At 73.0% G+C, this 57671-nt stretch carries 44 protein-coding genes and 1 pseudogene (1 of these 45 running past the window's edge); 21 read left to right on the top strand and 24 right to left on the bottom strand.

The window, feature by feature from the left end; all coding sequences use genetic code 11:
• On the top strand, nt 1-254 hold the end of the coding sequence (locus AC067N_RS35320; protein WP_478683030.1) for a M14 family zinc carboxypeptidase. The gene continues 1024 nt to the left of window position 1, outside the view; 254 of the gene's 1278 nt are visible here — the last part of the coding sequence; its start codon lies beyond the left edge, outside the window; its stop codon occupies nt 252-254.
• 34 nt (nt 255-288) lie between these two features.
• Here AC067N_RS35320 and AC067N_RS35315 read toward each other — a convergent pair whose 3' ends face one another.
• From AC067N_RS35315 to AC067N_RS35305, 3 genes are all read right to left on the bottom strand, one after another.
• The gene (locus AC067N_RS35315) at nt 289-696 is read right to left on the bottom strand and encodes an SSI family serine proteinase inhibitor (protein WP_478683029.1); all 408 of its coding nucleotides are present in this window, start codon (nt 694-696) and stop codon (nt 289-291) included.
• Nucleotides 693-2045 (bottom strand): M14 family zinc carboxypeptidase, encoded by a 1353-nt coding sequence (locus tag AC067N_RS35310; RefSeq protein WP_478683028.1) that lies wholly within the window; start codon nt 2043-2045, stop codon nt 693-695. Before AC067N_RS35310 ends, AC067N_RS35315 begins: the two co-directional genes overlap by 4 nt.
• 193 nt (nt 2046-2238) lie before the next feature.
• Nucleotides 2239-2790: an FHA domain-containing protein gene (locus tag AC067N_RS35305; RefSeq protein WP_478683027.1), complete on the bottom strand. Its 552-nt coding sequence runs from the start codon at nt 2788-2790 to the stop codon at nt 2239-2241.
• A 215-nt stretch (nt 2791-3005) separates the two neighbouring features.
• Between AC067N_RS35305 and treZ the strand changes: the two genes are divergently transcribed.
• Nucleotides 3006-4751: a malto-oligosyltrehalose trehalohydrolase gene (gene treZ, locus AC067N_RS35300; RefSeq protein WP_478683026.1), complete on the top strand. Its 1746-nt coding sequence runs from the start codon at nt 3006-3008 to the stop codon at nt 4749-4751.
• A gap of 444 nt (nt 4752-5195) precedes the next feature.
• Here the strand turns inward: treZ and AC067N_RS35295 are convergent, their stop codons facing one another.
• Nucleotides 5196-6137: an aminoglycoside phosphotransferase family protein gene (locus AC067N_RS35295; RefSeq protein ID WP_478683025.1), complete on the bottom strand. Its 942-nt coding sequence runs from the start codon at nt 6135-6137 to the stop codon at nt 5196-5198.
• 49 nt (nt 6138-6186) lie between these two features.
• Nucleotides 6187-7356: a M24 family metallopeptidase gene (locus AC067N_RS35290; RefSeq protein WP_478683024.1), complete on the bottom strand. Its 1170-nt coding sequence runs from the start codon at nt 7354-7356 to the stop codon at nt 6187-6189.
• 390 nt (nt 7357-7746) lie between these two features.
• On the opposite strand from AC067N_RS35290, the pseudogene AC067N_RS35285 reads away from it, so the two are divergent.
• A pseudogene (locus AC067N_RS35285) lies at nt 7747-8503 on the top strand (metallophosphoesterase).
• Between the two features lie 104 nt (nt 8504-8607).
• Here AC067N_RS35285 and cyc2 read toward each other — a convergent pair.
• The 4 genes from cyc2 to AC067N_RS35265 form a co-directional block, all read right to left on the bottom strand.
• Nucleotides 8608-10818 carry a germacradienol/geosmin synthase Cyc2 gene (gene cyc2 / locus AC067N_RS35280; RefSeq protein WP_478683023.1) on the bottom strand — a complete coding sequence of 737 codons (2211 nt, stop codon included), beginning with the start codon at nt 10816-10818 and terminating at the stop codon, nt 8608-8610.
• A gap of 101 nt (nt 10819-10919) precedes the next feature.
• Nucleotides 10920-12065: a damage-control phosphatase ARMT1 family protein gene (locus tag AC067N_RS35275; RefSeq protein WP_478683022.1), complete on the bottom strand. Its 1146-nt coding sequence runs from the start codon at nt 12063-12065 to the stop codon at nt 10920-10922.
• Entirely contained in the window at nt 12058-12657 is a 600-nt protein-coding gene (locus tag AC067N_RS35270) for a hypothetical protein (protein WP_478683021.1), read from the bottom strand. Before AC067N_RS35270 ends, AC067N_RS35275 begins: the two co-directional genes overlap by 8 nt.
• 103 nt (nt 12658-12760) lie before the next feature.
• Nucleotides 12761-14575 carry a S8 family peptidase gene (locus AC067N_RS35265; protein WP_478683020.1) on the bottom strand — a complete coding sequence of 605 codons (1815 nt, stop codon included), beginning with the start codon at nt 14573-14575 and terminating at the stop codon, nt 12761-12763.
• 390 nt (nt 14576-14965) lie between these two features.
• Between AC067N_RS35265 and AC067N_RS35260 the strand changes: the two genes are divergently transcribed.
• Nucleotides 14966-15928 carry a lytic polysaccharide monooxygenase auxiliary activity family 9 protein gene (locus tag AC067N_RS35260; protein ID WP_478683019.1) on the top strand — a complete coding sequence of 321 codons (963 nt, stop codon included), beginning with the start codon at nt 14966-14968 and terminating at the stop codon, nt 15926-15928.
• A gap of 103 nt (nt 15929-16031) precedes the next feature.
• Here AC067N_RS35260 and AC067N_RS35255 read toward each other — a convergent pair whose 3' ends face one another.
• Nucleotides 16032-16685, bottom strand: a complete 654-nt coding sequence (locus tag AC067N_RS35255; RefSeq protein WP_478683018.1) for a Tat pathway signal sequence domain protein — start codon at nt 16683-16685, stop codon at nt 16032-16034.
• Nucleotides 16686-17373: 688 nt separating this feature from the next.
• Between AC067N_RS35255 and AC067N_RS35250 the strand changes: the two genes are divergently transcribed.
• Together AC067N_RS35250 and AC067N_RS35245 are read left to right on the top strand one after the other, a co-directional pair.
• A complete protein-coding gene (locus tag AC067N_RS35250) occupies nt 17374-18036 on the top strand; it encodes a DUF6230 family protein (RefSeq protein WP_478683017.1) in 663 nt (220 codons plus the stop codon).
• Nucleotides 18033-18449, top strand: coding sequence for a DUF6114 domain-containing protein (locus AC067N_RS35245; protein WP_478683016.1), 417 nt, complete (start codon nt 18033-18035; stop codon nt 18447-18449). The genes AC067N_RS35250 and AC067N_RS35245 overlap by 4 nt, the downstream gene beginning before the upstream one ends.
• Before the next feature lie 26 nt (nt 18450-18475).
• Here the strand turns inward: AC067N_RS35245 and AC067N_RS35240 are convergent, their stop codons facing one another.
• Nucleotides 18476-18868: a hypothetical protein gene (locus tag AC067N_RS35240; RefSeq protein WP_478683060.1), complete on the bottom strand. Its 393-nt coding sequence runs from the start codon at nt 18866-18868 to the stop codon at nt 18476-18478.
• A gap of 199 nt (nt 18869-19067) precedes the next feature.
• On the opposite strand from AC067N_RS35240, the gene AC067N_RS35235 reads away from it, so the two are divergent.
• Nucleotides 19068-20315, top strand: a complete 1248-nt coding sequence (locus AC067N_RS35235; RefSeq protein ID WP_478683015.1) for a cytochrome P450 family protein — start codon at nt 19068-19070, stop codon at nt 20313-20315.
• A 66-nt stretch (nt 20316-20381) separates the two neighbouring features.
• Here the strand turns inward: AC067N_RS35235 and AC067N_RS35230 are convergent, their stop codons facing one another.
• Genes AC067N_RS35230 through AC067N_RS35210 form a run of 5 tightly spaced genes read right to left on the bottom strand, consistent with a single transcriptional unit; the run spans nt 20382 to nt 24429 of the window.
• Complete coding sequence (locus AC067N_RS35230) at nt 20382-21731, bottom strand: cytochrome P450 (RefSeq protein ID WP_478683014.1); 1350 nt, start codon at nt 21729-21731, stop codon at nt 20382-20384.
• Nucleotides 21728-22330: a GTP-binding protein gene (locus tag AC067N_RS35225; protein ID WP_478683013.1), complete on the bottom strand. Its 603-nt coding sequence runs from the start codon at nt 22328-22330 to the stop codon at nt 21728-21730. The genes AC067N_RS35230 and AC067N_RS35225 overlap by 4 nt, the downstream gene beginning before the upstream one ends.
• Nucleotides 22308-22706 carry a DUF742 domain-containing protein gene (locus tag AC067N_RS35220; protein ID WP_478683012.1) on the bottom strand — a complete coding sequence of 133 codons (399 nt, stop codon included), beginning with the start codon at nt 22704-22706 and terminating at the stop codon, nt 22308-22310. The genes AC067N_RS35225 and AC067N_RS35220 overlap by 23 nt, the downstream gene beginning before the upstream one ends.
• The gene (locus tag AC067N_RS35215; RefSeq protein ID WP_478683011.1) at nt 22703-23116 is read right to left on the bottom strand and encodes a roadblock/LC7 domain-containing protein; all 414 of its coding nucleotides are present in this window, start codon (nt 23114-23116) and stop codon (nt 22703-22705) included. Before AC067N_RS35215 ends, AC067N_RS35220 begins: the two co-directional genes overlap by 4 nt.
• Entirely contained in the window at nt 23113-24429 is a 1317-nt protein-coding gene (locus AC067N_RS35210) for an ATP-binding protein (RefSeq protein ID WP_478683010.1), read from the bottom strand. The genes AC067N_RS35215 and AC067N_RS35210 overlap by 4 nt, the downstream gene beginning before the upstream one ends.
• A gap of 352 nt (nt 24430-24781) precedes the next feature.
• Here AC067N_RS35210 and AC067N_RS35205 point away from each other — a divergent pair, with 352 nt between their 5' ends.
• The gene (locus AC067N_RS35205) at nt 24782-25744 is read left to right on the top strand and encodes a helix-turn-helix domain-containing protein (protein ID WP_478683009.1); all 963 of its coding nucleotides are present in this window, start codon (nt 24782-24784) and stop codon (nt 25742-25744) included.
• A 294-nt stretch (nt 25745-26038) separates the two neighbouring features.
• Here AC067N_RS35205 and AC067N_RS35200 read toward each other — a convergent pair whose 3' ends face one another.
• A complete protein-coding gene (locus tag AC067N_RS35200) occupies nt 26039-26974 on the bottom strand; it encodes a GAF domain-containing protein (RefSeq protein WP_478683008.1) in 936 nt (311 codons plus the stop codon).
• A gap of 771 nt (nt 26975-27745) precedes the next feature.
• Between AC067N_RS35200 and AC067N_RS35195 the strand changes: the two genes are divergently transcribed.
• The 7 genes from AC067N_RS35195 to AC067N_RS35165 all read left to right on the top strand — a co-directional run bounded on the left by AC067N_RS35195 (nt 27746) and on the right by AC067N_RS35165 (nt 37328).
• The gene (locus AC067N_RS35195; protein WP_478683007.1) at nt 27746-29719 is read left to right on the top strand and encodes a beta-ketoacyl synthase N-terminal-like domain-containing protein; all 1974 of its coding nucleotides are present in this window, start codon (nt 27746-27748) and stop codon (nt 29717-29719) included.
• Entirely contained in the window at nt 29716-31302 is a 1587-nt protein-coding gene (locus tag AC067N_RS35190) for an amino acid adenylation domain-containing protein (RefSeq protein WP_478683006.1), read from the top strand. The genes AC067N_RS35195 and AC067N_RS35190 overlap by 4 nt, the downstream gene beginning before the upstream one ends.
• Nucleotides 31303-31674: 372 nt before the next feature.
• Nucleotides 31675-32859: an FAD-dependent oxidoreductase gene (locus AC067N_RS35185; protein WP_478683005.1), complete on the top strand. Its 1185-nt coding sequence runs from the start codon at nt 31675-31677 to the stop codon at nt 32857-32859.
• Between the two features lie 267 nt (nt 32860-33126).
• Nucleotides 33127-35853 carry a sensor histidine kinase gene (locus AC067N_RS35180; protein ID WP_478683004.1) on the top strand — a complete coding sequence of 909 codons (2727 nt, stop codon included), beginning with the start codon at nt 33127-33129 and terminating at the stop codon, nt 35851-35853.
• A 102-nt stretch (nt 35854-35955) separates the two neighbouring features.
• Nucleotides 35956-36384: a roadblock/LC7 domain-containing protein gene (locus tag AC067N_RS35175; RefSeq protein ID WP_159774189.1), complete on the top strand. Its 429-nt coding sequence runs from the start codon at nt 35956-35958 to the stop codon at nt 36382-36384.
• The gene (locus tag AC067N_RS35170; protein WP_478683003.1) at nt 36377-36751 is read left to right on the top strand and encodes a DUF742 domain-containing protein; all 375 of its coding nucleotides are present in this window, start codon (nt 36377-36379) and stop codon (nt 36749-36751) included. The genes AC067N_RS35175 and AC067N_RS35170 overlap by 8 nt, the downstream gene beginning before the upstream one ends.
• The gene (locus AC067N_RS35165; RefSeq protein ID WP_478683002.1) at nt 36732-37328 is read left to right on the top strand and encodes a GTP-binding protein; all 597 of its coding nucleotides are present in this window, start codon (nt 36732-36734) and stop codon (nt 37326-37328) included. The genes AC067N_RS35170 and AC067N_RS35165 overlap by 20 nt, the downstream gene beginning before the upstream one ends.
• Before the next feature lie 455 nt (nt 37329-37783).
• Here AC067N_RS35165 and AC067N_RS35160 read toward each other — a convergent pair whose 3' ends face one another.
• Nucleotides 37784-38197, bottom strand: a complete 414-nt coding sequence (locus AC067N_RS35160) for an ATP-binding protein (protein WP_478683001.1) — start codon at nt 38195-38197, stop codon at nt 37784-37786.
• 395 nt (nt 38198-38592) lie between these two features.
• On the opposite strand from AC067N_RS35160, the gene AC067N_RS35155 reads away from it, so the two are divergent.
• The 4 genes from AC067N_RS35155 (at nt 38593) to AC067N_RS35140 (ending at nt 41586) form a co-directional block, all read left to right on the top strand.
• Entirely contained in the window at nt 38593-39468 is an 876-nt protein-coding gene (locus AC067N_RS35155; protein ID WP_478683000.1) for a helix-turn-helix domain-containing protein, read from the top strand.
• Between the two features lie 67 nt (nt 39469-39535).
• Nucleotides 39536-39748, top strand: a complete 213-nt coding sequence (locus AC067N_RS35150; protein ID WP_478683059.1) for a DUF397 domain-containing protein — start codon at nt 39536-39538, stop codon at nt 39746-39748.
• A 120-nt stretch (nt 39749-39868) separates the two neighbouring features.
• Complete coding sequence (locus AC067N_RS35145) at nt 39869-40684, top strand: SAM-dependent methyltransferase (RefSeq protein ID WP_478682999.1); 816 nt, start codon at nt 39869-39871, stop codon at nt 40682-40684.
• 440 nt (nt 40685-41124) lie between these two features.
• The gene (locus AC067N_RS35140; protein ID WP_478682998.1) at nt 41125-41586 is read left to right on the top strand and encodes a hypothetical protein; all 462 of its coding nucleotides are present in this window, start codon (nt 41125-41127) and stop codon (nt 41584-41586) included.
• 517 nt (nt 41587-42103) lie between these two features.
• On the opposite strand, the gene AC067N_RS35135 is transcribed toward AC067N_RS35140, so the two are convergent.
• The 6 genes from AC067N_RS35135 to AC067N_RS35110 all read right to left on the bottom strand — a co-directional run bounded on the left by AC067N_RS35135 (nt 42104) and on the right by AC067N_RS35110 (nt 51991).
• Nucleotides 42104-43213, bottom strand: coding sequence for a LacI family DNA-binding transcriptional regulator (locus AC067N_RS35135; RefSeq protein ID WP_478682997.1), 1110 nt, complete (start codon nt 43211-43213; stop codon nt 42104-42106).
• Nucleotides 43214-43343: 130 nt separating this feature from the next.
• Nucleotides 43344-45797 (bottom strand): beta-galactosidase, encoded by a 2454-nt coding sequence (locus AC067N_RS35130; protein WP_478682996.1) that lies wholly within the window; start codon nt 45795-45797, stop codon nt 43344-43346.
• The gene (locus tag AC067N_RS35125; protein ID WP_478682995.1) at nt 45797-47575 is read right to left on the bottom strand and encodes a glycoside hydrolase family 35 protein; all 1779 of its coding nucleotides are present in this window, start codon (nt 47573-47575) and stop codon (nt 45797-45799) included. The genes AC067N_RS35130 and AC067N_RS35125 overlap by 1 nt, the downstream gene beginning before the upstream one ends.
• Before the next feature lie 43 nt (nt 47576-47618).
• Nucleotides 47619-48812, bottom strand: coding sequence for an MFS transporter (locus AC067N_RS35120; protein WP_478682994.1), 1194 nt, complete (start codon nt 48810-48812; stop codon nt 47619-47621).
• A gap of 399 nt (nt 48813-49211) precedes the next feature.
• A complete protein-coding gene (locus tag AC067N_RS35115; RefSeq protein ID WP_478682993.1) occupies nt 49212-50198 on the bottom strand; it encodes a DMT family transporter in 987 nt (328 codons plus the stop codon).
• A 401-nt stretch (nt 50199-50599) separates the two neighbouring features.
• On the bottom strand, nt 50600-51991 hold the full coding sequence (locus AC067N_RS35110) for an FAD-dependent oxidoreductase (RefSeq protein ID WP_478683058.1): 1392 nt from the start codon (nt 51989-51991) through the stop codon (nt 50600-50602).
• Between the two features lie 271 nt (nt 51992-52262).
• Between AC067N_RS35110 and AC067N_RS35105 the strand changes: the two genes are divergently transcribed.
• On the top strand, nt 52263-55292 hold the full coding sequence (locus AC067N_RS35105; protein ID WP_478682992.1) for an AfsR/SARP family transcriptional regulator: 3030 nt from the start codon (nt 52263-52265) through the stop codon (nt 55290-55292).
• A gap of 269 nt (nt 55293-55561) precedes the next feature.
• Nucleotides 55562-57580 carry an AfsR/SARP family transcriptional regulator gene (locus AC067N_RS35100; RefSeq protein WP_478682991.1) on the top strand — a complete coding sequence of 673 codons (2019 nt, stop codon included), beginning with the start codon at nt 55562-55564 and terminating at the stop codon, nt 57578-57580.
• Nucleotides 57581-57671: the final 91 nt, after the last annotated feature.

Genomic DNA, 57671 nt, shown 5'->3' with positions numbered 1-57671 from the left:
CGAGGGCGTACGTGGGCAGTGTGGACGCCTTCGGACGCCGGCTCCCGCTGCGTGCTGCGGCGATGCTGCGGCGGGTCCTGGCGGACGCCGGCGACCCGGGGGCGGCGCTGCTGGAACAGCTCGTCGGCGAGTGGTGCGACTCGTTCGCCGACCGGTTCCGCGCCCGGTGGGTACCGGTGCGGGACCAGGTGGAGCACCAGGTGCGGACGGTGCTGGCGGCGGCCTCCCATGCGCGGGGGGACGGGGGGCCCTGACGTCGGTGCCGCCCCGCGCCCCCTCGGGGCGCCGTCAGCCGGACAGGGCGAACACCGATCCCGTACGGGCCGTCATCACGCAGCCGTTCGCGAAGGTGTGGTCGTACTCGACCGGCCGGCCGTTCCACTCGCCGCGCGCGGTGACGCGGACGGGGGCGTAGATCTGCGCGCACATGCCGTTCCGAAGCGGGATGCGGGCGATGTCGCCACCGGCGCCGGTCAGTTCCGCGCAGGCCTCGGCCGCCCGGGCGTGGCCCCGGGGCGGGTCGCACAGCAGCAGGGCGCCGCGGATGTGGCTGGACCGGGCGTCGCCCGTGGTGACGGTGAGGTGGAGCCAGTTGGCCGGGAAGGCGGCCTGGGCGGGGGCGGAGGCGCCGACGGTGAGGAGGGCGAGGGCCGCCAGCAGGCCGCCTCGTACGGCGTGGAGGGTGGTGTTCGTCATTCCCGGTGCATCGGCACGGCAGGCTCGGAACTCCATTCCGGCTCACCCGAACGGGAGTCGGCGGGCGGGTCCCCGGGGCCGGGTCCGCCGTGTGCCCGCCGGACGGCAAGCTCGAAAGCGGCGAGGACGACTCGGGTCTGGTACTCCGTCTGGCGGGCCACCGGGATCCAGCGGGCCCCGTAGCCGTCGCGGTAGTCGGCGCACCACTCGTCGAGGAGCCGGTTCAGCTCGGGCAGCGCGCCCGCCGGGTCGTGTCCGGCGCGGGTCACCAGCTGGTGCAACAGGCCGGCGGTGCGCAGGGCGACCCGGCGGCCGGAGAGGGCGAGGGTGGTGAGCCGGGCGGTGTCGAGCGGGGGCAGGGGGCGGTCGGTGCCGTCGTGGACGTCGGGGTCCCAGGCGTCAGCCAGGCCGGGGCCGACCAGTAAATAGTCGTCGACGGGGGCGAGGAGCGGGGCGGCGTCCGGGGCGCGGCTCACCGAGGGGCGGACACGGGCGAGGATGCCCTCCAGCAGCCGGGTGTCGCGGCGCAGCGCCCGGCTGACGGTGCGCAGGACCGCGTGTGCGTCGGGCGAGGACGAGCCGTCCTCCACGGCGGCCACACCCCACATGGGTGCCTCGACGACGGCGGTGCAGGTGCCGTAGTGGTGCGGGTGGTACCAGGTGGACTCGACGGCGGCCTCGGTGATGGCGGCGGCCAGGTCGCCGCGGCGCGGGGGCGGGATGCGGTAGACGGCGGGGCCGAGGCGCGGCCAGTACAGGGTGTCGTACGGGCTCAGTTCGCGGGGTACGGCCAGGCGGGCGGCGATCCTGGTGACCCGCTCGGCGAGGCCGGGCAGGTCCCGGGTCAGCTCGACGAAGCCGCCGCCGATGTCGACGCCGTGCAGCGAGCACTGGAAGAAGGGGCGCAGCTCGTCCTGGAGGTCGAGCAGGGCGCGGGTCTCCGGCAGGGCGGCGGCGGCCGCTCCGTCGGGCAGCCACTCGGGCTGTTCGAGGAAGCCGGGGCGGAAGAAGTGCCGGAAGTAGTGCCCGAGGGTGTAGGGGCCGGACAGCCAGCCCTCGTTGCGGCGGGAGCCGTCGGGGTCGAGGCAGAGCAGCAGGTTCCAGGTGGTGTCGGCGTCCTCGGTGAACCGGGGGTCGGCCAGGGCGCGTTCGGCGAGCCGGAGGACGGTGGCGCCGCCGACGGGTTCGTTGGGGTGCGGGCCGGCGACGACGAGGGCGTGGCGGGTACCCCGTCCGACGGACAGCAGCCACATCGGAGTGCCCGCCCGTGAGGTGCCCACGCGGCGCAGTCGCGCGCGGTGCGGATGCCGGGTGACGAGAGTAGCGGCGCGGGCGGCCAGCTCGTCCACGGTCGGGTAGCGGAGGAGTGGCGGCAGGGCACACCTCCCCGGAATGTGAGGCCGTCGGTTCACCTGGTGTGCATGGCGTACGCACAGTCAGTCATGGCCGAGAACGTACGTCAACACTCCGGAACGGAAGCCATGTTGGGAAACTCACTCCGTAAATCCCAGGCCAGAGCTTTGCGGAGGCTTCGGTGGGGGTTCATTCGGAGGAGAGGCGGAACGTCATGCGGCCGAAACCGACCTGGTCGCCGTCGCGGACGACGGCCGCGCCGATGACCCGCCGCCCGTTGACGGTGGTGCCGTTGGTGGAGCCGAGGTCGCGCAGGACCCACATGCCGCCCTGCCGGGTCAGCTCGGCGTGCACCCGGGAGACCGTCTCATGGCTGAGCCGGAGCCCGTTGGCGGGGTCGCGGCCGATGCGCAGGGCGTGACTGCTCCCCGGGTGCGGCAGCTGGAGCCTGGGCAGCCGTTCGGCCTGCCAGGCCCGGCGCAGCTTCACCCCGAAGCCGGAGACCGCCCCGACGGTGCCGAGGACCAGCCGGGACCAGCGGCTCTCGACGGGCAGGTCCGCGGTGAGCGCGGCCAGCTCGTCGGAGCGGCGGGCGGTGAGCGCCAGTTCCATGCGCCGGATGAACGTGTCGTGGGAGAGACGGCCCAGGGCGACGCCGTCACGGAGCACCCTCAGCGCGCGGTCACGCTCGGCGTCCGACAGCCGCGCGGGGTAGGTGTGGAACTCGAAAGACGACGTCACGCGTGTGATTGTCGGTCAGTGAAGCCGAGGTGTCCAGAAAACCCGTGAACGGTGACGATCCTCGGACATGGCGAAGGAGAGTGCGACGCGTGCGGCAAACGCACCGATCCGAGGGCGCCTTGATCTCGTTTGCCGCACGATGGACGGGAAGGCTCCATGACGACTCCTGACCGTCCCCCGACCATCACGACCGGCAGCCGAGGGAGAACCTTTCCGTGCAGTTCGAGGTGTGGGCACCGCAAGCCGACCGGATGACGCTCCACTGTGCGGGCGCCACGCACGCGATGGAGCGCGATCCCGGGCGCCCGGGCTGGTGGACGGCCGACGCGGAGGCGACGGACGGCACGCGCTACGGGTTCGCCGTCGACGAAGGGCCCGTCCGGCCCGACCCGCGCTCGCGCCGTCAGCCGGACGGCCCGGACGGGCTGAGCGCGGTCGTCGACCACGGCCGGTACGCGTGGCGGGTGCCGTGGGCGGGGCGCGGGCTGCCGGGCGCGGTGCTGTACGAGCTGCACGTGGGCACGTACACCCCCGAGGGCACGCTCGACGCGGCCGCCGGGCGGCTCGCGCATCTCGCCGAACTGGGTGTCACACACGTCGAGTTGATGCCGCTGTGCCCGTTCCCCGGGACGCACGGGTGGGGGTACGAGGGGGTCTCGCTGTGGGCCGTGCACGAGCCGTACGGCGGCCCTGAGGCTCTCAAGCGGTTCGTGGACGCGGCGCACGGGCTGGGTCTCGGGGTCGTGCTCGACGTGGTCCACAACCACCTGGGTCCGTCCGGCAATTACCTGCCCGTCTTCGGCCCGTACTTCACCGAGCGGCATCACACGCCCTGGGGTGCGGCGGTCAACCTGGACGCGCCCGGTTCGGACGAGGTGCGGGCGTACTTCCTCGGCAGCGCGCTGGCCTGGCTGCGGGACTACCGGCTCGACGGGCTGCGCCTGGACGCGGTGCACGCGCTGAAGGACACGCGCGCGTGCCACTTCCTGGAGGAACTGTCGACGGCCGTGGACGCGCTCGGCGCCGAGGTGGGGCGGCCGTTGTTCCTGGTCGCCGAGTCGGATCTGAACGACCCGCGGCTGGTCACCCCGCGCGCGGAGGGCGGGGTGGGGCTGCACGCGCAGTGGAACGACGACTTCCACCACACGCTGCACACGACCCTGACCGGCGAAGCGCAGGGCTACTACGCCGACTTCGCGCGGGCGGGGCTCGCCGGGCTGGCGAAGACCCTGACCGGCGGGTACTTCCACGACGGTACGTACTCGTCGTTCCGGGGCCGGTCCCACGGCCGCCCCCTGGACCGTACGCGGGTCTCCGCGCACCGGCTGCTCGGCTACACCCAGACCCACGACCAGGTCGGCAACCGGGCCCAGGGCGACCGGCTGTCCGCCACGCTCTCCCCCGGGCTGCTGGCGTGCGCGGCGGCGCTGATGCTCACCGGGCCGTTCACGCCGATGCTCTTCATGGGCGAGGAGTGGGCCGCTGCCACCCCCTGGCAGTTCTTCACCGACCACACCGATCCGGAGCTGGCCGAGGCGGTGCGGCGGGGGCGGCGGCGGGAGTTCGCCGAGCACGGGTGGGCCGAGGAGGACGTGCCGGACCCGCAGGACCCGGCGACCCGCGACCGCTCCTGCCTGGACTGGTCCGAGCCGGCGGTGGAGCCCCACGCGCGGATGCTGGCCTGGTACCGCGACCTGATCGCCCTGCGCCGGAGCAACGCCGACCTCTCCGACCCGGACCTCTCCGACGTCAAGGTCGCCTACGACGAGGAAGCCCGGTGGTTCGGCTTCCGCCGGGGCGACGTCCGGGTGGCCCTCAACCTCGGCAAGGAGCCGGCCGCGATCCCCCTCGGGACGGCCGGAGCACGCGTCCTGGCCGCCTGGGACCCGGTCGACCCCCCGGGCCCGGACGGTCTGCTGACCCTGCCCGGCGAGTCGTGTGTGGTCCTGACGGTGCCGTGACCCGACGCGGCGACGGCGGGGACGCCCGACGCCTCACGGCTGAGGGCTGACGGCTGACGCCTGACGCCTGACGCCTGACGGCTGACGGCTGACGGCTGACGGCTGACGGCTGACGGCTGACGGCTGACGGCTGACGGCTGACGGCTGACGGCTGACGGCTGACGGTGAGGACGCCCGACGCCTCACGGTTGGTGCACCCGAGGGCTGGGGCACCCGACGGCTGGTGGCTGGGGCGCCGGACGGGCGACGGTGCCCGACGGCTACCGGTCGGCGGTCGGCGGTCGGCGGTCGGCGGTCGGCGGTCGGCGGTCGGCGGCACGATGGGCCGGGGCCGGGCGGCTCCGCCGTCCCGGCAGGGGCGCGGGGAACGGCGCGAGCGACCACGCAGCCACCCGCGGTCGCCGGACCGCGCCCGCCCCCGAGCTGTGAGGCGCCCAGGCTCCCTCACTCCTCCACTCTCAGGTCCGTCACCCGCTCCAGCAGGATCGGCTCCCACGCCCGCCGCAGCCGTTCCCGCAGCGCCGGCAGCGAGGCGGCGGCCCCGCGGCCCTGCGCGGCCGACGCGAGGGCGACGACCGTGTCGCAGCGGGCCAGCCACAGGCCCCGGAGACAGGGGCGGGCGCCGTACCCCGCGAGGGTCGCCGCGCGGACGGCGGCGGGCGCGCCGACCGCCGTCGCGAGGCAGGCGATGTCCTCGGCGGGGTCACCGACCACCGCGTCACTCCAGTCCAGGACCCCGCGCACCCGCCCGTCGGGGCTGACGAGGAGGTGTTCGCCCGTCAGCGCGTGGTGGACGAGGACGGCCGCGGGCGGGGTGAGCTGCGCGGCGTTCTGCGCGGTGAGCTGCCCCAGCCGCGCCGGGTCGAACTCGTCGGTTCCGGCGAGCCGTCCGGCGGCCCGTCCCGCCGCCGTCCGCAGCGTTTCCAGGGAGCGCGGCTGCAGCCGGGGAACCCCGAGCGCATCCGCCTGCCGCAACGGCACCTCGCGCAGGCCGGTGAGAAGCCCCGCGAGGTCGTCCTCGCCGACGGCGGACACGTCGTGCACCGGGGCGGTGGAGCCCGGGATCCGCGTGTCGAGGGTGTAGGTGAGGCCGCCGGACCACTCGCCGTGCGCGACACTCACCGGGACGGCGACGCCGACATGCGGACGGACCAGGTCGCGCAGCCGCAGCTCGCGCAGCTGCCGTACGACGGCGTGCCGGTCGGGGGCGAGGCGCAGCACATGGCGGGTGCCGACCCACCAGGCGCACCGCCCGCCCTCCTCGGCGACGGGCCGTACGTCGGGGCCGTCGCCGCCCTTGCCGCCGGTCTTCCCCTCGCCGTTCCGCGTCAGGGAACGGACCAGTCGGCGGACGGTGTCCGCGGTGGGTGTCGGTGCCTGGGTCATGGTCGCGCCGTTGTCGTCCGAAGGGAAGGTGGGTGGGGGCTCCTAGGGGTCAGTCCACTATCGCCAGGTCGCGCGGGGTGGCGTTGAGGCGTCGCCCGCCGTCCTCGGTCACCGTCACGATGTCCTCGATCCGCACCCCGAAGCGGCCCGGCAGATAGACGCCGGGTTCGACGGAGAAGCACATGCCGGGCACGAGGGGGCGTTCCTCGCCCTCGACCATGTACGGCGGCTCATGCGTGGTGACGCCGATGCCGTGGCCGGTGCGGTGGATGAAGCGGTCGCCGTACCCGGCGTCGGTGATGACGGCACGGGCCGCCCGGTCGACCTCCTGGCAGGCGACACCGGGCCGGACCGCGCGGAAACCGGCCTCCTGGGCGGCGCGCACGAGGTCGTGCACCTCGCGTTCCTCGGCGTCGGGCTCGCCGACGTGGACCGTGCGGGAGGTGTCGGAGCCGTAGCCGTCCTTGAGGCCGCCGAAGTCGAGGACGACCATGTCGCCGTCGGCGATGACGCGGTCGCCGGCCTCGTGGTGGGGGTTGGCGCCGTTCGGCCCGGAGGCGACGATCGTGAAGTCGACCTGGGAGTGCCCGAACCGGCGCAGCAGGTCGGCGAGATCGGCGGCGACCTCGGTCTCCCGGCGCCCGGCGAACCGCACCCGCCGGATCTCCTCGTACGCCCGGTCGGCGGCCGCGCCCGCCGCCGCCATCCGCTCCAGTTCCGCCGCGTCCTTGACGGCCCTCAGCATCGGCAGGGCCTCGGACAGCCCGACGTACGCCGAGTCCGGCAGCCGTCCCTGCAAGCCCAGCAGGTGCAGCGCCCAGGTGTTGTCGCTGACCGCGAAGCGGCCGCGGGGCCCGAGGAGGGGCACGGCCGCGTCGTAGGGGTCCTTGCCGTCGGCCCAGTCGCGCAGGCCAAGCGCGGGGCCGCCGGGTGACTCCTCGGCGTCCGGGGCCTCCAGGGCGGGCACCACCAGCACAGGGTCCTCGCCGTCCCGCAGCACCAGCAGCGTGAGCCGCTCGGTCTCCGGCGGCCGGTATCCCGTCAGCCACACCAGGTCGGGGCCGGGCGCCACCAGCAACCCGTCGAGGCCCGCCTCGGCCGCGGCGCGCGCCGCCCGCCGCATCCGGTCGCGGTAGTCGTCGACGGTGAAGGGCGTCAAGGGGGCGGGCGGGGCGTCCGCGGACTGTGGCGCGGACCCTTGGCCAGACGTGCCGGTCATCCATGCCTCCGGGTGCTCGGAGTTCCCTGGGTCAGGGCGCAGCACGCCCTACGGGCAGCATCCTGCCCGTCCGCCGCAGCGCGCGCGAGCCCATTGCCGCATGGCGCCGACGCTCATGCGCTCCCGCGCGCCGGGCGCGCGGTCAGGTCTCCGGGACCGACCGGCACCGAGAAGCAGCAGGGCGCAGCCCGACATCGGGCCGCTCGGGCCGCGGGGCGGCAAGCGGCAGGCAGGCGGCAGGCGGCAGGCGGCAGGCGGCAGGCGGCAGGCGGCAGGCGGCAGGCGCAAATGACCCCGCCCCCTAATGGTTGCCGATTGCCCATCCGTTAGAGCTAATGCTTAGATTCCCCTGTTCCATTAAGGCAGTGGGCCCAAGGGAGGCGTACGGCGATGCTCGTACTCGCGCACATCAGTGATCTGCATCTGGACGGGACGGAACGGGCCACCCGCCGGGCCGAGCGGGTGCGCGACCTGCTGTGGGGCCTGCCGGGTCCGGTGGACGCGCTGCTGGTGACGGGGGACATCGCGGACCACGGCACGGAGGCCGAGTACGAGGAGGCGGCACGCCTCCTCGGCCTGCGGGACCGGGACGCCCCCCTTCCCGGTGCTCACGTGCCCGGGCAACCACGACAGCCGGGCGCCCTACCGCAAGGCGCTGCTCGGCGAACCGGCGGCCGAGGGACCGGTCAACAGCGTGCACCTCTTCGACGACGCGGCGGTGCTGATGTGCGACTCCAGCGTTCCGGGGCGGGACGAGGGCGAACTGGACACGCAGACGTACGCCTGGATCGAGGAGACCCTCGACGACCTGGACGGCGACCGGCCGGCGCTGCTCGCCTTCCACCATCCCCCGGTGGCGCTGCACCACCCGCTGCCCGACGCCCACCGGCTGGGCCGTCCCGCCGCACTGGCCCGGCTGCTGGAGCGCCGGACGGAGATCGCGGGGATCGTCACCGGACATGCCCACGCGCCCGCGGCGACGACGTTCGCGGGGCGGCCGCTGGTCGTCGGCCCGGGGGTGACGTGGACGCTCCGGCTGCCCTGGGAGGGCGACCGGGCAGCGGACCGGGAGGCACCGCCCGGGCTGGCGTTCCACGTGCTGGACGACGAGGGCCGGCTGACGAGCCACTTCCGGGTGGCCCCGTAGAGGCCGGGCCGCCCGGCCCTCGCGTGCGCACGGTCCGCCCCTCTCCGGACACGACGAGGACACCACCCGGGCGGCACGCCTGCCGGTGTGAGCCGTGCGGGGCCTCAGCCGGCCCGGCCCAGGGCGAACAGCGGGGCTGCCGGCGCCCGGTCGGGGACGAAGCCGTGGGCGCGGCGGGCCAGGAACGCGGGCTTGTAGCGGTCGACCTGCCGATGCCAGTTCAGAATTCCGGCGAGCCAGTTCCGCAGGTCGCCCACATAGCCGTCCATGATGTCGCGGGCCTCGGCCGACAGCTCGAAGTCGTCGTAGACGACGGGGAGTTCATGGGCGACGACATGCTCGAACTGGCGCATGCGCTGGGTCATCAGGTCGTGGACCACGCCGAGCGCGGTCGGGTAGTCGCAACCGAAGAAGTTCTGTACGACGAGGATCGCGTTGTGGACCTCGCCCTCGTACTCGATCTCCTTCTGGTACGAGAACACGTCGTTGACGAGGCACGCGTAGTCGATGGCCGCGTTCTCCAGGGAGCGGAGGGGGCCGCTGCGGTAGACCTCGGACGGGATCTGCGGGCCGTGGCCCATCCGGCACAGGCTCAGGGTGAGGTCGGAGCCGAAGGTGGCGCGCCGCATCTCCAGGTAGTCGACCGGGTCGGGGACCCGGTTCTGGAGCTGGTTGAACACCTCCCACACCCAGCTCTCGGTCATCTTGTCGACGGATGTCTTCAGGGTGCGCCGCTCGTCGGGGGTCATCTCCGCGGTCGTCCGCGCCCACAGGTCGATCAGGCCCCGTTCCATCCCGTTCACCGGGACGGGGACCGCCTCCCCCGCGACGGGCATGCAGTCGGAGAGCCGGGCGGTCGTGAGCCGCGCGGCCGCCAGATCACGGCGGTGGCCGAAGACCAGGGGGTAGTAGTCGTCGCCGTAGGTGCCCCAGGCCAGCCACTGCGAGCTCAGGTCCAGTTCCCCGGGAGTGGCGTCCGGGTCCAGGCCGGCCGCGCAGAGCGGCAGGTCGGCGGCGGCGAGCCGTTCCTCGTCCCAGACGCCCTCGCCCAGGATGCCCATCGCGTGCGACCAGGCGGTGAGGCGGGGGCGGGCGGCGTCGAGATGGGGGCTCAGCTCCACCTGGAAGGGCATGAAGAAGTCGGGGATCAGGGACGGTCCGACCTTCTGGTACGGCAGGTGTGTGCGGGTGCGCAGCCGTTCGGCGGCGGCGGAGGCGAACAGCGCCCCCACCTGAGCGGCGGACGTGCCGAACCCCGCCCCGGGCACCAGGGCCGGGCCGGAGAGGATCGCGCCGCCGAGGTCGAGCGGGCCGCGCGAGGAGGTCGCCCCGTCGTTCATGTAGCGGCTGGAGCGCATGTGCCATTCGTGGCCGCCGGCCTGCCAGTCCTGGAGACCCTTGGTGTACGCGGCGACGGCGGCGGCCTCGGCCGGGGTGAGCCCCTTCTCCAGGGCCAGCGCGGGCACTTCGGTCAGGGCGGTGTCCTCGAACTGGTGCAGCCGAGAGGTGAGGATGTCGTTGACCGTCTCGGCCGCCTGTTGCGTGTCGCAGCCGAAGAAGGTCTCCAGGACCAGCACCCCGTTGCTGTTCTCGCCCTCGTCCTCGACCTCCCGCTGGTAGGAGAACAGGTCGTTGCGCAGATGGACGGCGTCCGAGAAGGTCTCCATCAGGACCCGCAGCGGGCGCGAGCCGGCCACGGACGCGGGGACCTCAGCGGTGGCGTACTCGACGAGGCCGGCGGACCAGGGGGCGCCGCCGACCTTGCGGCGCATCTCGATGTACTCGACGGGGTTGGCGATCCGCCCCTCGTTGATGTTGGACAGCTCCCACAGGGACTCGTTGAGCAGATGCTCGGTCGCCACGGCGAAGCGGCGGCGCCAGTCCAGGGACATCGACGGCACCGTACGCGCCCAGAGGTCGGCGAGGCCCGCCTCCACCGGGTTCCGCGGCTCGGGGACGGGGGTCGCCAGGTCCAGCGGCATGAACAGCGGCAGCCGGTCGAGGTGGGCCTTGCCGCCGGGGCGGTCCTGGGAGCGCTTGTAGAGCTCCAGGAAGTGGTCGTCGAAGAAGAACACCCACACGTACCAGTCGGTGATGAGCGAGAGTGCCGGGCCGTCGCAGTCGGGGTGGGTGTACGCGCACAGCAACCCGTAGTCGTGCGCGTCGAGGTCCGCCTGTTCCCAGACGCCGGAGCCCTCCAGCATGCCCATCTCCCTCGCCCACGCGGTGGAATGGGCGCGGGCCTCGTCGAGGTGGGGGTTCAGCCGTGCGGGATACGGCAGATAGAAGTGCGGGAGTTCGAACGGCTGCGTCATGGCCGGGCCCTACCCGTGTCCTCCGCCCGGCATCCGGGTGGCGGAACATGATCACACCATCGCGTGAATTCGGGTGCTTTCGCGGCAGGAGCCCGGACTTGTCACCTCGTACGGGTGTTCATCTGGATCACCGCGTGGGCTCCTCCGGTGCGCCACCGCTGTCCCTCCGCGGCCACGAGCGCGGCCTCGGTCCGGGCGTCCAGTCCCACGATCACATCGGACTTGAGGGTGCGCAGGGCGGCCACCGGGCCGGGGAAGTACGCGGTGACGGAGGCGAAGGACGTGGTCGGCGGCCAGAGCCGGTCGCCCACCAGGCGGCGGTAGTTGAGGTCGCCCTTGAGGAGGGTCAGGTCGGCGGAGGCGAACTCCTCGCGCAGGTCCTCCGGCATGTCCGCGTACGGGAGCGGGGCGCAGGAGAAGGGGTGGGCCCGCAGGGCGAGACGGCCGTCGGCGAGGGCGGCCCACAGCCGGTCACCGGCGGGGCTCTTCGCGGCGACGAGGTGGCGCACGGCGTCGAGGGCGTCGGCGGTGGTGGCGTCCGAGACGAAGTACGGGTACGGCTTCAGGTGCAGAAGGGCGCGCTCGATGTGGCCGTGGTCGAGGAGGTGGTCGACGAGGAGGAGGTCGGGGATCAGTTCGCGCCCCGCGTTGTCGGCGACCAGGCAGAGCGTTCCTCCGCCGGTCAGCAGGGACAGCAGACCCTCGCTGTCGTCCGCGAGGAGCCGGGAGTCCGCCGCGGACTCGGCGGCGGTCTGGATGCGGAAGCCGAGGTCGGCCCGGTTGCCCCAGAGAGAGCCGTGCAGCAGCGCCGGCAGCCGCTCCCGCGGGGGCCGTTCGGCGAGGGTGCCGGCGGCGGCGAGTTCGGCCGCCGCCTCGGGGGTGTCGAGCTCGGCGAGCTTGAAGGGGCGGAACGGGTCGACGCCCTCCCAGGGACCGGGCCCGAAGTAGCCCACGGACCAAAGGAGTTGACGGTAGAAGCAGCTTTCGGCGACGAGGAAGGGCAGGTCGAACCAGGAGCGGCCGGCGTGGCGGCGTGCGCCCCAGGTGTCCCACCAGGTGTCGTCGTCCGGTGGTGCGAGGACGCCCTCGGTGGCGTCGTGCAGGAGCGCTTCCAGCGCGCGGCGCTGTCCGGGGCCGTAGGGGGTGGCGTCGAGGACCTTGCGGATGAGGGCGGGGTGCCGTTCGGCGAGGACGGAGTGCGGGAAGGAGGCCGGGTCGGTGCCGTGGATCAGGGGGGCGTCAGGCACGGTCGGGGGTCCTTCCGGAGCCGGTGGATTCCGTGGGCGGCAGGGCGACGTCCTTGATCCTCCGGTCGAGCTGCCCGCCGAAGCCCGCCTCGGTCCACACGTACTTCTGGAACTGCTCCGGGGTCAGGACGCCCCGCCACGGCGTACCCGACGGGTAGAACACCGAGTCGCATGCGGAACAGTGGTGGGCAGGCCGCCAGAGGAGTTCGGCCCGGGGTTCGCCCGCCGCCACGGTCCTCCGTTCCCGCAGTTCGCCCCGGATCACGAGGAGGGTGCCGACGAACAGGGCCACGGCGAGCAGTGAGCCGCCGATCGTGTAGACGGCCTTGTCGTTCTGGAGGCCACTGCGGGCGAGATAGGCGCCCATCGCGACGAGGATCATGCCCTCGGTGAAGTGCAGGACGGTGTCGAAGCGGGACGGGACCCCCGGGGACGAGGCCAGGCGGTCGGTCAGTCCCCCGCTACGGGACTCCGGGTCGGCGCAGGTCTCGGCGACCGTGCGCACCGACGGGCCGGAGCCGCCGCAGCCGGGGCACACCGCCGTGACCGGTGACGGGGCGCCGTCGGTCTTCTCGGTCTTCTTCGTCGACATGCGCCTACGCTAACGGCCCGCACGCAAAGGGCCGGCGGCCGGCCGATGCCCGCTCGCATCGGTCGGCCGCCGGCAGTGGGGGGTGGCGGGCGGTGAGGCCGGCTCAGAAGGTCAGCTTCCAGCTGTTCAGCCGGCCGGTGTCCGCGGACGCCACGTCCTGGACCCGCAGCTTCCAGGTGCCGTTGGCGACCTCGCCGGACGCGTTCACCGTGTAGGTGGTGTTCACGTTGTCGGCGGAGTCCGAGGAGCTGGAGGACTTCAGACGGTAGGTCGAGCCGTCGGGAGCCACCAGGTCCAGGACCAGGTCACCGCGGTAGGTGTGGGTGATGTCCACGCCGACCTGGAGGGTCGAGGGCGCGTTGCCGGTGCGCCCGGTGACGGAGATCGAGGACTCGATCGCCGAGCCGTTGTCCGGGATGGACACGGCGGTGGTGCTGGTGAAGGTGGTGCCCCCCGTGGAGCCCCCGCCGGAGCCGCCGGACACCGCCTGCACCGTCTTGGCCGCGTCGGCCAGACCCGCACCGCAGCCCCCGGAGCAGGAGCCGGGCAGAGCGCGGGCGTTGGCCTTGATCGCGGACTCGATCTGGGCCGGGGTCAGCGACGAGTTCGCCGACTTCATCAGGGCGGCGAGGCCCGCGATGTGCGGGGTGGCCATGCTGGTGCCCTGGTAGTACTCGTACGACTCCGAGGTGGGCGTCTTGGCGCCGGCGTTCAGCGTGGACAGGATGCCGTTCGCGGTGCCGGTGCTGGTCTGGCCGCCGGGCGCCGAAATGTCCACGAGCGAGCCGTAGTTGGAGTACGAGGCCTTGGCGCCCGAGCGGTTGGTCGCGGCCACCGAGATGACGTTGTTGCAGTTGCCCGGCGAGTGGTTCGCCACGTTGTCGTTCTCGTTGCCGGCGGCCACGACCACGGTCGTACCGCGGTTCACGGCGGCGTTGATGGCGCTCTGGGTCGCCGTGGAGCAGGCGCCGTCGCCACCGAGGCTCATGTTGATGACCTTGGCGACGTTGCTGTTGGACGGCACGCCGGAGACGGTGCCACCGGAGGCCCAGGTGATGGCGTCGATGATGTCCGAGTCGTAGCCACCGCACTTGCCGAGGACGCGGACCGGCGAGATCTTCGCGCCGTACGCGATGCCTGCGATGCCCTTGCTGTTGTTGGTGGCCGCGGCGATGGTGCCCGCGACGTGCGTGCCGTGCCACGAGGAGTCGCCGGCCGGGACGCCGGTGCCGCAGTCGCCCGCGTTGTACCAGTCGCCCGGGTCGGCCGGGTTGCTGTCGCGGCCGTCGCCGTCGACGGAGACCGCGGTGTCGGCGATGAAGTCGTAGCCGCCGACGATGTTCGCGGCCAGGTCGGAGTGGGCGACGTAGCCGGTGTCGATGACGGCGACGGTCACACCGGTGCCGGTGGTGACGTCCCAGGCGCCCGGCACGCGCATGCCCGCGGTGGCCTCGAAGAGGTCCCACTGCTTGCTGTACTCGGTGTCGTTCGGGTCGGCCTTGGGCTTGTTCAGGCGGTCCGGGACGACATAGGCGACCTGCGGGTCGGAACGGTACTCGGCGATGACGTCGGCGACGTCCGTCCGGGTGAGGTCCTCGCCCAGGTCGACGAGGGCGGCACCGGTGCCGAGACGGCGCTGGAAGTCCAGCTTCTCGCCGGCTTCCCTGCCCTTGGCCTCGGCGTCGGCGTCGGCGGCCTTGTTCGACTTGGCCTCGGCCGCACCGGACTTGTAGCCGACGATCAGGCGCTCGGCGACGGTGCCGGGGGCGGCCTCGGTGGCGGCGGGGGCGGGGTCGGCCTTGCCGGAGGGGGCCTGGGCGACGGCGACAGAGGTGGTCGTGCCGGCCACCAGGGCGACGGAGACCGCGGCGACGGAGATGAGTTTCCGTCCGGTGGCACGTGGGGTGGAGGTACGCAAGGGCTTCGCCTTTCGTGGCCTGCTCATGTCAGGGGAGGAGCGGCGTTGAACCGCTTCGTCGTCGAAGCGGCGGGGGGATCCAGAAAGGGGTGTGGCGCTGAGGCCGGCCAGGCGCAGGCTGCTCACCAGGGGTTACCTGTGGTTCAGCTGTTCGAGCACATTAGGCAACGCTCTGGCCATGGGGATACGGGGAAAACCCTCGGACCCCCTGAGGAACTCCCCTATCCCGTAAGGGAGTAGGCCCGGATATGCCGCTTCGCCGGGTTTGCCGAGGCACCCTCCGAGCACCGGCGGGTGGCTGGATCCGACCGGTCGAACAGGCTCGGGGTCCGTTGAACGCGCCATCCCCGGGCCCCGTACGACACGGTGGACCACCCACCCCCGAACCCCATGGATCGGACGTACCGGATGTACCGCTTGTCCGCCCGCCGCACCGCCGCCCTGCTCATGGCGGCCCCGCTGCTCGTGACGGCGGCGGCCGTCACCCCCGCGTCCGCGCACGGCGCGCCGACCGATCCGGTGAGCCGGGTGTCGGCGTGCTCGCCCGACGGCGGCGGCCGGGCGGCGTCGGCGGCGTGCCGGGCGGCGATCGCTGCGAACGGGGCGCCCTTCACGGCGTGGGACAACCTACGGATCGCCGGGGTGAACGGCCGTGACCGGCAGGTCGTCCCGGACGGAAAGCTGTGCAGCGGAGGACTCGCGGCCTACCGCGGACTGGACCTGGCCCGCGCGGACTGGCCCTCGACCCGCCTCGCCCCCGGCGGCACGCTGAACCTGACGTACCGTTCGACGATCCCGCACACCGGGACGTTCAAGCTGTTCCTGACGAAGCCGGGATACGACCCGGCGAAGCCGCTCAAGTGGTCCGATCTGCCCGAGCAGCCGTTCGCCTCGGTCACCGACCCGCCGTTGCGGGACGGCTCCTACCGCTTCTCGGCGAAGCTGCCGGCCGACCGCTCCGGGCACCACGTGCTCTACACGATCTGGCAGAACACGAGCACGGTGGACACGTACTACTCGTGCTCGGACGTAGTCTTCCCGGCGGCCGCCAAGGCCGACCCGGATGCCGGCGGGAAGAGTCCGGAGCGGACGCCGGCCGCGGCCGGGCAGCCCACGCCGGCCCGGAAGCCGAAGGCCGAGAAGGCGCGCACCCCCTCACCCGCCCCCTCCCGGGAGCCGTCCTCGACGCCCGAGGGCGCCGCGGCCGGCGGCGGGGCGGAGGTTCCCGGCAGCCCGGTGGCCTCCACGACCGACGACAGCGGCGCCCGGCTGCCCCTGGTGGCGGGGGGCGCCGCGGCGATGGTGCTCGCCGCGGGCGCCGCCCTCTTCCTCCGCGGACGCGGGCGCCGCTGACGGTGTTGCCGGCCGGGCCGGCCGATGAGTACCCGGTGGGTCCGCCGGATCAGTGAGTACTCGGGAGGCCGGCCCGGCCGGGGTGTGTGCCCGCCGGTCGGCGTCAGTTGACGAAGACCGTGGCGCCGCCCTGGCTGCCGTCGGTGACGGGCGAGTACTTCGCGGTGAAGTAGCCGGTGCTGAAGCACAGGGACGAGCCGGAGGTCCGGGTGAACGGCTGGGCGGTGAAGTTGATGCTGTTGTCGGTGTTGCTGGACGTGCCGCTGATGCTGGGCGCCTGGTACACGCAGTTGATGGTGCCCAGCAGGGTGCGCAGGACGACGGTGGTCTGGATGACCGAGCCGGCCTGCGGGCTGACGGTGACGACACCGTCCGAGGTCACGGTCGTCGTGTAGGGCAGGTTGTTGACCGTGATGCTGTTGACGCCGGTCACGCCGAAGACGTTGCTGGTGCAGCTGCCGAAGGTGTGGGCGGTGACGGACTCGGTGGCCGTGCCGGGCGCCGCCGGGTTGTCGGCGACGGTGGCGTTGAAGGCCGACTCGGCACAGGAGATGCCGCTCGTGCCGGTGGCGCTGGAGCGGAACGTGGCGGCCGTGCCGGAGGCGAGGGTGGCGTTGAGGACGTCGCCGACCGCGACCGCGTCACCCGCGGGGCCGCCGGTGGTGAGCACGGTGTCGGCGGCGGAGGCGGGGCCGACGGCCGACACCATCAGGGCGGCGGTGGTTCCGACGAGGGCAAGCAGGGATCGCGTACGCATGGGGAGTGCCTCTTCTCAGGAGGATGAGAACTGCGGGTGAGTGCGCGCGGGTGGACACCGTTCGCGCGGGGGAACGCGGCGATGCCGCTCGGCGCCGTTCGGGCGCTGTCGATCCGTGACACGCCTTCTCCGTGCGTGACGGATCGACAGCGACGGGTCCGGGATCCGGGCACGGCCCAGTGGAGGGGAAGGCGACCGTGCCCGGCACCGGCAGGGGGTGGTGCCGCGTCGGGCCGCGCAGCGCTTTCGGGTGTCACCCGCACCCCGTCGGCGACGGGGGCTCGGGACGGTGACGGGCGCTGCGCGTCGGATCCGGCGCCACGGATCCGTTGGGGGAAACCCGGGAGAGTTGTAGACCTGAGTGAGAGTCAACGTCAAGGCATGGCAAGCAAGTTGGGCACCGGGAATGGTCGCCTGACGTGCGGTTGGGAAGATCGGGAAGGACAAAACCAGAGGTGAGGGATGTTCACCTTTCACAGGTGCGGCACAACCAACATCCTTTTGCCACAAGCACCTTGACCCTTGAATGTAACCACCGGTAACTTCGCGAATGGCTACTGCGGCGTAGCAAGTAAGCCCTTGCACCCTCGGGAGGTGCGCTCAGGCGTGCGCCGCAACCGCTGTCCGCGCCAGGACAACGTGCCGTCGAAGCCCCATCTGCAATGACTTGAAAGTCCAGGGAGCACACATGGCCTCGTCCTCGGACGCCACGGCGTCCACCCACGAAAGACCCGAGGGTTCCGAAGCGTCCGGCAGACGCGGCCGGGTCCGCCTGAAGCGCGCCGCCGTGATGGCGGTGCCGGCCACTGCGGTCGCCGCCGGTCTGATGATCCTCACCGCACAGGGCGCCCTGGGCGTCCAGTTCGCCATCTCCGGCATGCCGTTCGTCGTCACCGCCGACAAGCTCGAAGGCGAGGGCTTCGCCCAGTTCGGCGCGCTGGACCACATGATCGAGAACAGCCCCAACGAGGGCGACACCGGCGGCCAGGTGCTCGTCGTGACCTCGGTCGTGAAGAGCGGCAAGCTGACCAACCTCTGCCAGAGCGTCGACCTCGGCGGCATCCAGCTGGTCCTCACCGCGGGCGACAAGTCCACTCCGGTGAGCGTGAAGAACCTGGCGATCGACTCCGACGACATCAAGGGCGACGCCTCGTTCAACAACATCGAGATCGGCCGTGACTCCAGCACGTTCGACAAGGTCGGACAGCAGGGTCCCCCCGGTGTCTACGGCCAGCAGGCCGACACGGTCACCATCACCGACCTGTACCAGCACAACTACGCCGCCACCGCGGCCGTCTTCAAGCTGCCCGACCTGCACATGCGATTCCAGAGCGAGGGCTGCCCGCAGTGAGCGCGTTCCGGGAGTGGAGAGGACGCCGGCCCTTCGCGGGCGGGCTGCTGCTGTTCCTGGGCGGCGCGGAGATCCTGGTGACCATGAAGGCACCGCTCCCCGTCATCCTGAAGATCGGAATGCAGGGCCTGGCGGGTTATCTGCTGCCCTCGCTGATGATCGTGTGCGGGCTGCTGATCGTTTTCAACCCGTCCCAGCGCCTGTTCTACTCCATCCTCGGGATCCTGCTCTCCCTGGGCACCTGGCTCACGTCCAACATCGGCGGGTTCATCGTGGGCCTGCTGATGGGCGCCGTCGGCAGCACGCTCGCCTTCGGGTGGCTGCCGGACCAGGAGCCCCGGCGCACCCGCAAGGACCGCGCCCGCGAGCGGGCCGCGAACCTGCACCAGCGGGAGCAGCCGGCCGAGGCGTAGTACGCGGTACGACTGCCCCGCGCCCTCTACAGGGGCGCGGGGAACTGCGCGCCCGCGGCCAGGGCCGAGCGCAGGCGTTCCGTGTCGGTCCAGTAGCGGTCGGGGGAGAGCGGAACGCCCCAGTACAGGCCGGGGCCCGAGGTACGGCGCAGGGGCGGGACCGCCACATGGGAGCCCGGCCCGAGGACCTGGACGCCCGCCATCCGCCAGTCGGTCGCGTCGCCGGGCGGCACCAGCCAGTACATGATCCCGCCGAAGCCGTCCTTGATGACGGCTCCCGTGGCGTCCCCGAGAGCCTTCAGTGCCGGTGCGCCGAGCGCGACCGGCACCCGTACGGCATTCCACCAGCGGCCGGCGGGCACCGTACGCACCTCGGGGCTGTACGAGCACATCCAGCGCGGGGCCCAGCTGACAGTCATGGCACTCACCGGCTCTTCATGGGGGGGGTGGGGCCGATCCTAGGAGCCGTTCCCGTACCCGACTTGCCGGTACGCGCAGGGAAGTTGCCCGCGTACGCAGCGCGCCGCCGGTGAACTCGCCGCGCGACGCGCGGGAGCCATAACGTGACCGGGTTTCCACGGTGCGCCGTGGCAGTGTTCCCGACCGCAGGAGGGCCCGATGGGCAACCCCAGCCCGTTAGTGATTGACGCGACCGGCCGTGACATCCACGGTGAGGCCGCCCGGATCCGCGCGCACGGTCCGGCGACCCGTGTGGTGCTCCCCGGCCCGCCCCCCGTCGAGGCGTGGGCGGTCAGCAGCCCCGAGCTGCTCAAGCGGCTGCTGACCGATCCCCGGGTGTCGAAGGACGCGCGGCGCCACTGGCCGAGGTTCGCGGCCGGCGAGATCACCCCGGAGTGGCCGCTGTTCACCTGGGTCGCCGTGCAGAACATGTTCACCGCGTACGGCGGCGACCACAAACGGCTGCGGACCCTTGTCGCCAAGGCGTTCACCGCGCGCCGTACGGCCGCGATGCGGCCGCGTATCGAGGAGATCACCCGGGTGCTCCTCGACCGCGTCGAGGAGGGCTTCCGACGCGGCGGGACGGTCGATCTGCGGGAGGAGTACTGCTACCCCCTGCCGATCCAGGTGATCAGCGAGCTGTTCGGGCTGCCCGAGGAACGGGCGCCGGAGCTGCGGGAGCTGGTGGACCGGATCTTCGACACCTCCGCCGATCCGGGTGAGATGAACGCGGCCTACGAGCGGCTCTACGGCGTCCTCGGCGAACTCGTCGCCGCGAAGCGGGCCACGCCCGGCGACGACCTGACCACCGGACTGATCGCGGCCCGCGACGAGGACGACGCCCGGCTGAGCGAGCAGGAGCTGCTGGACACCCTGGTGCTGATGATCAGCGCCGGGCACGAGACCACGGTGAACCTCCTCGACCAGGCCGTGCACTCGCTGCTCACCCACCCCGAGCAGCTCGCCCATGTCCGGGACGGCCGGGCGACCTGGGACGACGTGGTGGAGGAGACGCTGCGGTTCCAGGCTCCGGTGGCGAGCCTGCCGCTGCGGTACGCGGTGGAGGACCTGGACCTCGCCGCGTTGGGCGGGCCGGCGGGTGTGGTGATCGGCAAGGGCGAGGCGATCCTCGCCGCGTACGCAGCCGCCGGGCGCGACCCCGAGCGGCACGGGAAGGACGCGGACGTCTTCGACGTCACCCGCGCCGACAAGGAGCACCTCGCGTTCGGGCACGGGGTGCACTTCTGCCTGGGCGCTCCGCTGGGGCGGATGGAGGCCCGGATCGCGCTGCCGGCGCTGTTCGAGCGGTTCCCCTCGCTGCGGTTGGGGGCGGTGGGGGACGATCTGGGGTACGTGGAGTCGTTCATCTCCAACGGGCATCGGCGGTTGCCTGTGCGGGTGGGGTGAGGGACACCGTTTGACCGTGCGGGTGGGTGGGGGATTGTCGCGCAGTCCCCCGCGCCCCTGGGCGCCCTACTCCCCGCGCCACCAGGACGACAACCGGGCCCAGCCGTTCTTCGACTGCCCCGCGTCCCCGCGCTCCGTGGACTCCGCCGCGGGGAGTGGGGCGAAGGCGGGGGGCCGCGGCGCGGGTGGCGTATCTGCCACCGGCGCCGGCGGGAACGTCACCGGCAGCGCGGTGAGCGCGCGGTGGAACGGGCCGGGGCGCCACTCCAACCGGTCGGCGGGGACCGCGAGTTCGAGGTCGGGCAGACGGTCGAGGAGTTTCTCCACCGCCGCCGAGGCGATCAGCCGGGCCTCGCTCTGGGCGGGGCAGTTGTGCGGGCCCGCGCTCCACGCCAGGTGGGCCCGGTTGCCCGCCCGGCGGTCGCCCGTCAGCGCCGGGTCGGTGTTGGCGGCGGCCAGCGAGACGACGACGGGGTCCCCGGCCCGCAGCGCCGCGCCCTCGTACACCACGTCCCTGACCGGGTAGTGCACCGCGTAGTTGGCCATCGGCGGGTCGGTCCACAGGACCTCGTCGAGCGCGTCCTCGACGGGCAGGCTGCCGACGGCCAGCTCGCCCGCGAAGCGGTCGTCGGACAGCAGCAGCCGCAGGGCGCCCGCGATCAGGTTCTGCTGCGGCTCGGTGCCGCCCCCCATGAGGACGACGAGGCTGTGGACCATCTCCTCGTCGGTGAGCGCCGCGGGGTGCGCCGCCAGCCAGGAGGTGACATCGGGGCCGGGTGTGCGCCGCTTGAGCCGGACCAGGTCGAGCAGGGTGGTGCTGAGCAGTTCATTGGCCCGCTCGGCGTCCACTCCGTCGAAGATCCCGGACATGCCCTCGACCAGCCTCAGCCCGTGGCCGGCGGGGCAGCCGAACAGGTGGTTGAAGACGAGCAGCGGGATGACCTGCGCGTACTCGCCGAGCAGATCGGCCTTGCCGGTGGGCGCGAACCGGTCGATGAGGATGTCGGCGCTGCTCTCGACATAGCCGCGCAGGGTGTGGGGCTCGACCCGGGCGAGGCTGTCGGTGATGGCGCCCCGCAGCCGCCGGTGCTCCTCACCGTCGGTGAACAGGGCGTTGGGCCGGTACATCATCATCGGCACGACGGGGCTGTCCATGGGGACGGTGCCGTCGGCGAGGTCGTTCCAGCGGCGCGGGTCCTTGGAGAAGGTCTCGGTGCTGCGCAGCACGTGCAGGGCGGCGTCGTACGAGGTGACGAGGGTGGCCGGGACACCGGGGGCGAGCTCGACGGGGGCGGTGGGCCCGTGTGCGCGCAGCCGCCGGTAGGCGGCGGCCGGGTCGGCGGCGAATGCGGGGCCGTACAGGGGTTCACGGGCCGGGCAGCCCGGGGGCGGGCCGGACGGCGTTTCGGGGGTCACGCGTGCTCCAGTTCGGCGTCGCTGCTCAGCAGGTACTCGACGAGGGCGATCAGCGCCCGGGTGGAGGAGTCCGGATCGCGGGCGTCACAGCGGACGAGCGGGGTCTCGGGCAGCAGGTCGAGGGCCTCGCGCACCTCGTCCAGGTCGTGCACGGGGGCGCCGTCGAAGTCGTTGACGGCGACGGCGTACGGCAGGCCGAGGTCCTCCAGGGTGCCCATCACGTCGAAGGAGTGGGACAGCCGGCGGGTGTCGGCGAGGACCAGTGCGCCGAGGGCGCCGCGGGTCATGTCCTGCCAGAGCCGGGCGAAGCGCTGCTGTCCCGGGGTGCCGAACAGATAGAGGACCAGGGACGGGTTGAGGGTGAGTCGGCCGAAGTCCAGCGCGACCGTGGTGGTGTTCTTGTCCCGGGTGCCGGCGAGATCGTCGACGAGGGCGCCGGCCTCGGTGAGGACCTCCTCGGTGCGCAGCGGCCGTATCTCGGAGAGCGTGCCGACGAACGTGGTCTTGCCGACCGCGAAGTGCCCGACGACGAGCAGCTTGAGGGCGCGCCGCACGGTCGGCCGCAGGTACACGTCGTCAGAGGCGGGCGCGAAGCCCATCGAGGACCTCCTGGAGGATGCCGACGTCGAACCGCCGGACGGCCGAGGGGCGTTCCCCCTGTTCGAAGGGGTTCCGGAACCGGGGGGACGGCGCGCGGGACACGATGTGGCCGCTGTCCATGAGGTCGGCGACCAGCACCTTGGTGACGCTGACCGGCAGCCCGAGGTGTCCCGCGACCTCGCCCAGGGAGAGCGCGCCGGGCCGGCACAGCTCCACCATCCGGCGCTTCTCCGGGTTCAGTCCGGTCAGCGGCAGGTCGTCGGCGGCGGTCAGCAGGGTGATCAGATCCAGGGTGTTGCGGGTGGGCCGGGCGCGGCCGTCGGTGACGACGTACGACCGCACCAGGCGCCCGCCGGGCCGGGGACGGGGCGTCATGTCCGGCTGCCCGTGGCCGGCCTGGCCGGGGTGGACAGCTCCTTGCCGAGCCGGTCGACGAGTTTGTGCATGCGGTAGGTCACGGACTCCATGTCCACCTCGACACCGGTGGAGACGGCCAGGTGGGTGCCCTCGCCGGCCGCGACGAGGAAGACGTAGCCGTGCCCGAACTCGATCAGGGTCTGCCGCCAGGGGCTGGTGGACGGGCCGCAGAACTCGGCGGTGCCGCGGCTGATCGACTGGAGGCCGGAGAGACCCGCGGCGAGGCGTTCGGCGTCGTCGCGGGCGATGCCGGCGGAGTGGGCGCGGAGCATCCCGTCGGCGGAGAGCAGGATCGCGTGCCGCGCCTCGGGCACCTTCAGCACGTCGTCGAGCATCCAGCCCAGCTCGTTGGTCGTGGGCAGGCTCATGCGCGGGGGGTCCCTTCGTTGTCGTGGGGGGTGGACGGCTCGGGGGCGATGAGGTCGTCGTCGAGGATGCGCCCGGCGGCCCGGCCGAAGCGGGTGCCGCGGGCGAAGGCGCCCATGATGCGGGCGTTCTCCTCGGGCGAGCGGCCGGGCGGTTCCTCGGTCTCGAAGGGCTCCGGCTCGGGGGGAACCAGGCGTCTGGGGGCGCGGCGGCGGCGTTTGGGGAGACCGCCTTCGGTGGTGCCCTCGACGAGCGCCGGGAGGGGTGTGTCGTCGGGCGCCGGCGCGGGGCGGGCCGGGGCTTCGGGGGTCGCGGGCTCCAGGTGGGTGAGCAGCTCGGTCGGCAGGAGCGCCACGGCGCGGACTCCGCCGTAGGGGGAGCGGGTGTCCACGGAGACGCTGAACCCGTACCGCCGGGCGAGCACCCCGATGACGGCGAAGCCGAACCGGGGCGGGTCGCCGAGGCGGGTGACGTCCACGGTCCGGCCTCCGTCGAGCAGCCGGCCGGCGCTCTCGACGGACTGCGCGTCCATGCCGACGCCGGCGTCGTCGATGACGACGCAGGCGCCGTTGTGCACGGACTGCACCGTGACCTCGACGGTGGTGCCGGGCTGAGAGTGGCGGGCGGCGTTGTCGAGCAGTTCGGCGAGCGCGAGGACGACGGGTTCCACGGCGCGGCCCTCGACCGCGAGGTCGACCTGGCCGTTGACGCGGACCCGCCGGTAGTCGCGGATGCGGGAGGTGGCGCCGCGGACGACGTCGATCAGCGGGGAGGTGGCGCGCTGCCGGCCCGGCCAGGCTCCGCACAGAACGGCGACGGCCTGGGCGCGGCGGCCGAACTGGGCGTTGGTGTGGTCGACCTCCAGCAGGTCGCGCAGGACGTCGGGGTCGTCGTGCCGGTCCTGCATCTCGGCGATGGAGACCTGCTGTTCGTTGGCGAGGGCCTGGATGGAGCGCATCGACGCCTGGAGGGCGGCCTTGGCGGACCGGTCGGCGCGGGACCGGGCGTGGTCGACGGCCACGGAGAAGAGGGCGAGAACCTGCTCCAGGTGCTTGCCGAACTCCGTGGCGGCGATCCGGGCGTCGCGCGGTCCGGGGACGGGGACGTTCTGGTCGGGGTGGTCGGCGAGCGCCGGCAGCCGGACCGACACCAGATGGCGCAGCTCCTCCTCACGCGCCCGGACCTCGCGGACCAGGTCGGCGTTCCGTCTGCGCTGCCGCCCGGTGATCCCGTGCTGACGCAGCAGGAGCACGGCGGTGGCGAGCAGGGCCGCGGCCAGGCCCCAGGTCACCGCCTGCGGTATCTGATCGGTCATGTAAGTCCACGAGTCCTTACGTCCTCAAGTCCCGGAACGTTCTCAGGTCCCGGGCGGCGAACGCGGGTTGACGGAGCGCCCGACGATAGTGATGCGGCCCCGGCGGGTCTTCCCGTGACGCGCAGGGAAGTTGTCACACGGCGCATGAGTGGCGCAAGGGGCGGATGGACCGTGCGGCTTCCCTCCGGCGTTGGCGGACCGACCGCCCGGCACGGCGATCGCCTGCCGCGCTAGGGTGCCCCCACGGTCGACCGGGCTCCAAGTTGTCTCTGATCATGCACCAGTTGAAGCATTCTCGGTCAGGAATCGTATGAGACCGCGAGGAAGCCGTCGGGACCGATGAACGGGAGGAGTGGCGTTGCCCGCGGGAAGCTATGCCGTCGACGCGCTGGACACCGAGGAGCTGGATCCGCGGGAGCGAGCCGATTTCTGGACCGAGCACATCGGCTCGTACCAATCCCGGATGGGCTTCAGATACGCCCGCGCGGAGAACTTCCTCGGACGGACGGTCCGGCAGCGCACCGACACGTACCAACTGGTGAAGTACCGCTCGGACGAGATCGAGTACAGCCGGACCCGGCACCAGGTGCGGCAGGACCCGGACGAGGACTACCGTCTGCTGCTGCCCCTGGACGGGGAGATCGTGCTGCGGCAGGACGGCGAGGAGGCGCGGCTGACGCCGGGGACGGGGGCGCTGGTCTCCTTCGCGTCACCGTTCCAGTGTCTGCAGAGCGACGCCGTCGACGCGTTCATCCTGACCATTCCCGGCCGCGAGGTGAACGGCCGGCTGGGCTGCCGGTCACCGGTGGCGGCCGGGCTGGACCTGACCCGGGGCCTCGGCCGGATCGTGGGCTCGATGCTGACCGGTCTGCACGAGGAGCGGGAGCATCTCACCGATCCCGAGTTCGACGCCGTCTCCGACCGGGTCGTGGAGCTGGTGTGCATGCTGGCCGCCGGGGACGACCGCCCCGATGTTCCGGGGCAGCTGGGCGAGGTGGAGGCGATGGTCCGCCGCTATGTGCGCGACCACGTGGCCGACCCCGACCTGACCGGCACGACGGTGGCGCGTGCCCTGGGCTGGTCGCTGCGGCAGATACAGCTCGCGTTGCAGCAGGCGGGCACCACGCCCCGTGAACTGATCCGCGAGGAGCGGCTGCGGCTGGTGCGGGACCGGCTGCTGTGCGCCGAGTGCGAGCACCTGTCGATCACCGACCTGGCCTATTCCGCGGGGTTCTCCTCCGCGAGCGCCCTCAGCACGGCCTTCCGGCGGCGCTACGGGGTGAGCCCGAGGGAGATGCGGCAGAGCCCGCGCTGACCGGCCGGCGGCCCGGTATCCCCGGCGGAAGGCCTTTGCAGGTCCTCCGGGTATCCGTCGACACGTCGCTCACAAGCCACACGGCAGGGACACGGAATGTGCCGGATGTCGGACGTCTCCCGCGAGATGTCCCGATTCCGAGGATGCGGAACTTGGCCGAGATTATCCGCCGGTGGCTTGTACAGCAGCCGGGTCGTCCCGAGGGAGGCCGGACCGGGTCGCGTGATTTACGTCTCACCACGCGCCCGGTCCGTCGGCGGGTGTCCGGCCACCGAGTGGCGCCCCGCCCGGCGTCTACTGCTGCTGCCCCGGGAAGGCGCCCGCGCCGAGCCGCTCGAAGCGCTCCTGGACGTTGGCGGCGAAGGCCTGCTGCTCGGGGGCGGCGAAGGCCTGCCCGGTGACGTTCATGGCGACCGTCAGCACACCGCTGATGGGCGCGCCGGGCGAGGTGCGCACGGGGGTGCACAGGAAGTCGAACTCCTGGGGCTGCGGGTAGTCGTACGTGCCGAGGTGCGCGCGGGAGAGGGTGGCGGCGCGGCCACTGTGGAAGGCGTCGTCCATGGCGTTGAAGACGCCGACGGCGTCCAGATGAGGCAGGGCCAGGCGGCCCGGGCTGAACTGCGGGACCATACCGAAGGCCTGGCCCTGCTTGCCGTTGGCGTAGCGCAGCAGGTGGTTGGGGCCCTCCGTGAGCATGATGGGGAAGGGGGCGCCGTCGAAGACCGCGAACAGTTCCTGCTGTTGGGCGAGCAGGCTGTCACGCAGTTTGAAGTCGGCGAGCAGGGTCTCGGAGAGCTCCTGCATGCCTTCGCGGATCCGGCGGTCCCACTGGCGGGGCTCGAAGTCGGCGACGCAGACGGTACCGAGGATCATGCCGGTGTTGTCACGGAGCGGGGTGCCGAGGTAGGAGCGCACGCCCAGGTCGTTGACCAGGGGGTTGCCCTTGAACCTGGGGTAGTCGAAGACGTCGTCCAGGGCGAGCTGGGACCCCTGGGCCACCACGTGGGGGCAGAACCCGTAGTCGTTGGGCGCCTCACGGGACAGTTCGCTCAGGTCGAAGGGGATGGCCGGGCTGTCGGGGCCGACCTTCTCGCCGGGGGACGAGGTCGGGATGTACATGCCCCGGAACATCTGCCGCTCGTCGTTGATGAAGTTCACCATGGCGAGGGGGGAGCCGGTGAAGCTGGCGGCGAGCCGGGCCACCCGGTCGAAGGTGGCTTCCGCTTCCACGCTGTTGAGGCCGAGCACCTACAGCCGTAGCCTGCGCTGTTCGCTCGCGCGGAGTGCCTGGTCGGATGAGGTCAGGGGATCCATACCGCAGATGAAAGCAGAATCTCGGACTCCACGGTTCACCACGGTCGTTAATTTCTGCCCCGGACGCCTCACGGACAACGGCTGTCCCTCTAGGCTGACTTGATGGACAGCGCCACCGGCGGTCCCTGGCGGAACCCCTGCCTCTGCGGTCCCGCCCTGTCGGCCAACCCGGTAGCCTGTCCAAATTTCTTCGAGTTTCAACCTTCGGCGATCACTTCCCGCCAAACCTTGAACGACGATCGAGCGGAAGCGATTCTGCGTACGACAATCGTGCGATGGTCCGGATTTCGACGGTCATGTGTGCGGTTTCGGCTGAACGAAAGGGTGTTGAGCGGTGGGGCGAGTGCGGTTCGGGCTGCGGACCCCCTGTCGCACATGTGGGCTGGAACACCCTTCCACCCAAGACGTTTTCGCGCCAAGATCCACCGAGCGCACAGCGCCGCAGTACGGCATCCGGGACGGTCGGCCACCGTTCCGGTTAGGGACCTGTCGACGACAGGCCTGAGTGAGGGCGCCCTGCCCCGCTGATCCACGGGGGACCCGGTACGAGGACGTCCGGGTGGCCACTTCAGACTCGTGAACCTGAAACATGCTCAAGATCCGCCAGACTCGGGGACCCCGGGGTCGCGCGGAGGTCAAGCGCGCCATCGCACAGGCACATCGACGCACAGGCGAAGGAGAGGTCCGTTGAAGAAGTCGGACGTGGACGCACGGTCCGTGGCAGTGATCGGCATGGCCTGCCGACTCCCGGGGGCCGCCGGGACCGACGAACTGTGGAAGCTGCTGCGCGACGGCGTGGACGCCACCAGCGAGACCCCGCCGGAACGTTACGACGTGGACGCCCTCCACGACCCCCGGCCCGGCCCCGGAAAGCTGGCCAGCAGGCGCGCCGGATACGTGGAGGTGGCGGAGTTCGACGCCGAGTTCTTCGGACTGTCCGCCACCGAGGCGGTGGAACTCGACCCGCAGCAGCGGCTGTTGCTCATGACCACCTGGGAGGCGCTGGAGGACGCGGGCCAGCGGCCGGACGCCCTGGCGGGCAGCCGCACCGGGGTCTTCGTGGGCAACGCCCGCGCCGACTACCTGGAGCGGGCCCTGCGGCTCGGCCCCGACGGGGTGACCGCCGCCCAACTGCACAACTTCCGCTCGCTGCTGCCGGCCCGGCTCTCCCACTTCTTCGACCTCCGCGGTCCCAGCATGGTCGTGGACACGGCGTGCTCGTCCTCGCTGACCGCCGTGCACAGCGCCGTGCAGAGTCTGCGCGCCGGGGAGATCCCGCTGGCCGTGGTGGCCGGCGTGAACCTCAAGCTCCGGCCCGACGAGGGCCAGGTGATGACCGCGGCCGGGGGCATGTCCGCCGACGGGCGCAGCAAGTTCGGTGACGCGAGCGCCGACGGGCACGCGCCCAGCGACGCCGTCGCCGTCGTCGTGCTGAAGCCCCTCGCCGACGCGCTCGCCGACGGGGACCGCGTCCGCGCCGTCATCCAGGGCAGCGCCGTCGGCAACGACGGCGGCACCAGCGACTCGGTGCTCAACCCCTCCCTCACCGGCCAGCTCGAGGTGCTGCGCTGGGCGTACGAGGACGCCGGGATCGCCCCCGCCGACGTCGACTACGTCGAGGCGCACGGCTCCGGCTCGCCCGTGTTCGACGCGCTGGAGCTGACCGCGCTCGGCGAGGTGCTGGGCGAGGGGCGCCCGGCGGAACGGCCGCTGCTGGTCGGCTCGGTGAAGTCCAACATCGGTCACGCGGAGGCGGCGGGCGGGCTGGCCGGGCTGATCAAGGCGGTGCTCTGCCTGGAGCACGGCGAGGTCCCGGCCAGCCTTCATGTGGAGACCCCCCACCCCGGGGTCGCCTGGGACGAGTTGCCGCTGGAGATACCCCGCTCGCTGCGGCCCCTGCCCGACCGCGGCCGTCCGGCTGTCATGGGCATATCCGGCCAGGGTTCCTCCGCCCTCAACGCCCACGTGGTCCTGCGGCAGGCCGAGCCCGCCAAGGAGTCCTTCAAGGAGAAGCTGATGGCGGTGCTGTCGATCACCACCTATGTGCTCCCGCTCTCCGCCCGGACGCCCGCCGCGCTGGACGCGCTGGCCCGGTCGTACGCGGAGTACCTCGACGCGGGAGGAGCGGGCGCCGGGTACCCGGTGCGGGACATCTGCTTCAGCGCGGCGGTGCGCCGCCGCCACCACGAGCACCGGATGGCGGTGGCCGGCGCCACGCACGCGGAGCTGGTGGCCGCGCTCACCGGGGCGCAGGGCGCTCACGGCGCGCCCGGCGCCCGCGACGTCGCCGACCGCTACCGCGCGGGCGAGGAGATCGACTGGGAGAAGGAGTTCAAGGAGTTCAAGAAGGGCGCCCGCTTCGTGCCGCTCCCCCACTACCCGTGGCAGACCAAGCGGTACTGGCCCGGTGAGGGCGCCCTCGGCGGCGCGGAGCCGGAGAGCGACCTGTCCGCCTGGCTGCTGCGGGAGCACGCCCGCACCGGCTTCGACGACGGTTCCACCCTCACCGAGATCGGCATCGACTCGCTCGCCCGGCTCCGTATCGTGGTGGAGCTGACCAGGCGGTCGGGCCGGGAGGTCGACCCGGAGGAGTTCGGCCGCCTGCGCACGGTCGGCGAACTGCGCGAGTGGACCCGTGAGTTGGAGGCCGCAGCCCGATGAGCCCCCGCCCCGGGGTCGGCACGTCCGACCCGAACAGATCCGGCCGGCCCACGCCCGGGCCTGGCACCGGCCCGCAGACCCTGTACGGCTGGTTCGCCCGCTCCGCCGAGGAGTTCGCCGACGAGATCGCGCTGGAGGTCGGGGAAGAGCGGCTGACGTACGCCGAACTGCGGCGGCTCGCCGAGGGGATCGCCGCCCGGCTGCTCACCGCCGCAGGGGGTGAGCGCCCCCGGCGGATCGGACTGCTGGCGGGCAGGTCGGTCGCCGCGTACGCCGGGTATCTCGCGATCCAGCGGGCGGGGGCCACCGTCGTCACCCTCAACCCGGAGCACCCGGCGGACCGTACCGCCGGGATCATCCGGTCGGCGGAGCTGGACCTGGTCGTCACGGACACCGCGGACGTCGACCCGGGAACCGCGCGGCTCGTCCTGGACGAGCCGGGGCTGGCGGCGATCGCCTCGGAGCCCCGCCCGGACGCGGAGTGGCCCCGGGTGAGCCCCGACGATCTGGCGTACATCATCTTCACCTCCGGCTCGACCGGGGCGCCGAAGGGCGTGCCGATCACCCACCGGAACATCTCCGCCAATCTCGCCCATGTGGCGCCCCGGTACGGAGTCGGACCCGGCAGCCGGATGTCGCAGACGTTCGAGCTGACCTTCGACGCCTCGGTGCACGACCTGTTCGTGGCCTGGGCGGGCGGGGCGACCCTGGTGGTGCCGGCCCGCAGCCAGCTGCTGTCGCCCGTGAAGACCGTCAACAGCCTGGGCCTGACGCACTGGTTCTCGGTGCCGTCGCTCATCACCTTCGCCTCACGGCTCGGCACCCTGAAGCCGGGCAGCATGCCCACCCTGCGGTGGACGGTCTTCGGCGGCGAACCACTGCCGCTGAGCGCGGCCCGTGAGTGGCGGGAGGCGGCGCCGAACAGCGAGCTCGAAGTGCTGTACGGGCCGACCGAGCTGACCATCTCCTGCACCGGCTACCGCTTCCCGGCGAACCTCGCGGACTGGCCGGAGACACCGAACGGCACGGCACCGATCGGCAGGTGCTTCCCCACCCTGGACTTCCTGCTCCTGGACGAGGACGGCGAACCCGCCGACACCGGCGAGCTGTGCGTGCGCGGTCCGCAGCGCTTCCCCGGCTATCTGGACCCGGCGAACGACGCGGGCCGCTTCGTCTCCGGCGACGGCGCCACCGGCCCGGTCACCGGGACCGACTGGTACCGCACCGGCGACCGGGTCGCCCTGCACGACGGTCAGTTGATCCACCTCGGGCGCACCGACCACCAGGTCAAGATCCGCGGCCATCGCATCGAACTCGGCGAGATCGAGGCGATGCTGCGGGAGCAGGACGGCGTGCGCGAGGCGGTCGTGCTCGCGGTGCCGGCCGCCGACGGCGAACCGGAACTGGAGGCCGCCGTCGGCGGCACCGGCTGCGACCCCGGCCGGCTGTTCGCCGGTCTCGGCTCCCGGCTCCCCCCTTATATGCTGCCGCGCCGGATCACCGTCCTCGACGAGCTACCGCTCAACGCCAACGGCAAGATCGACCGCCGGGCCCTCCTCACCGAACTCACCCGTCCCCGCTGACCTCTCCCCGATCCCGCCGACGCCTCCCCGGCCTCCCCGGAATCCTCACCTCCACCGGAAGCCACCACCCCACGACCGTGGGGAGCGATGAAACCGGCGCTCCCCCTCCCGCCCCACCCGCCCCCGACTCTCCGATCCCGGCACCCATGACCCCCGAAGACGCCCGATCCCCCCACCCGCCGCGAACCGCCTCCTCCCCCCGGGGCGTGCGCACGGCAGGGGGGCGTCCGCACGCGCCTCTCGGGGGTTCTCGCGTTCCCGCAGGAACCGGACGCCCCCGGCGTACCGGTCCCCGCCCTCTCGCCGGCACCCCACCACTCCCGCCGGCGCATCCGCTCCCCTTCCGACATTCACCCAAGTAGTGAGGCACACATGTTCGACGCCATCGTGGTAGGGGCGCGCTGCGCCGGAGCCCCGACCGCCATGCTGCTGGCCCGCGCGGGCCACCGCGTCCTCCTGCTCGACAAGGGGGTCCTCGGCTCGGACACCCTGTCCACCCACCTCATCCACCAGCCGGGGGTCGCCGCCCTCGCCCGCTGGGGCCTCCTGGACGCCGTGCGCGCCACCGGCTGCCCGCCGCTCGACCATGTGACGTACGAGGTGGCGGACATACGGCTGGAGGGCTGCGCCCGGGGTGTGGAGGGACAGCGCGCCGCCTACGCGCCCCGGCGCCGGGTCCTCGACCCGGTCCTGGTGGAGGCGGCGGTCGCGGCCGGTGTCGAGTACCGCGAGAGGTGTGTGATCACCGGGCTGCTGCAGGACGCCTCGGGCCGGGTCGCCGGCGTCGAGGGCCGGCACGACGGACGGCCCTTCAGCGAACGCGCCCACCTGGTCGTCGGCGCCGACGGCATGCGCTCCACCGTCGCCGACCTCGTGAAGGCGCCGTTCACCATCGAGGACGAACGGCTGACCTGCGCGTACTACGCCTACTACACGGACGTGCCGGCCACGTTGGAGCTGTACGAGAGGCCCGGGTCCTGGGTGGCGGCCGTCGCCACCAACGACGGGGCGACCCTCGTCCTCGCCTACTTCCCGCAGGCCCGCTTCGACGAGATCCGCTCCGACGCCTCCTCGGCGTACCTGGAGCAGGTACGCACCACCGCACCCACCCTCCACGAGCGCATCGCGGGCCGGGAGCCGGTGGAACGGCTGCGCGGGACGGGGGACCAGCAGAACTTCTTCCGGCAGGCGGCGGGGCCCGGTTGGGCGCTGGTCGGGGACTCCGGGCACCACAAGGACTCGATCACCGCCCGTGGCATCACTGACGCGTTTCAACAAGCGGAATCCCTGGTGAAGCACGCCGGTCCCCGGCTCGGCGGCGACCCGGCGGCCCTCGACGCGGCCCTCGACGCCTACGGCGAGGAGCGTGACGCCGCTCTCACTCCGGGGTACGAGGCGACCTTGGGGGTCGCCCGGCTGGAGCCCCACGAGCAACGCCTGTCCCTGTTGCGGGCCGTGCGACAGGACCCGGAACTGACGTCCATCTACTTCGACACGGTGGCCGGCATCGGCACGGCGAGCGCACTGTACACCCCCAGGCTGCTCGCCCTTTTGTGATCTTCGTCAACTCCGCCCCCCGGGCCGCTGGTTGCGGTCAAGCGGATGCTGACGGTCAGGCATGGGGCCTGATACGGTTCCACACGGCCGCTGACATTTGCCGACGGCGTGTCAAGTCGGCGCACAGGGGGGATGTCGGACAACTCGCGCCACCCCTGACCGCCATCGGATTTTCGCTGTCGTACGAGGAATCAGATGCCAGGCAACCGCGACCGGCGGACACGTCATCGGTCCGCCTCTCGCACATCTCTCCGGTACTCGTTCGTCGTGCCGTTCGTCGTACCCGCCGTCCTCGCCACGGGAATCTGGGGCTACACGGCGGCCGGACTGGTCGACGAGCAGATCCGGTTGTGGGCCGAGTCGGACCGCGCCACCTCCGTCGCCGCACCCGCCCGGACCGTGCTGACCCGGCTCCAGGAGGAGCGCCGGCTCACGGCCGTGTGGCAGACGAGCCGCGCCGGCTCGGACCGTTCGAAGCTGGACGCGGCCCGGGAGAAGACGGACGCCGCGGTCACCTCGTACCGCAAGGCGTCCATGTCGGCGCTCGACACCCAGCGGTTGCGGAACCTCGCGGGGAAACTCGACCAGGCGCTGGACGACCTGGCGGACCGGCGTTCGGCGATCGACGACCGGGATCTCGACGGCGACGGCGCCTTCGCGTACTTCACCGGCGCCGCGCAGGCCGGTGTGAACCTGTTCGGCGAGGCCGTGAGCAGCGGCGACGGGGACCGCGCGCACTCCGCCGAGGCCACCACGGCGGTCGTCCGGCTCACCGAGATGCTCTCCCGCGAGGACGCGCTGATCTCCGGCGCGCTGCCCTCGCGCAAGCTGACCGCTCAGGCGCGCACCCGGTTCTCCCAGTACCTGGCGGTCCAGCAGGAGATCCGCGCGGCGCTCAACGCCCGGGATCTGCCCGCCGGGGGCGCCGCCGCCTACGGCGAGGTCACCGACAGCGCGCAGTGGACCACCATCGGCGTCGTCGAGGACGCCATGGCCAACGGCGAGGGCACCGCCCTGCCCCGGCAGGCACCGGCCTGGCCCGGTGCAGCCGAGGGGGTCATCGGTGATCTCCGGTCGCTGGGCGCCGAGTCGGTACGGGGCGTCGCCGACACCGGCGCGGACCGCGCCGACGATCTGCTCCTGGCCACCCTGCTGGGTTCCGCCGCCACCCTGGCCGCGCTGACGGCCGGGGCGCTGCTGGCCTCTCGCGGCCGGCGCTCCACGCTGCGCCGGATCACCGACCTCCAGCGCAGGACCGAGGAGCTGTCGGACGTCTGGCTGCCGCAGCTGCTCGCCCGGGTCGAGCGCGGCGAGCGCGTGGAGCCGTCGTCCCTCGCCACCGGGCGGCAGCCCTCCGCCGACGAGATGGAACGGCTCGCCGGCGCCATCGAGCACCTGGGGCGGGTCGCCGCGGAGAGCGCGGTGCGCCAGAGTCTCGGCCGGGAGGGGTCGGAGAAGGTCTTCGCCCAGCTGATCCGGCGTACGCAGATCCTGATCCACCGCCTCATCTCGCTCCTGGACGATCTGGAGCGCAAGCACGAGGACTCCGACCTGCTGAAGGACATCTTCAAGGTCGACCACCTCGCGACCCGTGTCCGCAGGCACGCGGAGAACCTGGTGATCCTCTCCGGTTCGCCGCCCACCCGCCGGATGACCGCGCCCGTCTCGATCACCGACGTGATGCGCAGCGCGGTCGCGGAGACCGAGGCGTACACCCGCGTCAAGATCAAGAACCAGCCGGCCGACCGGCGGCTCGCCCTGACCGGGCGGGCCGTGTCGGACGTGACGCATCTGCTCGCCGAACTCATCGAGAACGGCACCAGTTTCTCGCCGCCGGACACCCAGGTGTTCGTCAGCGCCACCAAGGTCGCCAAGGGCCTGGCCATCCATGTCGAGGACCACGGCCTGGGTGTTCCGGAGGATCTGCGGCACAAGGCGAACCATCTCCTCGCCCACCCGCCCAAGCTCGACATGACCGCCCTGGGCGAGGACCCGCGCCTCGGGCACTTCGTGGTGGCGCGGCTCGCCGAACGCAACAACATCAAGGTGGAGCTGCGCGAGTCGGTCTACGGCGGCACGCTCGTCGTCGTGCTGCTGCCGGCGGACCTGCTGGAGGAGGTGGACTCGCCGGTCCTCGACCAGCTCACGTCGGCCGCCGCGGCGTCGAACATGGCGGCGGTGTCCTCCGGTACGGGTGAGCGGACCGGGCTCGGCGCGGGCGGGCGCTCCTCCGATGTGTCCGAGCCGCAGAGCGCCGGGGTCCTCGCGGGTGTGGGTGCCGGTGCGGTCTCCGGTGGCGCCGACCCCCTCGCGGCCCCCGGGCACCTGCTGACGGACACCCGGATGCCGGACCACACCGGTTTCCCCGATTACGGAGGTGCCGGTCTGCTGCCGCCCGAATCGGCTCCTCCGATGCCCCGCTCCGCGGGCACGACCGACTGGGCTCCCCCGCAGGGGTCCCCCACGCACCACACCCCGCCCGCCGGGCAGACCACCGCGCCGCACACCACCATGACCGGTGGTGGCGGCACGGCCGGCGCGGCACAGCAGGGTCCGGGCGCCGGGTACGGCGGCGGATCCGAGTACGGTTCCGGCGCCCGGATGAGCGCCGGGACGGAGTACGGGACCGGAGGCGTGCCCCCGTACGGAAGCGGAGGCGGTGCCGGGCTGGGGTCCGCCGCCACCGGGTCGGGTGCCATGACCGGGCGCCCCTCCCCCGCCGCGTCCCGCCGGGACACCTCCTCCGGGCCACTGACCACCCCCCAGGTCCTGCCCCAGCGGACCCGGGGAGCGAGCCTCGCACAGCAGCTTCGCAAGGAAGCCGCGGACGGTCTGCGGGAAGGCGACACCGAGGCGGGGCTCTCCCCCGACGCCTCGGCCCGCGCCATGATCGCAATCCAGCAGGGGCTGAAGCGGGCCCGGCTCTCCGAGCCGGGCGAGCCGGACGGCACCGACGACCGGCAGGCACCACCGCGCGGCCCCGGCGCCCCATGACGGGCGCTTCCCCCGGCGCCCCACCACTCGGCGCAACCCCCCAATGGCGCCACCTGACCGGCGCTTCCCCTGGCGCCGACTAACTGTGAGGAACATTCAGCAATGACTGAGCAGGTACAACCCGGTCCCCAGCTGGACTGGCTCCTGGACGGACTCGTCGAGCGGATTCCGGAGATCCGCTGCGCCGTCGTGCTGTCCGGGGACGGCCTTCTCATCGGAAAGTCGAGGGACATCCGGCGTGACGACGCCGAGCACCTGTCCGCCGTCGGTTCCGGCATGCACAGCCTCGCCCGGGGCGTGGCACGCCACTTCCACGGCGGCGAGGTGCAGCAGACCGTCATCCAGATGGAGCGGGCGTTCCTCTTCGTCACGGCCGCCGGCCGGGGCGCGCGGCTGGCCGCGATCGCCTCGGAGGAGGTGGACGTCGGCATGATGGCGTTCGAGATGGGCACTCTGGTCAAGCAGGTCGGCAAGTACCTGAGTGCCGCACCACGCGTGGAGGCCCCGTCCGGTTACGTCCAGGATGCGTGAACCGCGGTGGCTCGACGATGAGCAGGCCGGACGCCATGTCCGGCCGTACGCCATCACCGGTGGCCGTACCCGCCACAGCAGGCATCACTTCACGCTGATCACGCTGGTGGTCTCCCGGTTCACCCATGCGTCGGAGCAGGACCACTTAGAGCCGGAGGCCATGGCGATCCTCGCGCTGTGCCGCGACCGCGCCGTCGCCGTGGCCGAGATCGCGGGGACCCTGGACCTGCCGGTGAGTGTGGTGAAGGTGCTCTGTGGCGACCTCCTGAATGCCGAGCTGATCATTGTCCAGGCCCCGCCCGCGCTGACCGAGCAGCCGAGCGTGGATCTCATCGAAAGGGTGATGGATGGTATCCGTCAGCTCTGAGCCGCTTCTCCCCACCGCCTTGAAGATCCTCATCGCGGGCGGTTTCGGCGTCGGCAAGACCACGATGGTGGGCTCGGTGAGCGAAGTGGCCCCGCTGGAGACCGAGGAGCGCATCACCACGGCGAGCGTGGGCGTGGACGACCTGGCGGGCGTCGAGCGGAAGACCTCGACCACGGTCGCCATGGACTTCGGCCGTATCACCATCTCGCCGGAGCTGGTGCTCTACCTCTTCGGTACGCCGGGTCAGGACCGCTTCTGGTTCATGTGGGACGACCTCTCGACGGGCGCGCTCGGCGCCGTGGTCCTCGCCGACACCCGTCGGCTGGACGCGTCCTTCGCGTCGATCGATTTCTTCGAGTCCCGTGACATCCCGTTCGCCGTGGGCGTCAACTGCTTCGACGGCCGCCGGGAAGCGACCGCCGAGCAGGTCCGCCGGGCCCTCGACCTCGACCCGTCGACACCGGTCGTCCTCTGCGACGTGCGGGAGCGCCAGTCCAGCAAGACGGTCCTGCTGGCGGTGCTCGAAGCGGCCCGCGCCCAGGCTGAGGCCCGGCTCGCGGCGAGCGGACATCTCTGACGGCCGGACCCGGGAGACAGGACCCCAGAGACCGGACCGGCGGCGCGCCGCACGCCCGCCCCTTCGGCCCTCTGGGCTCCGACTCGGCTGCGTGGAACGGGAGTTCGGCCCGGCCGATCACGTCGGTGCGGGCCGGGCGGATCGTGCGGTCGCCGGTGTTCCTCCCGGCTGCCGCACCCGCCGTCCCGGAGCAGGCGGTGCGCGGGACCGCCGGTCGGGGCCGGGGCCGAGGTGGTGGCCACGGCGCGGCCGAGGGCGTGTACCAGCCTGCCGACTCGGCGGGCGCACCGGTGGACCGCCGCACCGGTGCGGTCTCTACGGCGCCGTCGCCGACGCGTGACCGCCGTCGTACCGCGAGCGGCGGCGCCCGTCGGGGCCGGCCGGGTGCACGGCACGTCGGATGCCGCCGGGCAGGGGCACCTCGGTGAGCGGGATGCCCCGGCCCCGGTGGAAGGTCACGCCGCCGGAGGGGCGGGCTCGGCGGATTCCCGGCCCTCCGACGGCAGTTCTGCCCAGACGACGCGACCGGACCGTTGTGGGGCGTCGCCGACCCCCCAGTCGCTGCTGAGCATGCCGACCAGCATGAGCCCGCGTCCGTTCTGGTCGTCGGGTCCCGGCCGGCGTCGGGCGGGCAGGGCGTGGCCGCGGTTCTGGTCCTCGACCTCGATGCGGAGCCGCTGCCCGGTGAGGTGCAGCCGACACACGATCCACTCGCTCGTGGTGTGGGTCAGCGCGTTGGTGACGAGTTCGGAGGTGATGAGGAGGGCGTCCTCGCGGGTGTCCCGCGTCACTCCCCACTCCTCGAGCAGTTCGCGGACCGTTCTGCGCGCCTCGCCCGCCGAGGCGGGCACCGCGGGCAGTCCGAACACACCCGCTCGGTGGTGCTCGTAGGCCGCCCTGCGTGCGGGCGGACACATGACCGGCGGTAACCGGTCCGACGACTGGGGGAGGAGGGGCGGAGCCATCGCCGTATGCCTTTCGTGGGCTCTTCGCACCGTCAGTGGTGCCGGTGCCACGGCCGGCCTCGCCATACGCCGCAAAGGTCGTGCAACTCGCGGCGTAGAGCGCCGAGTTGCGGCCACATCTCCCCCAACCTGGCCGCGCAGCCCCAGCGTTCGCCGAAGCCGTGACGGTGGTCCCACTCTGGCATCCGTGAACAACACCTCGCAACCGGCAAGTTGAAATTTGCAATTCGCCGATCGCAGGATGTCATCGTTCGAGCCAAGATCGTGCCAGACTGCGTCAACGAGGCGAGGAGGTGGGTGTGACCGCGGAGACCGACTGGGGCGGGGCACCCTCCGTGCTGCGCATGATCCTCGGCCGGCAGCTGGAGGAACTGCGCTCCCGCGCCGGGCTCACGTTCGAGCAGGCCGGAGAGGCGATCGGGGTGAGCCACTCCACGATCCGCCGGATGGAGGCCGCCAAGGTCGCTCGGTTGCGTCTCCCGGACGTGGAGAAGCTGCTCCAGGTCTACGGGGTGAGCGACCAGCAGGAGATCGAGACATTCCTCAAATCGGTCCGCGAGGCCAACAAGCGCGGCTGGTGGCACACCTACCGGGACGTCCTGCCCGACTGGTTCGCCGCCTATCTGAGCCTGGAACAGGCGGCGCTCCAGATCCGCGCCTACGAGGCGCAGTTCGTGCACGGGCTGCTGCAGACCGAGGCGTACGCGCGGGCCCTGCTGGGCGCCGGCAATCCGCACGCGGCGACCGAGGCCACCGAGCGCCGGGTGGCGCTGCGGATGCGCCGCCAGGAACTGCTCACCCGGGAGCAGCCGCCGCGGCTGTGGGTGGTGATGGACGAGACGGTGCTCAGATGGCCGGTGGGCGGACCGGACGTGATGCGGGCCCAGATCGATCATCTGATCGAGCTGAATCGGCTGCCGCATGTGACGCTGCAGCTGATGCCGTTCCGGAACGGCCCGCATCCGGCGATGCGGGCCGGCGCGTTCCATCTCTTCCGTTTCAGGGCACCCGAGTTGCCGGACATCGTCTATCTCAACGGTCTGGTGGGCGCGGTGTACCTCGACAAGGGGGACGACGTCGTCGTCTACCGCGAGGCCCTGGACCGGCTGGGCGCGCAGTCCGCGCCCGCGAGCAAGACCGAGGCCCTCCTCGGCGCCCTACGCAAGGAGCTCTGACGTGCCCCACGAGATATCCCAGGAAGCGCGCCACTCGACACGTGACATCCGCGATGTACGCAACGGCATGCCGGCCCGTGACCTCGGCGCCCAGGACTGGCGCAGGCCCTGGAGCGACGACGCGGGCGGCGCCTGCGTGGAGGTGAAGAAGCTGGCCGACGGCCGGGTCGCCGTACGCCAGTCGACCGATCCGGACGGCCCTGCGCTGGTCTTCACCCCACGGGAGATGACCACGTTCCTGGCCGGGGTGAAGGCGGGCGAGGCCGACTTCCTGCTGTGAACCCACTTGCTGCCAAGCTGTGTTGACGCACCACTTGCTGAACCCGGGGCCGGCGCACGCCGGACCCGGGCTTTGCCCGACCGTGCACCTGGACCGAACGACCTGATGGGAGGGGCGGCGTTGCCCGACAACGGATGGCCGGCCGACCGGATCGACACCGAGCACGCGCATTCCGCGCGCATCTACGACTACATCCTCGGCGGCAAGGACTACTACCCGGCCGACAAGGAGGCCGGCGACGCGATGGCGCGCGAGTGGCCGGCCCTGCCCGTCCACATGCGCGCCAACCGCGACTGGATGAACCGCGCGGTGCGCTGGCTCGCCGAGGAGGCCGGCATGCGCCAGTTCCTCGACATCGGAACCGGCATCCCCACCTCCCCCAACCTCCACGAGATCGCCCAGTCGGTGGCCCCCGAGTCACGGGTGGTCTACGTGGACAACGATCCCATCGTCCTCACCCTGTCCCAGGGGCTGCTCTCCAGCACCCCCGAGGGCAGGACCGCGTACATCGAGGCCGACTTCCAGGACCCGGACACCGTCCTGGGGTCCGCCGAGTTCCTGGAGACCCTCGACCTCACCGAGCCGGTCGCGCTCACCGTGATCGCGATCGTCCACTTCGTCCTGGACGAGGACGACGCGGTGGGCATCGTCCGCCGGCTCCTCGAACCCCTGCCCTCCGGCAGCTACCTCGCGATGACCATCGGCACCGCCGAGTTCGCGCCGGAGGAGGTGGGCCGGGTCGCCCGCGAGTACGCGGCCCGCGACATGCCGATGCGGCTGCGCACCATCGACGAGGCCCATGAGTTCTTCGAGGGCCTGGAGCTCGTCGAGCCCGGCATCGTCCAGGTCCACAAGTGGCACCCGGACGGCACCGGCGAGCAGGACATCCGCGACGAGGACATCGCGATGTACGGGGCGATAGCCCGCAAGCCGTAGGCCGTGTCCGCACGGTCCCGTCGTCGGCCCGGTGGGGCAGGCGGGACCGTGCGGACCCACCCGAGGGCCTTCCCCCGGGGTCACCTCGCCGACCGGATGAGGACGACGGCGAGGTGGAGCCCGCAGAGGTGTTCTCGCTCGCCCTCCGTCCGGCCGCCTGCCGGGTTCCCTTGGCCGGCCGACATGGCGCGAGTCGTCCCCGCGTCCCAGCGCCATCCCAGAGGCTCCTTGTTTCCACAGGTCAGCAGGGGTGGGATGGTCCCGCTGTCCCAGCTGTGGCGGCTGCTGTTGCCGTCGCGTCGCCGGTGTCCTGGAATCTGCGGAGGTCGCCGCCGTCATCAGGTGAACGGACGGCGGTGCACCTCCATCCGAGGGGTCTCGCCCTGTCCGGTGCGGGCGGTGGCTCCCCACCCCTCCCTGTCACTGCAAAAGGAACCCATGTGAAGAAGTCCCGTACGGGCCGCGTGGTCGCGGCCTCGGCCGTGCTGATCGGCAGCGGCGCCATCGTCCTCGTCCCCGCGTCGGTTGCCTCGGCCACCGAGGACGACTGCGACGGCATCGCCGTCGTCGGCCGTTTCCGCGCCGTCGAGTCCGGCGCCTCGTTCGACTTCCGGGGCCGCCGCGTCGAACTGCAGAACGAGTCGGCGCTCGACCGCTACAGCCGCGCGGAGATCAAGTCCGGCCGCAGGGCCGGCGACCGGCTCTGGGTCGACCGCAGCTTCCGCTCGTTCCCCGACTTCAAGGGCACGGTCAGCGACCAGGACGCCAAGAGGGACGGCTGGAAGATGTGCGGCCCCTACACCGGCAGCCGCACGCAGTCCGTCTACAACGCCAACTACGCCGCACGCGCCTGCGGCGAGTTCGACGGCATCACCAAGTGCGGCAAGTGGTGGGTGGACTGACAGCTGCCGGCGGCGGGACACCGCAGCGATGCCCCGCCCCGTGACCGCGCTCCGCATGGCCGCCGCCCGTCCTCCGTGGACGGGCGGCGGCCGTGCGGCCGCCTCGGAACGTCCGCCACGCCCGGCGGTCCGCCGCCGCGGGGATCGCCTCTCATACCGGCGTGGGCGAGCACCGGGGCGGGGGCCGGCGGCCGTCCTGTTGCAGGCAGGGGCTGCCGGCATGTCCCCGGTGCGGCGGCAGACGACGCCTGCCCGTCAAAGGGCGGCGTCCGGTGCGGCGGGAGTACGTGCGGGGCGTCGCGACGGGGCGAACGTCGCCTGCCGCGGTGCCGGTGCCCGTGGACAGGGGCCCGGTCCTCCGCAGGAGCACGCAGAGCCGTGCCCTGCTCACGGGCGGCCCAAGAGCCTCGGCAGCTCGCCCGGTCGACGGCCCGAACCGACGCCGGGCGGCTCGCGGGCCGGTCTCCGGGGAGCGCCCACGGCCCGGTATCCCCGGGCGAGTGCCGGGTACGCCGGGTCAGCGCGGTGCCGGGCCGGTGCTGCGGCGGACGATGAGCTCGACGGGGACGACCTGTTCGGTCCCGGAGGGCTGCTCCCCGTCGGCGGGCTCGTCGAGCTGGGTCAGGAGCAGCCGCAGGGAGCGGGTGCCGATCTCGGAGAAGTCGGTGCGGACGGTCGTCAGCGGAGGCAGCAGATGCGCGGCCTCGGGGATGTCGTCGTAGCCGACCACGCTCACGTCGTCCGGCACCCGGCGGCCCGCCTCGTGCAGGGCCCGCAGCAGCCCGAGGGCCATCTGGTCGTTGGAGACGAAGACGGCGGTGACGTCCGGGCGGTCCGCGAGCCGCCGCCCCAGTGCGTAGCCGGAGTCGGCGCTCCAGTCGCCGACGAGCGGTTCGTGGACGGGGGCGCCTGCTTTCGCGAGGGTCTCCCGCCAGCTCGCAGCGCGCCGGTCGGCGGACGTCCAGCCGGTGGGCCCCGCGATGTGCCAGACCGTGGAGTGGCCGAGGCCCAGCAGGTGCTCGGTGGCCAGCCGCGCACCGGCCCGGAAGTCCGACGAGACCACGGGGGTGCCGTCGCCGAGGCCGTTGTCGAGCATGACCAGCGGGGTGTCGGGGCGGGCGCCGGCCAGCGCGGTGGCCACCGGGCGCTGGGGGGCGATGGCGATGATCCCGTCGGCGCCCTCGGCCGACAGCCGGTCCACCGCCTGGACGACCGTGTCGCGGTCCGCCGTGTCCAGCGCGATGGAGCTGACCAGGTAACCCGCCTCCTGGGCCGCCGTGTTGATGGCGGTGAGCGTGGCGGCGGGGCCGTAGCGCGCCGCGTCGAACGAGATCACGCCGAGCATGCGGGTACGGCCGCTGGCGAGGGATCGCGCGCTGCGGCTCGGGCGGTATCCGAGGGTGCGCATCGCGGCCCGCACGGCCTCGCGGGTCTCCGGTCGTACCGCCGGGTTGTCGTTGAGGACGCGGGAGACGGTCTGCTTGGAGACCCCGGCCAGCCGGGCGACGTCGTCCATCACCGGCCGGGCGCCCGCGAAGTTGCGTCTGCTGCGGCTGCCGGTGGGTCTGGGGCCGCCGGCCGCACCGGCGTCCCCGGCCGCGGTGCCGTCCGTGGTGCTTCGGGGCATGCGGCGCTTCCTTCTTCGACGGGGTGGCGGGACGGCTTCCCGCCGGGCTTCACAGGATAGGCGGGGCGCCCGGGGAGCCGGAGGGCCGAGGAGAGGCGGGGAACGGCCCCGGCCTTCCCGGCCCTCGTGGTCAGCCCGCGCGGAACGGCCGGGTGTGGACGGTGAGCCACTCCACCCGGTCGATCCCCGCCGGCAGCGGCGAGTCGCCGGTCCGGCCCGGGATGTACACCGGCGCCCCGGCGGGCAGTGGAAGGATCTTCAGCCGCAGGCCCGCCGTACACACGTCTCCCTCCGTCCGCAGCCGGTCCACCGCGATCTCCCAGACGCGCCCGGAGTAGAACTGGTCGGCGACGAGGCGGTCTCCGACGTAGGCGCGGCCGGCGTCACCGGTCCAGTGGATACGGAGCAGCGTGCCGGGCGGCAGATGGTCGGGGACGGGCACGTGGTACTCGGCGGCGACGGCGTCGTAGTGCTCGTCGGCCGGCGCACCGGCCCGCCCGTGCACGCCGGTGACGGTGGGCGGTGCCTCGCCCGGCGCCCGGAGGAGGACGACGGGCAGGGTCCGTCCGGTCCCGCCCGGCCCGCCCGCGCCGCCGGGCCCGTCGGCCGCCGTGACCACCGTGTAGCGGGCGAAGACCCCGTCCGCCGTCTCCTTCACCGTGCCCCCGGCCACCACCGGTGCCGCCCGTGGCGCGGGCAGCACCGCGAACGACGGCTCCGGGGACGGGCTGTGCACCCGCACCTCGTCGCGGTGCGTGTCGAAGACGACGCCGCCGCCGCAGAGGACCAGCCGCTCGGCGCCCCAGGCATGGCCCCGGTAGGCGGTACGGGCCGTCGCCGCGTCCAGGACGAGGAGGCCGACGCGGCGGCCGTCGGCGGTGTCCACCTCGACGAGTGCGTCCGTGCCGGGCCGCAGCCCGGTGACGAGGATGCGGTCCCCCGCGGTCGTCAGGTCACCGGAGGGCACGCGCACCGCCTTCACCGACCCGGCGTCGAGGGCGAGTTCGGGGACGATGCCGTCGACCGCGGCCAGCACCAGCACCGGACGGCCGGCGTCGGCGTCACTGCTGCCGTGGGCACCCTCGTTCGCACCGTCCACCAGGCACACCACCTGCGCTGTGGCCCACTCCAGCCGCAGTCCGTCCAGGTCGAGCCGCAGCGGCCAGCAGAAGTACGCGCCCCGGCGGACCGTGACCGGCGTGGACGGCAGGGTGAGGGGCGGTGCGTCGGGGAAGTCGACGGTGAAGGAGACGTCCGTGTGGTCCGGCAGCGGCTCGTGCGGCTGGTGGTTGTTGACGAAGAGGAAGCCGGACCGTCCGTCGCCGCGCACCGCCCAGCGCAGGGTCTCCCGGTCGTCCTGGCCCGCCGGCCGCCGCTCCGGCAGCACCGACGTCATGGGGGCGATCAGCTGCCCGAAGTCGGCCAGCAGGAGGTGCTGGAGGCGGAGTTCGTCGTAGGAGGGCCGGTACTGGCCGTACTCGCCGAGCGGGGCCTGGAAGTCGTAGGTGAGCAGGGGCAGGTCGTTGGGGTGGCCGGTGGCGTGGGACTCCTGGAGGGATGTGGTGCTCCCCCGGGGGTTCGTGCCGCCGTGGAACATGTAGTAGCCCTGCCACACCGACCCGCATCCGATCTTGGTGAGGCCGAGGGCGCCGATGTCGGCGGCGTCGACGCGCGGCCTGCGGTGGTAGGCGACGGCCATGCCGCCGCCCAGCTCGCAGGTCGCCCAGGGGAAGCGCTCCGCGAGCGCCTCCGGATCGCCGCCGCGGGCGGTGGTGGGGCGGAGGTCCGCGCCGATGCCCTCGTCGTCGCGCCGGTGGGTGAAGAAGTAGTGCGTGCGGCAGGTGTCGGGCCAGCCGCCGTCCGCCTCGGTCCAGAACGTCTCGGGGTAGCCGCCGTACAGCGGCAGGAGTTCGTCCGGGGGCAGCTGGACGCCGCCCCAGGCGGTCGACGTCCACAGCGGGGCGGCGAGCCCGGCCTCCTGGGCCGTCCGCTTCAGGGTCAGCAGATGGCCCGGCCGGTCGTACAGCTCGTTCTCGATCTGGACGGCGACGACGGGGCCGCCGTGGCCCCGGTCCAGGCCGCGGAGCTGCTCGGCGACGGCCGCGTACCAGCGGCGTACGGGGGCGAGATAGGCCGGGTCGTCGGTGCGGGGCGCGTCGGCGCGGGCCAGGACCCAGTCGGGCAGGCCCCCGTTGCGTACCTCCGCGTGCACCCACGGGCCGATGCGGGGGACGAGGTCCAGGCCGTGGCGGGCGCAGAGTCCGGCGAAGCGACGCAGGTCGCGATCGCCGTCGAAGCGGAGGTCGCCCTCGGTCTCCTGGTGGTGGATCCAGATGACGTAGGTGGCGACGACGGTCACCCCGCCCGCCTTCATCTTCAGCAGCTCCTCCTCCCACTCCCCGGCGGGGTAGCGGGTGAAGTGGAACTCGCCGGAGACCGGGAACCAGGGGCGGCCGCCGCGGGTGAGCCAGCGGCTGGTGACCTCGATGGGGTCGCTCGCGCCGGGGACGTCCGCGAAGGGCAGATGGCCGCGCAGCGGGGGCGGTGGTTCGGCCGGGAGGCGCAGCTGGCGCGGGGCCGTCATCAGGGCTTCACCGGGCCGAGGTCGGGGGTGTCGGTGAGGTGCGCGCGGGCGCCGGTGGTGGCGTTGAGTTCCAGCAGGACCAGCTCGTTGGTGCCGGACCGCAGGACGGGGGCGGGGACGTAGAGGGTGCGCTGCGGGCCCCGGTTCCAGTAGCGGCCGAGGTGGAAGCCGTTGACCCAGGCCTGGCCCTTGGTCCAGCCGGGCAGGGAGAGGAAGGTGTCGGCGGGGGTGTCGACCTCGAAGGTGCCGTGGTGGAAGGCGGGCACGGTGGTGTGTGCCGTCTCGCCGGCCGGGGTGAAGGGCACTGTGGACAGGTCGGTCAGGGGCAGCCGGTGGATGTCCCAGCCGTGCAGGGCCGTGCCGTTGAAGGTGACGGGGCCGAGCAGGCCCTTGGGGGCGCCGATGCGGGGCCCGTAGTTCACCCCTCCCATGTTCTCGACGAGCACCTCCAGCGTGGCGCCGGCGCGGGGGACGCGCAGCGGGAGGGTCTCGTCGTGGCGTTCGCGTTCCAGTACGCCGACGGGGGCGCCGTCCACGAAGACCTGGGCGCGGTCGCCGACCCCGCCGGCGAAGTGCAGCAGGCCGTCGCCCGGATCGGGGAAGGCGCTCCGGTAGAGGACGTAGCCGGAGCGCTGGCCCAGCTCCTCCATGGTGAGCGGGTCCTCGGTGCGGCCGGCGGACGGGCTGTGGGCGGTGGCCCACGGCAGGAGGGGTGCTCTGCGGTCCAGCTCGACGGTGATGCCGGAGAGTTTCGGGGACGGGGCCGGGGCGGGCTCGTCCGGGACCGGTGCGTGGCGGGCGATCACCTCGCGGAAGGCGTGGTACTTGGGGCCGGGGTCGCCGGACTCGGTGAGGGCGGCGTCGTAGTCGTAGGAGGTGACGATCGGCGCGTAGCACTGGTCGTGGTTGGCGCCGTTGGTGAAGCCGAAGTTGGTGCCGCCGTGGAACATGTAGATGTTGACGGAGGCGCCCGCGGCGAGCAGCCGGTCGAGGTCGGCGGCGGCGTCCGCGCCGTCCCGGACGTGGTGCTCCTCGCCCCAGTGGTCGAACCAGCCGATCCAGAACTCCGAGCACATCAGCGGCCCTTCGGGCTGGTGCTCGCGCAGCTTGCGCAGCGACTCCTCGATCCGGCCGCCGAAGGTGCCGGTGGACAGCACGCCGGGCAGGCTCCCGGCGGCCAGGTGGTGGGCGGAGCCCGCCTGGTCGCAGCTGAACAGCAGCTCCTCGACGCCGCGGGAGCGCAGCGCGTCGTGCACGTGCTTGAGGTACGCGGTGTCGTCGCCGTAGGCCCCGTACTCGTTCTCGACCTGGACGGCGATGACGGGTCCGCCGTTCGCGGCCATGTGGGGCAGCAGCGGGGGCAGCAGGATGTCGAGGTAGCGGTCGAGGGCGTCCGTGAAGCGGGGGTCGCTGGTGCGCAGCCGGATGTCGGGGTCCGTGGTGAGCCAGGAGGGCAGGCCGCCGCCGTCCCACTCGGCGCAGATGTACGGGCCGGGGCGCAGCAGCACGTGCAGGCCCTCGGCGCGGGCGAGGCTCAGGTAGCGGGGCAGGTCGAGGAGGCCGTCGAGGGCGAGGGGGCTGTCGGGGTCGGGCTGGTGGAGGTTCCAGGGGACGTACGTCTCCACCGTGTTGAGGCCCATCAGCCGGGCCTTGCGCAGCCGGTCGGCCCACAGGTCGGGGTGGATGCGGAAGTAGTGCATCGCGCCGGAGATGATCCGGAACGGCTCACCGTGGAGGAGGAAACCGTCGGAGGACGTGGTGAGGGCGGGCGGGCGCAAGGCTTTTCCCTTCGGCTCGGGACATGCGGGTGACGGGTGCGGCTCAGCGGGACGCGGAGACGTCGGTGCGGGTGGCGCGGATCAGCCACAGGGTGGCCAGCAGGCACAGGGCCGACACGAGGCACAGCAGCAGCGGCACCGCGCGGACGCCGGACCATTCGATGGCCTTGCCGAGCGCGGGCCCGGCGGCCACTCCCCCGACCATGGAGGCGGCGATGACCAGCGCTCCGGCGCTGCGGGCCCGCGGTGCGGCCGCGTTCAGCCAGGGCAGGCCGGTGGGGAAGATCGGCGCGATGAAGAGGCCGACGCCGGCGTACGCGAACGGGGCGAGCCAGGGGATGACGGCGAGGAGCAGGCAGACGGTCATGCCCGCGCAGGACACGGTGATGATCGTCTGGGGGGAGTACCGCAGGGCGATCGGGACCACCAGGAAACGGCCGACGGTCAGCATCAGCCAGTACACGGAGGTCGCCGTGGCGGCTGCCCCGGCGCCGTAGCCGACGGTCTCCAGGTGGGTGGGCTCCCAGCCGCCGACGCCGGCCTCGATGCCCACGTGCAGGACGTAGAGGGCGACGAACACGCCGAGCACCGACGCCAGGCTGCGGCGCAGGGCGGACCCGCCTGCCCGCGCGGTGTCCTCGTCCGGGGCGGCGGTCAGGGGCGCGCGGTCGCGGACGCCGCGCAGGCACAGCAGCAGCGGCAGGTTGGCGACGGCGAAGGCGAGGAAGACCGCCGGGTAGTGCTCGGCGCCGACCGCGCCGATCAGAGCGGGGCCGAGGATCGCGCCGATGCCGAAATGGGCGTTGAGGATGTTCAGCATGGCCGTCGAGCGCTTGCCGAAGCCGACGGCGAACAGCTGGTTGAGGCCGTAGTCGATACCGCCGAAGCCGAGTCCGGCGAGCAGGGCGGCGGCGAGGCCCACGGGCCAGTTCGGGGCGAACGCGAAGCCCGCCGCGCCGAGGGCCATCAGCAGGTACGAGGCGCCGAGGATCGTCCGGTTGCCCATCCGGCCGTAGAGCCGGTCGAAGAGCAGGACACCGGCGACGCCGCCGACGAAGTGGGCGCTCAGGCCGAGCCCGGCGGCCGACGGGGACAGCCCGAACTCGTCGCGGAGGGCCGGGATGGCGGGCCCGTACAGCGCCTGGAGGGCGCCGATGAGCACGAACCCCACGCAGGAGGCGACCACGGCGGCAGGGCTGAACACCCTTGCCTCCTTGGCGACTTGGGGGTGGCTCATGTCTTGTGCGGTCGGGATGTCGGGCACGTGGGCTCCACCTCGTCGTGGCGGTGACCCCCGCAGTGTTACCGGTAACATCATGACCGTCAAGACGCCGGTTCACGGACCACCGGAGCCGGGGCGGCCGGCTGCGGAACGATTTCGGACAGCGCTCGGGTGCGCGACGGGCAACGACGCGGACGGCGTCCGGCAGGGCCTGCCCCTCGGACCGGCGTCCGCGCCGTCCGCGTCGGCCTTGGCGCGGTGGCGTTGACGGTCTGGTCGAGGAGCAGACCGGACTCTCCGGCGCTTCGGGCGGTCACCGTGCCCTCGGTGAGGCGGTCAACCGCCGCCGAGCTGTTTCACCGGGCGAGAGAGGATCAGGCACTCACGATCTGAGGATCAGACACTCGCGATCTGTCACTGTGGGCAACTGCTGCTGGGGGCCTTCTCGGATGCCCTTCGGGAAACCGCTCGGCCGACCCCCTCGTCGGCGGCAAGGAAGAGAACCGCGGACAGCAGCAGGGCCGTGCCGGTGAGAACGATCGCGTTGAGCCGCTCACCGAAGACCAGAATGCCGATGACCGCCGCGGTGAGCGGCTCGACGAGGGCGACCACGGACGCCGTCGTCGCCCGTACGGCGCCGAGGCCGGCGAAGAACAACGTGTACGCCAGAGCTGTGGGCGCAGCCCCCAGGTAGAGGATCAGGGCCAGGGTCCACGCCGGTCGCTCCATGGCGGGCAGCAGGCCCTCCGCCAAAGCCACCGGCAGAAGGCAGACCGCGCCGACCGCGAAGCCGGTCACCGTGGACTCGAACGCGCCACCGGCGTTCTCCCGGCCGGAGAAGCGGCCCAGCAACGTCACGCCCGCGTACCCGGTGGCGGAGAGCAGCGCGTATCCGATGCCCGAGAGGGGCGCCGGGCCCGTGCTCCCATCGACGCCCCCCGTCAGCAGCACCAGGCCGCCGACGCCGGTCGCCACCGCGGCGGTTCCGGCGACGCCGGTGCGCTCGCCCAGCGTGAGCCGGGCTCCGACCGCGACCAGCACCGGACCCGAGCCCAGGGTCACCACCGTGGCCACGGTCAGCCCGGCCTGCTGCACGGAGGCGAAGTAGGCCGTCTGATACACCGCCAGCCCGAAGCCTGTGATCAGTGCCCGACGCGGGTTCGCCGCGAACGTCGCGCGCAGCGACAGCGCCGTCTCCGGCCGCCGGGACCGCCGCACCAGGTGAGCTGCCAGAAGCAGCCCGAGTCCGGCCAGGAACCGCCAGAAGGAAACAGAGATGGGGCCGATTCCGCCGACGTCGTACAGTTCAGCGGCCACCGCACCGCCAGTGCCCCACGCTGTGGCCGCAATCGCGACGTAGAGAACACCCTGCCGAACGGGCAGGGCGGAAGAGGACTGCAACTGAGGTCTCCTCGATTGATTGCCATCACGATGTCTCCGTGGGCAACCGGCGCAGCCACCCCGGTAACCCCGGAATGGCTCCGCATGACTGCCCGCCCTAAGCGGCGGGCGGTGGAGGCGTCAGGAACAGCTGCATGCGATCACCTTACCCGGCAAGGGGCAGGCGGCCCGGTGTGGTTGGGGCTGCACGCGGCGATGTCGTCGGGGCTCGGCGCCCAGCCCTGGGCGGCCAACCGACGCAGTGTGTCGGTCCTGTCGGATGTGGCGCACCGGCAAGGGGCAGGAGACGGACTCGCCGGGGCGGCAGGCCGCCCAAGTCGGTCGCGGGGCGGCGGATGTGGGGATCCGAAGGCCGCCGCGTCTCTTCGAGGCCCCCGCCCCGCCACCCGGTGGACGCTCCCTCAGGCGCCCGCGTCCTCGCGCGTCATCTGCGGCTCCCGGGGAGTCGGGAGAGGGGGGCCGAACAGGACCGCGCGGGCCACCTCCGGGGCGAAGAGGGCGCTCAGCGGCTCCTTCAGGGTGAGCGCGGAGCGGAAGGCGCGCCCCACGACGGGGTCGCCCGGCGTCCGCTCCTGGACCCGGCGCAGATACCAGCCGGCGACCCGGTCTGCGGGCCGTGGCGCGGCGGCGTTCCCGATCGCTCCGGGCATCTTCCTGTCCGCCCCGGCCGAGATGTCCCAGGCCTGCCGGGACGCGGCGAGCAACGCCCGCTGCACCCTGCGGGTGGTGGGCGTACGGCGCGGGTCGGCGAGAGCGTCCCGCAGCGCCACCGCGCTCAGCGCGGCGACGGCCATGCCCTGCCCGTAGATCGGGTTGAACGTGCACAGCGCGTCACCGGTCGCGAGGAACCCGGCGGGGCGGCGGCCGGGCAGGTCGTAGCGGCGCCTTACGTTGGCGGTCCGCCGGAACCCGGAGACCGGCGAGAGCGGCTCGGCGCCGCGCAGCCAGCGGTGCACCACCGGGTGCGGGAGCCGCTTGGCGTACGTCTCGAACTCCTCCTCGTCCGTGGGTGGTTCGTCGCCCCGCAGCCCGGAGAAGGTGGCCAGGTGGGTGCCGTCCTCCAGGGGCAGCACGACGACGCCGTACGGCTGGGCGGGGTTGGGGACGACGTAGAACCCGAGTGCGTCGGCGGTCGGGTCGGCGCCGAGCGTTCCGGTCGTGTCGCGGTAGACGCGGGAGGCGTACGCGAGGCCGGTGTCGATGGTCTCCTCGTGCGGCGCCTGGGCCCCGATGGCCGTCAGCCAGCGCGGGGCCCTGGTCCCGCGCCCGGAGGCGTCGACGACCAGGTCGGCCGTCAGTTCCCGCTGCTCGCCCCGAGGACCGTCACCGCGCTCGCGGAGCAGAACGCCACGCACCCGGGAGGCGCCGCCGAGCAGCCCCACGGTTTCGGTTCCCTCGACGAGGGTGACGCGGGGATCGGCCAGGACCCGGCGCCGGATCAGCCGCTCGATCTGCGCCCGTGAGCCGGTGTGGATGTGGGTCGAGGCGGGCACCCGCCGGAACCAGCGGCCGCTCTGCCACTGCACGATGTCCTCCGGCATTCCGACGCGCGGCGCGCCCGCCGCCCGCAGCTCGTCCATGAACCCGGGCAGCAGCGACTCCAGGGCGAGTTGGCCGCCCTCCAGCAGGACGTGCGGATGCCGGCTCTGCGGTACGCCGGGGCGGAACGCCGCACCCGCCGGGGCGCTCCCGGCCACGTCGGCGGGGAAGCGGTCGCGTTCCACGATCGTCACCCGCTCCGCGTGCCCGGCGAGGACGTGCGCGGCGAGCAGCCCCGCGAGGCTGCCCCCGATCACGACCGCGTGCCGGCCGGCCGAGCCGCCCGATCCCGCCGATTCCCAACGGTCCTCTGCACGACCCGAGTTCACCGAACGCGCTCCCTTTTCCCGGAGATTCACTGCGACCGACACCAGTATCACCGCGCCCGGCCGACAGCCTTGCGACTCACCGGCACTCACCTCGGTCCACCACCACCCTCTCGCGCGTAACTCTGGGTAACTCGCGGTGCCACGTATCGTCATGGGGTCACAGAAGATACGAGATACGAGATACAAGGGGGCCTCATTGGCACTGGAGCCGGTGTGGTTCGCGGTTCTGGGGTCGGTCAGGGTGCTGCGGGCGGGGGTGGAACTGACACCTGGGCGTCCGCAGGAACAGGCGCTGCTGGCGATGCTCCTGGCGCGGGCGGGGCGACCGGTCGCGGTGGGCGAGATCGTCGACGTGCTGTGGGGGCGGTGCCCGCCGGACAGTGCCATCAACGTGATACGACGTCATGTGGGTTCGCTGCGACGGTGGTTGGAGCCCGGGCTGCCCAACCGTGCCGTCGGGCGGTGGCTCGTCCGCGATGTGGGCGGCTACCGGCTCCTGGCCGACGACGGCAGTCTGGACCTGCTCCGCTTCCGGCGGCTGCGCGAGGAGGCGCGGCGGACCGCCGACGACTCGGACGCGCCGCCCGCACAAGCCGTGGACATCCTCATCGAGGCCCTGGAGCTGTGGCACGGGCCGGTCGGCGCGGGCCTGCCCGCCGACGTCCGGGAGCGGGCCGGGTTCGGCCGACTCGACCGGGAGCGCCTGGCGGCCGTACGGGAGGCGGCTGACGCAGCCCTGCGTGCCGGCATGGCCGACGCGGTGCTGCCCGTCCTCCAGGAGGCCGCGCTCGGCGACCCACTGGACGAACCCCTGCTGGCCAGACTCGTCCTCACCCTGGCGGCCACCGGACGCGCGGCCGAGGCCCTGAGCACCTACCGGGCGGCCCGCGCCCGGCTCGCCGACGAGCTGGGCATCGATCCGGGGCGGGAGCTGCGGGAGGCGTACCGGACGGTACGGGACGAAACGGCGCCCAGGAGCGCCGGTGTCCCACCGGAGGAAGCGGTTCCGGCCCACTCGCCCAGCCGCGCCACCGCCCCGGCTGCGGCAACCGCACCCGCACCCGCACCCGCACCCATCCCGGCTCAACTCCCGCACGACTTGCCGACGTTCACCGGCCGCTGCGCGGAACTGGAGCAGGTACTGGCCCTCATGGGCACCGCCACCTCCGGCGCTGCCGTCACCGCGGACGACACCGCCCCCGCTCCCGGCGCGGGGAACACCGCTGCCGTCGCCGCCGTTCCAGCCACGACCGCCGTCCCGCCCACCCCCGGGACCGTCGTCATCAGCGCCATCGGCGGTATGGCCGGCATCGGCAAGACCACGCTCGCCGTGCACTGGGCGCACCGGGTCGCCGACCGGTTCCCGGACGGGCAGCTGTACGTCGACCTGCGGGGGTTCGCCCCCTCGGGCGCGGTCATGGGCGCGGACGAGGCGGTGCGGGTGTTCCTCGACGCGCTGGGCGTACCACCGGAGCGGGTTCCGCACGGCGTGGACGCCCGGGCCGCGCTCTACCGCAGCCTGCTGGCCGGGCGGCGGTTCCTGGTGCTGCTGGACAACGCACGCGACACCGAGCAGGTACGGCCGCTGCTGCCGGGGACGCCCGGGTGCCTGGCCATCGTCACCAGCCGCAACCAGCTGACCGGGCTGGTGTCCGCGCACGGCGCCCACGCGCTGACCCTGCGGCCACTGGACACCGGGCAGGCACGGGCGTTCCTCGAACGGCGGCTGGGTGCGGCTCGGCTCGTGGGCGAGTCGCGGGCGGTGGCCGAGATCACCGCGCTGTGCGCGGGGCTGCCGCTGGCCCTGGCGTGCGTGGCCGCACGTGCCGCCGCCCATCCGCGTTTCGCGCTGTCGGCGATCGCGGCCGAGCTGCGGGAGGCGCACGGCGGCCTCGACGCGTTCAGCCGGAGCGACGCGTCCGCGAACGTCGGCGCGGTCTTCTCGTGGTCCCTCGGTGCCGTCTCCCTCGACGCGGCACACCTCTTCCGGCTGCTCGCCCTGCACCCCGGCCCCCACTTCTCCGCGCCGGCGACGGCCGCGCTGGCCGGGCTCCCGGTGCGCCGGGCCCGGTCCCTGCTGACCGAACTCGCCGAGGTCCACCTCGTCCACGAGCAGTCCCCCGGCCGCTACGCCCTCCACGACCTCCTCCGCGCCCACGCGACCGAACTTCTGCGGGAGGCGGAACCCGGGCCGGCCGACGCAAGCCCCGCCGGGAGCGGGGCGGCCCCCGAGAGCGAGGCGGCCCTCGGGCGGTTGTACGCGTACCACCTGCATGCCGCCCACGCGGGCCAGCGGCTGCTCGCCCCGCAGGAGGATCCGCCGGCACCGGGGCCGGTCCCGGAGGGGGTTCGGGTCGAGTCGTTCGGCGATCACGAGCAGGCCCTGGCGTGGCTGACGACGGAGTACCCGGTGCTCCTGGCCGTGATCGAGGCGGCGGTCCGCTCCGGCCGGGACCGGCTCGTCTGTCTGCTGGCCTGGGCGCTGGAGCCGTACCTCGACCGGCGGGGCCACTGGCACGACTGGGCGGCCACCCAGCGGACCGCGCTCGACGCCGCCCTCCGGCTGGGCGGCGTCGAGTGGGAGGCGAGAGGGCTGCGTGCGCTGGCCCGGGCCGAGGGACGGCTGGGTCTGTACGACCCGGCCCGGGCCCGCCTCGACCGCGCCCTGGAGCTCTTCACCGGCCTGGGCGACGACATCGGGCGGGCCGACACCCACCGCAGTCTCGGCTGGATCCGCGACCAGGAGGGCGATCTGCCCGGCGCGCTGCGCCACAACCGGCTCGCCCTGGAACTGTTCCGGGACGGCGGCCGCCCGGCCGCGCACGCCGGCGTCCTCAACTCGGTCGGCTGGTACCACGCGCTGCTCGGCGAGTACCGGGAGGCACTGACCCACTGCTTCCAGGCCCTGCCCCTGCTCCAGGACCTCGGCGACCGCTACGGCCAGGCGGCCACCTGGCACAGCATCGCCTACGCCCACCACCATCTCGGCCGCCACCGTCAGGCCCTCCTCGGCTACGGCAACGCACTCGCCTTCTACCAGGAGCTGGGCGTGCCGTATCTGGAGGCGAGCACCCTCGTCCACATCGGCGACACCCATCGCGCGATGAGCAACCACGACGACGCCCACGACGTCTGGCAGCAGGCGCTGACCATCCTCATCACCCTCGGCCACCCCGACGCCGACGACGTCAGGGCCCTGCTGACGGCCGGTGACCGATGTGTGTGACCGGCGGGACGCCCGAGCCCGGCACCGAACCGCCCGCCACCGAACCGCCCGCCACCGCACCGGCCGCGCCACCGTCCACCACCGTGCCGGCCACCTCACCGTCCGTCGGCGTTCGCCGAACGGCCGCGCGAGTGGCCGACGAGGGCCCGTTGACCGGGGGCGCGGCGGCTCGGTTCCCTGAACACGGTGACCGGTGGGGCGGCCCGACGGGGTCGCCGGTCCGTGGGGCGGGGTGTGGGCGGCCGGGGGTTGTCGTGGTGCGGGATGCGATGCGTTTCGAGGTGCTGGGTCCCCTGCGGGTGTGCCGGGGCGACGAGGAGCTGGACCTCGGTTTCCCCCAGCAGCGTGCCCTGCTGGCCCTGCTGGTGGTGCGGGCGGGCCGCCCGGTGCCCGCGGGCGAGATCGTCGACGTGCTCTGGCCCGGGCGGCCGCCGGCCAGCGCGATGAACGTCGTACGGCGGTACGCCGGTGCGCTGCGGCGGCTCCTCGAACCGGGTCTGCCGCCCCGCGCCCCCGGGCACCGCGTGCTGCGCCGCGCCGGCGGTTACCTGCTGGAGGCGGCCGAGGACGAGGTGGACCTGCTGCGGTTCCGCGCGCTCACCAAGCGCGGCAAGCGGGCGGCGGCGACCGGGCGGTCCGAGGCGGCGCTGCGGCACTTCGTGGACGCCCTGGGCGACTGGCACGGCCCGGTGGCGATGGGCATCCCCGCACCGGTCCGGGAGCACGCCGAATTCTCCTCGCTGGAGCACGAGTTGGCACGCACGGCGCGGATGGCCGCCGATGCCGCGCTGCTGTGCGGCGGTTCCGAGCTGGTCCTGCCGCATCTGCGCCGGGCCGTCGAACTCGACCCCCTGGACGAGTCGTCGCAGGCGGGCCTCGTCATGGCCCTGGCCGCGTCCGGCCTCCAGGCGGAGGCGCTTTCGGCGTACGAGCGGGTACGGCGGCTGCTCGCCGCGGAGTTGGGCATCGTCCCCGGTCCGGAGCTGGCGGCCGCCCACACCCGGGTGCTCCGCCAGGAGTGGGAGCCACTCCTGGCGGCCGCACCGGGAAGGCCGCACCGGCCGGCCGTTCCCCTACGCGGCGCCGCCGTCCCCGCCCCGGCCCCCACGACACCGCCGGACACCGTCCCCGCCCCGGCCCCCGCCGGCCGCCGAACACCGGCGCGCACCGTCCCCTCGCCCGCCCCGGCAGCGCCGTCCGCCTCCGTCCGCCCCGCCCAACTGCCGCCCGATCTGCCGGTCTTCGTCGGCCGGGAGGCAGAACTCGGCGCTCTGCCGGAGGCCGCCGACCCGGCCGCCTCCTCCGCCGGGGCGCCCACGACCGTCCTGGTCAGCGGGATGCCCGGCATCGGCAAGACCACCCTCGCGGTGCACTGGGCGCACCGGGTCGCCGACCGGTTCCCGGACGGGCAACTCCACGTCGGACTACGGGGGTTCGACCCGACCAGACCGCCGCTGGAGCCCGCCGAGGCACTGCGCGGGATGCTCGCCGCACTCGGGGTGCCCGCCGCGCGCATGCCGGACGGGGTGGACTCGCTGGCCGGCCTCTACCGCAGCACGCTGGTCGGGCGGCGGCTGCTGGTGCTGCTCGACGACGCGGCGGACACCGAGCAGGTCCGGCCGCTGCTGCCCGCCTGCCCGGGCAGCCTCACCCTGGTCACCAGCCGTCTGGCCCTGTCCGGGCTGACCGCGTCGGGCGCCCGGCCGCTGCATCTGGACCTGCCGTCCGCGGCGGACGCGCGCGCCGCCCTCGCGCGCCGCGTCGGCCAGGACCGGGCGGCCGCCGAACCCGGGGCCGCCGCCGAGATCGTCGCCCGGTGCGGACGGCTGCCGCTGGCGGTGGCCGTGGTGGCCGCCCGCGCCGTCGGCCGCCCGGACGTCCCGCTCTCGGCGATCGCCGCGGAACTACGGCACTCGGCGGGAGGTCTCGACGCCTTCGCCGGCACGGGAGGCGTTCCCGGCGTCAGGACGGCCTTCGACACCTCCTACCGCCGGCTGCCCCCGGAGCACGCCCGCCTGTTCCGGCTGCTGTCCCTGCGACCCGGCCCCGGCCTCACCGCCGGCACGGCCGCCGCGCTGGCGGGACTCCCGCCCCGCCGCGCCCGGCTGCTGCTCCACGAGCTCTCCGACGCCCACCTCGTCACCGAACACGCGCCCGGCCGCTACGTCCTGCACGATCTGCTGCGTCTCTTCGCCGCCGAGCTGACCGAGAGGTACGACTCCCCCGCGGAACGCCGCGCCGCCCTCCACCGGCTCCACACCCACACCTCACCCGGAGGCCGGGCCTAGAAGGTCGATGAAGATCTTGGTGAGGGGCTGTCCGGCCGTCAGGCCGGACAGCCCCTCCAGTCATGTACTGGCCGATGCGATGTGCCAGGTG

The sequence above is a fragment of the Streptomyces sp. NPDC042364 genome (assembly GCF_056437585.1).
The sequence above is the reverse complement of the archived record's forward strand: the minus strand, read 5'-3'. Positions and strand labels throughout refer to the sequence as shown.

Excerpts from the sequence above, each read along its gene's own strand:
- AC067N_RS35315 (WP_478683029.1), bottom strand. The coding sequence starts at position 696 with ATGACGAACACCACCCTCCACGCCGTACGAGGCGGCCTGCTGGCGGCC.
- AC067N_RS35295 (WP_478683025.1), bottom strand. The coding sequence starts at position 6,137 with ATGACCCAGGCACCGACACCCACCGCGGACACCGTCCGCCGACTGGTC.
- AC067N_RS35290 (WP_478683024.1), bottom strand. The coding sequence starts at position 7,356 with ATGACCGGCACGTCTGGCCAAGGGTCCGCGCCACAGTCCGCGGACGCC.
- cyc2 (WP_478683023.1), bottom strand. The coding sequence starts at position 10,818 with ATGACGCAGCCGTTCGAACTCCCGCACTTCTATCTGCCGTATCCCGCA.
- AC067N_RS35270 (WP_478683021.1), bottom strand. The coding sequence starts at position 12,657 with ATGTCGACGAAGAAGACCGAGAAGACCGACGGCGCCCCGTCACCGGTC.
- AC067N_RS35260 (WP_478683019.1), top strand. The coding sequence starts at position 14,966 with ATGGATCGGACGTACCGGATGTACCGCTTGTCCGCCCGCCGCACCGCC.
- AC067N_RS35255 (WP_478683018.1), bottom strand. The coding sequence starts at position 16,685 with ATGCGTACGCGATCCCTGCTTGCCCTCGTCGGAACCACCGCCGCCCTG.
- AC067N_RS35250 (WP_478683017.1), top strand. The coding sequence starts at position 17,374 with ATGGCCTCGTCCTCGGACGCCACGGCGTCCACCCACGAAAGACCCGAG.
- AC067N_RS35240 (WP_478683060.1), bottom strand. The coding sequence starts at position 18,868 with ATGACTGTCAGCTGGGCCCCGCGCTGGATGTGCTCGTACAGCCCCGAG.
- AC067N_RS35235 (WP_478683015.1), top strand. The coding sequence starts at position 19,068 with ATGGGCAACCCCAGCCCGTTAGTGATTGACGCGACCGGCCGTGACATC.
- AC067N_RS35225 (WP_478683013.1), bottom strand. The coding sequence starts at position 22,330 with ATGGGCTTCGCGCCCGCCTCTGACGACGTGTACCTGCGGCCGACCGTG.
- AC067N_RS35220 (WP_478683012.1), bottom strand. The coding sequence starts at position 22,706 with ATGACGCCCCGTCCCCGGCCCGGCGGGCGCCTGGTGCGGTCGTACGTC.
- AC067N_RS35215 (WP_478683011.1), bottom strand. The coding sequence starts at position 23,116 with ATGAGCCTGCCCACGACCAACGAGCTGGGCTGGATGCTCGACGACGTG.
- AC067N_RS35210 (WP_478683010.1), bottom strand. The coding sequence starts at position 24,429 with ATGACCGATCAGATACCGCAGGCGGTGACCTGGGGCCTGGCCGCGGCC.
- AC067N_RS35190 (WP_478683006.1), top strand. The coding sequence starts at position 29,716 with ATGAGCCCCCGCCCCGGGGTCGGCACGTCCGACCCGAACAGATCCGGC.
- AC067N_RS35185 (WP_478683005.1), top strand. The coding sequence starts at position 31,675 with ATGTTCGACGCCATCGTGGTAGGGGCGCGCTGCGCCGGAGCCCCGACC.
- AC067N_RS35175 (WP_159774189.1), top strand. The coding sequence starts at position 35,956 with ATGACTGAGCAGGTACAACCCGGTCCCCAGCTGGACTGGCTCCTGGAC.
- AC067N_RS35170 (WP_478683003.1), top strand. The coding sequence starts at position 36,377 with ATGCGTGAACCGCGGTGGCTCGACGATGAGCAGGCCGGACGCCATGTC.
- AC067N_RS35165 (WP_478683002.1), top strand. The coding sequence starts at position 36,732 with ATGGTATCCGTCAGCTCTGAGCCGCTTCTCCCCACCGCCTTGAAGATC.
- AC067N_RS35150 (WP_478683059.1), top strand. The coding sequence starts at position 39,536 with ATGCCGGCCCGTGACCTCGGCGCCCAGGACTGGCGCAGGCCCTGGAGC.
- AC067N_RS35135 (WP_478682997.1), bottom strand. The coding sequence starts at position 43,213 with ATGCCCCGAAGCACCACGGACGGCACCGCGGCCGGGGACGCCGGTGCG.
- AC067N_RS35130 (WP_478682996.1), bottom strand. The coding sequence starts at position 45,797 with ATGACGGCCCCGCGCCAGCTGCGCCTCCCGGCCGAACCACCGCCCCCG.
- AC067N_RS35120 (WP_478682994.1), bottom strand. The coding sequence starts at position 48,812 with ATGAGCCACCCCCAAGTCGCCAAGGAGGCAAGGGTGTTCAGCCCTGCC.
- AC067N_RS35100 (WP_478682991.1), top strand. The coding sequence starts at position 55,562 with ATGCGTTTCGAGGTGCTGGGTCCCCTGCGGGTGTGCCGGGGCGACGAG.